This is a genomic window from Silvibacterium sp., assembly GCF_047605705.1.
Classification (GTDB): Bacteria; Acidobacteriota; Terriglobia; order Terriglobales; family Acidobacteriaceae; genus Silvibacterium.
On sequence record NZ_JASGFD010000012.1, the window covers coordinates 1 to 57671 of the forward strand.

A 57671-nucleotide genomic window follows, 5' to 3' on the forward strand; every position below is an offset into this window, starting at 1 on the left:
CGTTCCCACGTTCACGTGCGGCTTCGACCGGTCAAATTTTTCCTTCGCCATTTCCCTATTCCCTTCTCGAGCTTCCGTTATTCATTCGGGCCCGCCCCAGCCTTGTGTCTCCGGCCGGGCAGGCCCGCTATCTCTGAAATTTCTTTACTTGCCCTGGTTGCGGGCGATGATCTCTTCGGAGATCATGCGCGGCGCTTCTTCGTAGCGGGCAAACTGCATCGAGTACGAAGCGCGGCCCTGCGTCGACGAGCGGATATCGTTCACGTATCCGAACATCTCCTTGAGCGGCACGATCGCCTTGATAACCTGCGAACCGCCGACATGCTCCATGCCTTCGATACGGCCACGGCGGGAGTTGATGTCGCCGATGATGGTGCCCATGTGTTCTTCGGGCACGGTCACTTCGACCGCCATCACAGGCTCGAGCAGAACCGGGCTGGCCTTCTTCGCGGCTTCCTTGAACGCCATCGAACCGGCGATCTTGAAGGCCATTTCGTTCGAGTCGACGTCATGGTAGCTGCCGTCGAAGAGGGTCGCCTTGAAGTCGACCAGCTCATAGCCGGCGAGAACGCCGTTCAGAAGAGCTTCGCGGATACCCTGCTCGGTCGGCTTGATGTATTCCTTCGGAACCACGCCGCCCTTGATCGCGTCGATGAACTCGAAGCCCTTGCCAGGCTCGTTCGGCTCGAGGCGGATCTTGACGTGACCGTAGTTACCCGAACCACCGGTCTGACGAATGAACTTGCCTTCGGCTTCCGAGGTCTTGCGGATCGTCTCGCGGAAGGCCACGCGGGGTTCGCCCACGTTTGCCTCGACCTTGTGCTCGCGCTTCATGCGGTCGACAAGGATTTCGAGGTGCAGTTCGCCCATACCGCTGATGATGGTCTGGCCGGACTCCTGGTCGGTGCGCACCTTAAAGGTAGGATCCTCGTCGGAGAGCTTCGACAGGGCCATGCCCATCTTTTCCTGATCGCCCTTGGTCTTCGGCTCGATGGCGACCGAGATAACCGGCTCAGGGAAGGTGATCGCCGAGAGCGCCACCGGATGCTGCGGATTGCAGAGCGTGTCGCCGGTCTTGATGTCCTTGAGGCCCACCACGGCGCAGATGTCGCCGGCCATGATCTCGGTGATGTCTTCACGCTTGTTGGCGTGCATCTTCACCAGGCGGCCGACGCGCTCCGTCTTGTTGGTGCGCGGATTCAGGATCGTGTCGCCGGTCTTAAGCACACCCGAGTACACGCGGATGAAGCTCAGCTTGCCGAACGGATCGTTGATCAGCTTGAACGCCAGGGCCGACATCGGAGCATCGTCCGAGGTCTCGCGGGTCAGAACCGTGGTCTCGTCCGAGGGGTCGATACCTTCGACCGCAGGCAGATCGAGCGGGCTCGGCAGGTAGTCGACAACCGCGTCGAGCAGCGTCTGGACACCCTTGTTCTTGAAGGCCGTACCGCACATGACCGGGAAGACGTGCATGTTGATGGTCGCCTTGCGCAGAGCCTTCTTCAGCTCTTCGACCGTCGGGGTCTCGCCCTCAAGGTACTTGTGCATCATGTCGTCGTCATTCTCGGCGACGGTCTCGATCAGCTGCATCCGGAAGGCTTCGGCCTTCTTGAGCAGGTCGGCAGGAATCTCTTCGACCGAGTATTCCGCGCCCATCGTTTCGTCATGCCACAGAATGGCGCGCATCTCGATCAGATCGATGACTCCGGCAAACTTGGCCTCGGCACCGATCGGGATCTGGATCGCCACCGTGCGCGCACCCAGGCGCTTGCGGATGGTATCGATCACGTGCTCAAAGTCCGCGCCGGCCTTGTCCATCTTGTTCACAAAGCAGATACGGGGAACCTTGTACTTATCACCCTGACGCCACACCGTCTCCGTCTGGGGCTGAACGCCCGACACCGAGTCGAACAGAGCGACAGCGCCGTCGAGAACGCGCAGCGAGCGCTCCACCTCGGCCGTGAAGTCCACGTGGCCCGGGGTGTCGATGATGTTGATACGGATGCCCTTCCAGTTACAGGTCGTAGCAGCGGAGGTGATGGTGATGCCACGCTCCTGCTCCTGCTCCATGTAATCCATGGTCGCCGTGCCTTCATGCACTTCGCCAATGCGGTGCGTGATGCCCGTATAGAAAAGGATGCGCTCGGTCGTCGTCGTCTTTCCGGCGTCGATATGCGCCATGATTCCGATATTCCGGCAACGAGTAAGAGGTACTTGGCGAGCCACGGTATTTCCAATCCCTTCGCGGGCCTTCCGGCCCGCTGTTAACTTTTACAGCCTGTACAGCTCAGTGCTTACCAGCGATAGTGAGCGAACGCCTTGTTGGCTTCGGCCATGCGATGAACGTCTTCCTTCTTCTTCATCGCAGCGCCACGGCCATTCGCCGCATCCAGCAGCTCAGCCGAGAGCTTATCGATCATGCCCTTTTCACCGCGGGCGCGGCCGTAGCCAACCAGCCAGCGGATCGCCAGCGAGGTGCGGCGCTCGGGATTCACCTCGATCGGCACCTGGTAGTTGGCGCCGCCGACGCGACGAGTCTTGACCTCGAGCAGCGGCTTGCAGTTTTCGACGGCCTTCTTGAAGAGCGTGAGCGCATCCGCGCCGCCCTTGGCTTCCAGGTTCGTCATCGCGGTATAGAAGATCGTCTGCGCGGTCGACTTCTTGCCGCCCCACATCATCGAGTTGACAAACTTCGTCACGAGCGTCGAGTTGTAAACCGGGTCGGCAGCGACCTCACGCTTGGCGATATGACCTTTTCTAGGCATAAATCTTCAATCTCTCTCTGAAACTAAACTTGTTTCGCTTGACCCGCCTGCCGATCACGACCAACGGGAGTGATCCGCCCGAACCGCGCCAGAGGCGCTATCGTTCGGGCGGTCAGCCCTACTTCTTCTTGCCGCCTGCGGCCGGAGCGCCAGCCTTGGCGCGCTTCGCACCATACTTCGAACGGCTCTGCGTACGCTTGACCACGCCGACCGAGTCGAGCGTGCCGCGGACGATGTGATAACGAACACCCGGCAGATCCTTCACACGGCCGCCGCGGATGAGCACAATCGAGTGCTCCTGCAGGTTGTGGCCCTCACCGGGGATGTACGACGTAACCTCGATGCCGTTCGTCAGGCGCACACGAGCGACCTTGCGCAGTGCCGAGTTCGGCTTCTTGGGGGTCTGCGTGTATACGCGCGTGCAGACTCCACGACGCTGCGGCGAACCCTGCAGCGCAGGCGATGCCGTCTTGTACCGCGGGGCCGTACGGCCCTTTCTTACCAGCTGACTGAATGTAGGCAATCCAGACTCCTTACAAATCCAAACCGATGTAGTACTTCCAAAACCAAATTCCAGACACCACCCAGCGGCCCGACCGGAACCCCCTGCCACGCAGGAGCTCTCGCACATCCGGTCCACGGGAGCCGCCAACTGCGCCCGCCTATCCCTATCCCAGCCTTCAATCCCTGACAAGAATCCCGACGGTGGCCGAGCGCAGCATTGAAGCCCCGCTATACTCTGCGGGCTTATCCAACTGGCCGACTCCGTTTCGCTGATTCCGGCCCCCATAGCCCGCCAAGGTGACGGGTGTCGAAGGCATCCATGCGATCCGTGCTGCGATCAACCCCTGCCCTACGTTCGTACCCCGGCAGGGGCTTCACAGAAATTCCGCGCCGGAGATCCACTTGCTGCCAGCGCTTCTGTGACGGTTACTACCTGAGCCACTCGCTGTCCGACAGTACATAGACGGAAAACGAGCACACTCGTGGAACCTTTTAAGAATAGCAACGGGAATACGGGTCGTCAATAAAATCGCGGGTTGGGGACAGAAAAAATCATCCTTTCCCACACTTTTTCCACGAAGCCTCGATAACTGCCCCGCCGCCGCACACAGATCCCCCTGTCGCCACCGCTATTCTGGCATCATTTCGACGCCTCAGCCACACACCTGGATCAGATCACGCGCCCTCACGCTGCATGTGGGCCACCGGCCGATAGGCATCCTCGGGGATTTCCGCCAGCGTGGAATGAGTCAGCCGCTCACCCAATCCATAGAACTGGCAGAAGCTCATCAGCAACGGCCTCCACTTATCGGGACTGACGTGATTCTCTCTCCCCTCCATGAGAATCGATGGGTCGATATGCGCCCGTATGATCCGCACTTCAAAGGCCAGCGCCGTGGTCGGCTTGTCGGGTCGAGTACCGAAGGGGTGAACCGCCTCAAGCACCGCTTCCAGTTGCACCGGGCACTCCACGACACGGGAAGGAGCTACAAGTTCCCCCGGCACCGCAGTGAGCCCAGCGACTGCGAACTTATTCTTTTCATGCCTGTACCCCATGGCTACCTTGTGAGGAGGAATCGGATCAGAGCCGGTCAACCGCGCCAGCCGGTTCACATGCTCCACCAGGCTTGCCGACGGCAGGTTCAGGACACATTCCTTTTCCCGCAACAGATTCTGTGCCGTATGCCCTTTCGCGCCGAGTCCCAGCATGCAATTCCAGCCTAGCCACCAAGCAGAAGACATGGGAGCCAGGTTTGCAGTGCCATCTTCGTTGCACGTGGAGAGAAGGATGACCGGAGTACCGAAATAGAGGATCGAGGGCTCGACTGAGATATGCATAGCGGAAGCATGGCTCGATGCAACCTAATGGCACACTCCGATTCCCGCCGTCGAACTCATTTCTAAAGAATGCTCTTACCCTCCCCAAACAGCGTTGGGCGCCTCGATGGCGCCCAACGCGTTCCTTACGATGAGGCTCAGAAGTAGTACTTCAATGCCAGCTGCAGGAAGCGAGGATCGGGAGAGTAATTGCCCAGGAAGGATGTCCCCGTAATCTGCCCACCGATATTCGAGGTGGTCGTATTCGAGGGCGTGCCCCAGGCCGGCGTATTGAAGAGGTTGTAGACATCCGCACGGAACTGCAGATACTGCTCGCGGAAGGTGGTGAAGTTCTTCGTGAGCGTCATATCCACACGCTGCCATCCCGGACCGGAGATCTGCGAGCGCGGACTTCCCAGATAGGGCAGGATATTCGCCGCTCCTGTGATCGGCGCTGTCACCGAGCTGGCCAGCGGTGGATCGGCAAAGGCGCAGGGGTTGTACCAGTTGGCAAGCGTGCGCACCTTGGCCGGGCAGGTGATCGTAGGATTGCTGGCCGGCGCAGTCCCGCCACCCTTGAATGGGTCGGAGATCAGGTAGGGATACGCCGAAGCACCATTCACAGTCGCCGTGTTCGATGACACGGTGAAGGGGAAGCCATCCTGCGTGCGGAAGAGCGCGGTTGCATCCCACCCGCCAGCGAACGTGTCCAGGACTCCGCGGTGGTTGAGATACTTCCGCCCCACGCCGAAAGGCAGTTCGTAGGTGCCGGAAAGGTTGAACTTCTCGCGCACGTCGAACGGCGAGTTGCCGTAGTCGATGCGCACACCGAAGACCGGATACATACGGTCGCCGCCGTCGTTGTTGCTCGGCAGCGGCTCGCGCGCATCGTCGAGACTGTGCGCCCACGTATAGGACGTGAGGAAGCTCAGGCCATTCGAGAAGCGGCGCTCGAGCTTGGCCTGCAGCGAGTTGTAATTGCCGATCGCCCCGAAGATCAGCATATGAATGTTGCCGTTGAATGTCGGATAGGGCTCGGTTTCGATGCCGCTGACGCCCGGCGGCTCAAGCGCCGTCCATCCATCCGGCCACACCACATCCGCCAGGTGGCGGGATTCCGCGCCCACGTAGCTCAGCGTGGCCGTGGTGTTATGCGTGACGCCATACTGCACGCTCAGGTTCTGGTTCATCGTGTAGCTGGTCTTCACATTGTGATCCCAGCCCGTCAGCGTGGGCGCCGTCAGCGACGAGGCTCCGGCGGCAGGTCCCGTCGCCAGCTTGATACCGTCATCCGGGCAGCTGGCAACCGTGCAGCTTGTGATGTACCACTCCTGCTCGACGTCATAGGGATAGTTCGCGCCGAGATTCACATAGTTGCCAAGGTTTTCCGCGCCGCCGTAATAGATACCGAAGCCGGAACGGAAGACAATCCGCTCGCTCGGCGCATAGGAGATGCCCACGCGCGGCGCGAAGTTCGTATGCTGCGGATTCACCAGCCCTCGATTGCCCGTATATCCGACTGTGATGTTGTCGGCTGCCAGCGCCGAGGTATAGCTCGAGCTGAGCGCGATGCCTTTCTGCGAGTTCGGGAAGATATACATACCTGAAGCGCCCGGCGCATTCGTCGCGCTTGTCGGATAAAACTCCGCCTGCGCGTCGTTTCTTTCCACCGGCACGGAGAAGAAGTCATAACGCAGGCCGAGACCCAGCGTCAGCTTCTGACTCACCTTCCAGTCATCCTGCAGATACGCAGCCCGATACCAGTGCCCATTATTCGTCGGCGTGGGATCGGAGGTGTAGGTGTAGCTCATCGCGTCAGCAAAGAAATCCGCCGGGCCGAAGCCCGAAGCCGTCGCGCTGCCGGAGAGCGCGGTCATCGTTCCGCCATAGTTGTACGCGCCCGTGCCGAAGGTCGGCTGATACACCGAGTAGCGGATGTTCTGAAACTCCACGCCGAACTTCAGCGAGTGATTGCCGAGAATGCGGGTAGCATCATCGATGATCTGGTAGACGTTCTGCCCTTCCGGGGAAGGCTGGAAGTTCGGGGGCCCGATCTCGTTGAACTCAGAGTCGTAAATCTGCACCAGACCACCGTTCCCCTTCGACGCTTCATAGGGAGCAAGTCCGCCTAAGCCGTACTGCGCATCCAGCCCGCCGTTGGTATAGCTCTGCTGATACCAGGAGAACAGCCCCCAGTTATAGGAGAAGCGTGCCTGGTTCACCAGATTGGGCGAGAAGACGTGATTCCAGCTGAAGACCGCGTTCTTGCCGTAGTTCTTGAAGTAGCCGTCGTTATCCGTTCCACCGCCGTCAAAGACCGGCCCGAGCGGAGCCGAAACATACCGGTCCTCATGCGACCAGCTCACGCGGCCGAAGACCTGATCCTTCGCGCTCAGGTTGTAATCCACGCGAATGTCGAACTGGTTGGTGTTATCCGTGGTCGACTGGCTGTAGGCGTAGTTGTTATAGGTCTGTCCAGCGGCTCCTGTATTTGGCGAAGGATAGGCCGCAAGAAAGATCTTCTCCGCAATCGGGCTGATCTCCGAAGCACACATCACGTTGGTCGCATTTCCGCAGGCGCTGCCGAGATAGTCCGTCCCGCTGGCGCCGCCATCGCTGTACGGCTCGTAGATATAGCGCGGCGTGGAAAGCCCGTTAAGGTTCGGCGTCAGCTCCTCGCTGAAGTTGCCCGGATCGCTGCGCATCAGCGAGGTAGGCACGCTGGTCAGAGCAGGCGAGTCTTCAATGATGCGATTGCCCTCATAGTCGCCGAAGGCGAAGAGCTTGTTTCGGACGATCGGTCCGCCGAAGGTAAACCCGAACTGGTTCTGGTGGTAAGGCTGCACACTGGTCGGCGTCGTCACGCCCGAAGCCCACTCGGTCGGCGAGGCCTGCCCCAGATCGTTATTGCGGATGTACTCCCACACGTCACCGTGAAACTGATTCGTGCCCGACTTGATGCTGGCATTCACGACCGCACCCGCCGAGTGCCCAAACTGCGCGCTCGAGTCCGAGGTCACGACGCTGAACTCCTGCAGCGCATCCGGCGGCGGCTTCACGTTATAGCTTGCGCCGTTGAGGAAGTCGATGGAGTTCGCATTGTTGTCCACGCCATCGAGGATGAAGTTGTTCTGTGTGGCGCGCTGCCCGTTGGCGATGAAGTCGCCGTTGCCCTGGCCGCGTGAGCCGTTCGAATTCGTCACACCGCTCGAAAGCTGTGCCAGAAAGACGTAATTGCGCTGATTGAGCGGAATGGCATTGATCTGTTGCTGCGTCATGTTCTGCCCTGTCGAGGCATCCTGCGTCTGCAGCAACGGCGTATCGTCGGCGTTGACCTGGATCGACTCTGTCGCCCGTCCGACCTTCAAATGGACGTTGGCCTGCAGACGCCCGCCCACCTGCACCTCGAGGCCGGTCTTGGTCTCGGTCGCAAACCCGGGCGCCGTGACTGTCACCGCATAGTGGCCCACCTTCAGCGGCTGGAAGACATAGACGCCGCTATCGTCAGTCGCCGCCTCCACGGTGAAATTTGTGTCCAAGTTCCGCAGCTGTACGGCGGCGTGCGGTACGGCCGCCCCTTGCGGATCCGTAACGGTGCCGACGAGAGCGCCCTGGTCGAGCTGGGCATGGAGAGCAAGAGGAAAGAGAAGCACGAGCGCTGCGATCAGGCAGCACATCCGGCCAAACAACAGGAGGGCACCGCGTCTTGCAGTCATGACAGCATCTCCAAACGGATTCAGGTATAGGTTTCCTCAAATCCCTGAAACGTCCGGCCCCTCAGACACATTCCATAGAGGTAAACGTTTCCAGAGCGGACAACATACTCCGCCCGGCATCGAGGAACTGTCAACCTACCTTTTCGCTATTTTTTGCGGCCCTCCATCGCCCAGCCCGGCAAAACTAAGCCACGCACAAACAGAAAGGCCGGGAGCCCTTATGGCTCCCGGCCTTCGAATCCAACCCTGAACGATTTACACCGTCTTCGACGGAGACAGCGCCACGGCCGCTTCGCTTGTCAGCGCGCGGAAGACGAAGGTCTCCTGCAGGTAGAGCTGCACCGAGTCGGCGTTATGGCTCAGGTAGCCGATCGACACATCCTGCCCGATATTCAACTCGAAGTCGCCACCGCGCGTCGTCAGCACAAAGGCGCCTTCGATCGCCGGAGCCCAGATCAGGCCTCCGTCGACCAGCCGCTTTACGTGCTCGAGCACGGGATAGCCGTGGTCGCGGGTCTCGGCCAGAGCCGTGTATTCCTTCGCCCCCAGCACCACGGCATAAGGACCATTCACGCCCACCAGCCGCAGCTGACTCAGCGCCTGTGCCACCGCGTCCGGATATTCCCGCACGTCGGCCGGCAGCGCCACAATCGGATTGCTCGTGCTCTCGCAGATACCCTGAATATCGGCATCCTTATAGCCATTGAAGATCGCGCGATCCTCGGCGAATGCCAGCTTCCGCGCGGCATCCTTTGCTGGTTGCCAGTCGGAGTCGTTCGAGCCGCGCTCTACGTCATCGATGGTCTGGCGCGAAAGCTCGAAGGGCACACGCAGCTCCACCACCGGCTTCACCTCACGCTGACGTGCGACGATCCCCTCCGACGGCGCCGAGATCGCCTTCAGATGTCCCGTTCCTACTCCCGGCAGAGCGATTCCGCCCGGCGTCGGCACATCGACCACGCGACGTCCAGCCAGGTACCGCTTCAAGGTTCTACGCGTCTCTTCTTCGATCTGGTCCCATGCTGCATCCGAAATGGGTGCCAGCTCCCGATGGAGGTTATTCATCGTTCTTCTCTCCCTTCAGTGATCCTATCCCGAGCGACGTGTCCTTCCCTGTCGCTGCGGATGCCGTCGCGGACGAGGCCGGCGCAACCGCAATCGATGTGGCTGCCGGAGGCTCTTCGGCCGGTTCTGCTGCCTCTGTCGAGGTACCCGCACTCGCCGGCTCCTCCGGTGACACGTTATCGAGAAACGTACCCGTCGGCACAAAGAACAGTCCGCCCGTCACCGCCGTGCTGAAGTCCAGAATGCGGTCGTAATTTCCCGGTGGATTGCCGATAAACATGTTCTCGAGCATCTTCTCGGTCACACGCGGTGTGCGGCAGTAGCCAATGAAATAAGTTCCGAACTCGCCGTGCCCCGGCCGTCCGAACGGCATGTTGTCGCGCAGAATCTGCAGCTGCACGCCGTTCTCTTCGACATTGGTGAGCGCATTGTGCGCGTATGCGGGCTTCTCCGCATCGCTCAGCTCAATGTCCGAGAGCTTTTTACGCCCGATGATCTTCTCCTGCATTTCGGTCGGCAGCGTGTTCCACGCCTTCAGGTCATGCATATACTTCTGCACGATCACGTAGCTGCCGCCTTCGAAGACCGGATCCTCGTTGCCGATAATCGCCGCCTCCTTCGCGACGACTCCGCGCGGATTCTCCGTGCCATCGACGAAGCCCATCACATCGCGATCGTCGAAATAGCGGAAACCGTGCACTTCGTCGGCCACCGTCACTGCGTCGCCGATCGCATCCATGATCTGCGCAGCCAATTCGAAGCACAGGTCCATGCGCTTGGCGCGAATGTGAAAGAGGATGTCACCCGGCGTCGCCACCGCGTGGCGCGCCCCGGAGCGGATCTCGCGGAAAGGATGCAGCTCAGCCGGACGCGGAGCGCCGAAGAGCCGGTCCCAGGCATCGGAGCCAAAGCCCGCAACGCAGGTCAGCCCTGCCTCTACATCGCGAAACTCCACCGCGCGGATCAGGCTCGAAAGACCGCCACAGAAACCGCGCACCAGGTCGTACGAGGCATCGTCCGGGCGGATCGAAAGCACCAGAAAAATCGCCGCCCGCGTCAGCGGACCGACTACGGTCTGCGGCAGCACTACTTCATTCAACTCGCTTGGAGTACTCATTCACTCTTCTCTACCTGCGTGATTTGTCCCGAGTATCGCACTTTCCCACGCGCATTCAGTAGACGCCGCGCGCGGGATAGAGGGTTCAAGTGAAACAAAAGATTCAACAAGAGCAGCCGAAGAACGAGGAACGACCTTCTCTCCCGCCCCTTCCCTTTGCACGATGAAGAGTCGCTCTGCGCGAAGCAGCCTGCTAAAGTCCGAACCATGAACCCTTGCCGTATTCTCCTGTCCGGCCTGCTGGCCATAGCCCCGATCTCTGCCTTCTGCCAGGCGCCGAACGCGCCCGCTCACGACCCGCGCATCCCGGCGCTGCTCCACGACCTCGCCCAGGCCCATGGCGTTCGCGAAACCGCCCTCTCGCCTGACGGCAAGCAAATTGCCTGGAACGATGGACAGATCAAGCTCGCCTCTCTCGCCGACACGGCCCATCCCCGCGTCGTGACTCCCTGCCCGGCCAATGCTCCGGGGCCGGAATCCGGCCTCGCCTGGTCTCCAGACTCGAAGACCCTCGCCTTCTTCTCCAGCTGCACGCCTGACCATAAGAACGCGATCTTCACCTCAACAGGCAGCGGAGCGCCTCGCCAGCTTGCCGCTCTCAATGGCTTCTCCAAGGATCTCGTCTTCTCGCCGGATGGCAAATCCCTCTCTTTTCTCTATGTCGAAGGTGCGACCCGGCCTTCCGGCGCTCTCGCCGCGATGAAGCCTTTTTCCGGCGTGATCGGAGTCGAGGGTCTCGAGGTCCAGCGCGTCGCTGCCGTCGACGCCTCCAGCGGCGCTCTCAGCCAGCTCACCCCTGCAGGACTTCATGTGTATGAATTCAGCTGGTCCGAGGATGCGAAGCAGCTCACCTATGTCGCCGCACCGCCCCCGGGCGAAAACAACTGGTGGGTCGCGAAATTGTTTACACAGACCATCGGCAGCGAACCGAAGGTTGTCTTCGACCCGGCCACCGCCAGCGGTCCGATCCACGGACTGCAGATCGCCGTGCCGCGCTTCTCGCCCGACGGCAAACAGATCGCCTTCATTGCCGGCCTGATGTCCGACCAGGGATCGACCGGCGGCGACATCTACAGCATTCCCGCCTCTGGCGGCGAGGCCACCGACCTTACCCCGGACCGCGATGCCAGCCCAGCCTGGTTCCAGTGGCTCAACGGCAAACAGCTGGGCATCGCTGAGATCAAAAACGCCAAGTCGCACCTCTTCGTCTGGAACCTCGACACCCACACCGAATCGACACAATCCAACCTGACCCTGCCTGCCTCCATCGGCTCCGGCAGCCTCGAGATGCAGGTCTCCATCGCCGACAACGGCACCATCGCCTTTACCCAGTCCTCTTTCGAGCATCCGCCGGAGGTCTGGGCCGGACGCATCGGCGATCTGAAGCAGATCACCCACCTGAATGACGGCCTCAAGCCCTCATGGGGCAGATCCGAGGCGGTCTCCTGGACGAACGAGGGCTTTCATGTCGATGGATGGCTCCTCTATCCCGCCAACTACGATCCTGCGAAGAAGTACGGCCTCGTGGTTTACGTCCACGGCGGACCTTCGGCGGCCAATATGCCCCGCTGGCCGGGAGCCGGCTTCGGCGCGGCACCCTTCTCCGCGCTCGGCTACTTCGTTCTGCTGCCGAATCCGCGCGGCAGCTTCGGCGAGGGCGAGAAATTCACCCAGGCCAACCGTAAGGACTTCGGCTATGGAGATCTCCGCGATATCGTCGCCGGTGTGGATGCCGTTGCCGCCTCCCACCCCGTCGATCCGCAGCGTGTCGGCATCACTGGCTGGAGCTATGGCGGCTTCATGACCATGTTCGCCGTCACCCAGACGCACCGCTTCCATGCCGCCGTCGCCGGGGCCGGCCTCTCGAACTGGCAAAGCTATTACGGCGAGAACTCCATCGACCAGTGGATGATCCCCTTCTTCGGCGCTTCGGTCTATGACGATCCGGCGGTTTACGCGAAGAGCTCGGCGATCAACTACATCAAGAACGTGCAGACGCCCACGCTGGTAGTCGTCGGTGACCGCGACGGAGAATGCCCCGCTCCGCAGTCCTTCGAGTTCTGGCACGCCCTGCGCGATCAGCACGTGCCCACCCAGCTGGTCGTCTACCCCGACGAGGGCCACGGGTTTACAAACCCCGAGCACCGCGTCGACGTCCTCGAGCGCGCACTGGCCTGGTTCGACCAATACCTGAGATAGAGGAAGGAAACAGGCCTTCTGGCCCTTCCCAACGAAAAGCCGCCCGGAATTCCTTCACGGGCGGCTTTTTTCCTCAGTTTTCTTTCAGAAACGGTCCAACTCTTTTCCTTTCTCCCGCGTCACAATCCTCACAACACTAGCTCCGGCTGAAATCTGTGCTGAAAGGCTCTCCTGTGCTCGACGTCCCTTTCCACAAGCTCGACCTCATCCGCCGCTCACTGTCTTTACAGGAACCGGCTGTCTGCCAGGCTTTCCTCGATATCGAAGATGAATTTTTTGCCATGCAACGCCGCCTGCTGAAGCTTCAGGAAGAGCTTCTCCACATGCGTGGCGTGAGTAGCGGAAATCATCCGCCCGCTGCAAAAAGCGATTCCATTCCGCACCCCTGAGCCAGTTCCAATCCGACTCTCGCACCGCGTCCTGTATCCAGCCGAAATTCCGTCCGTTTGCTTTGGTACACTTCTTTGGAACCCTAGTCTAATAAGGACGGTTCGACACTTTCGGCTGGTATAGACCGTCCGCGCCGCCAGCGCCCGGACGGGGAGGTTGCATGCAGCGGTTTCTCGCCTTTTTAGCACTGTTCGTCTTTGCTCTACCCGTAGGACTTTCGATCTCCGGTTGCCAGACTCAGACGGGCGACTATTGCAACGGCCTCGGTTACGGTCCCAAGACCAGTCAGGTCTACGCCATCGATCTGGAGCCTAAGACCACCGGCGTCTCCCTTTCCTGGGGACAGACCGGCCAGATCACCGCACCCACGGCGACCACTTGTAAAGGTGCCAGCGCCTCGGTGTCGAGCTACACCTATGGCAGCAGCAACCTGGACCTCGCGGACATCTCCCCGACCGGCGCCATCTGCGCCGGCACCTGGAACCGCAACAGCCCCGGCGGCATCACCGACTACACCATCTGCACAGCGCCCTCGGGCTCCAGCAGCGGCAGCTGCGCCTCATCGAGCTGCGGAACTGCTGAAATCACGGCCAGCGCTGCGGGTGTCACCAGCAACGAAGTCCCGGTATACATACACCCTCCTGTCTCATCGATCACGATCAGTAATCAACAGACAGCCTGCACCTCGCAGAACGTGGCCGGACCGACGTTTACCGCGGTCGTGACAGACGGCAATGGAAATACAATCCCCTCGGGTGACGTAGGCACCATCACCTATACCCCGGTCACCAGTTCGGTCGTCACCATCAACAACCTGAGCTCGACCGGCACTGGCACGAACGGCGCCACCACCGCCGAGCTCCCGGGCTCGACCGTCGTGAATGCATCGGTCGCCAGCGTCTCGGCTGCAGCCGGTTACTTCTACACCTGCCCGCCGACCAGCATCGACCTGAGCATCAGCAGCACGACCATCAATCCCAGCACGCCGCTGAACCTCTCTGCTGCGGTCGCCGACAAGAACGGCACCTCACTCACCGGCCTTACCCTCGATTACACCTCGACGCAGCCCGAGGAGATCGCCGTCAGCTCTGCCGGCGCGGTTTCGTCCACCTATGCCTCGAAGGCCGCGATTAGCGCCATCTGCCAGCCGACCGACTGCAACCCCTCGCCCATCGACGAGATCGGCTACCTCGGCAACGGCATGCCTGTCGTCTCGAACACGCTCGACCTGACCTCGACCGGCCAATCCAGCACCCTGCTGTGGATGGCGTCGACGGAGTCGCAGTATTTCTCCGAGGTCGACCTGACCAACGGCACGCCTTCTACGCCGGTCAAGCTGCCCTATATCCCCAATTCGATGCTCAGCGACGCCACGGGCACGAACCTTTACTTCGGCAGCTATCGCGAGCTGATGGAGTACTCGGCCTCGACCAACGCGCTGGCGAAGGAAGACACCAACGTCCCCGGCGTGGTTCTGGCGGTCTCGCCTGATAGCACGACGCTGGTCATCAACGACCAGCTCCGCGACGTCATCTACCTTTACACCGTCTCGAGCGGCGCGTATACCAGCGTCGGCGGCGTAGCCACCAGCGCCACGTTCTCGCCCGACGGCAAGAATGTCTACATCGTCGGCTGCGTCCCCTCCAGCACCACCACAACCGGCGCAGGCTGCAGCGGCGACACGAACGGCGCTCTCTTCGTCCACAATGCGAACAGCGGCTGGAGCACCTACAGCAGCACCTTTACGCTGGCCAGCAGCCAGCAGTCCTGCACGCTGAACAACAACAGCCTGCTGGTTACCGGCAGCTACGATCCGTTCTGCGGAGCCAATGTAGCCGTCACCGTGCCTGCGGTTGGCCCCTTCATCGCCGGCGGCGCAGACACCACCGCGCACACCTTCTGCCCGAACAGCAGCGCGAACCCGGTCTATTATCCGGCCGCGTCGATCGGCACGGCAGCCAATGCCGTGACCGACAAGCTGGCCTCGAGCAACGACGGCACGCACATGTACGGCGCCAGCGCTTCGGATAACACCTTCACCGATATCGGTGTGACGGTGCCTACCGGCGCCTGCCCCGCGTATTCCGGTGCCGATCCGCAGAGCTTCACCACCACGCTGAATCAGGCCACGATGTCGCAGATCTCGCCCTCCGAGATCAACGGCATCGTATCTTCGCCGGAGTCGACCTCGACGTTCGTGACCTACACCGGCACCTCGGCCTCCGGCCTGCTGCCGTACTACATTCCCGCCACAACTTCAGGCCAGGCCGGCACGCTGGATTACGTCCAGCTCTCGGGCACCGCAGCATCGCCGGTCGCCGGTATCTATTCGCCGGATGGATCGATCTTCTTCATCAGCACCACCGGCGACAACCTGATCCACTACGTCAGCACTTCGACCTTCAAGGACACCCAGACCATCAACCCGGGATTGACCAACTCCTCGGGACAGGCGGTTCCGGTACAGATGATGGTCGTCAAGCCGCGCTCCACCACCTAAACCGCAGCTTCATCGCATACACAAAAGAGCCTGCCCCCTATGGGGCAGGCTCTTTGCTTTTCCCTGCGATACCTCAATCGAAGACGATTCTTCTTGCCCGCTCCAGATCTTCCTTCAACATCGCGCGCATGGCTTTGCCACGCTCCTCATCCGAAGCGCGCAACACCGCCGAGGGATGAATCGTCGCCAGCACCTCGCCGTAGAACTCAGTGCCGAGCAGCTGCCCATGCTGCTTCATCAGCGCAAACTTCGCTCCCAGCAGGGATTTCGCCGCCGTTGCTCCAAGGCACACCGTGAGCCGCGGCCGAATCGTTTCCAGCTCCGCCTCCAGCCATGGCCGGCATGCTGTCATCTCGCGCATACGCGGCGACTCATGCAGACGCCGCTTCCCCCGCTCGACGAACTTGAAGTGCTTCACCGCATTCGTCACATACACCAGGCTGCGATCGATCCGCGCCTCGTGCAGCAGCTCATCCAGCAATCTTCCGGCCGGACCGACAAACGGCAATCCTGCGCGATCTTCCTCGTCTCCTGGCTGTTCGCCGACCAGCACCAGCCGCGCCGACTTTAGCCCCGCTCCAAAAACTGTCTGCGTAGCCTTCTCGCAGAGCGAGCATCCACGGCATTTCGCCGCTGCCGCGCGCAGAACCGGCAAGGACCGCTCCTCCGGTACCCACGTCGCCGCGGTCTCCTTCGCCTGCTGCTGCATCATCGCCTCTACGCGGCCACCAGCACCCGTTAGCAGCTCCGGCAACAGCGTCATCTCCGGCAGATTCCGCCAGTAGCGCTGCGGCATCTCCGCGCGCATGGCGACCGGATTCACCCGCGCCGGGTTGAAGATCGAGCGGTAATAGGTACGCCATACCTCTTCGAGGGCATCGTCCCCTGGAGCATTTTCGCGGCTAACAGCAGGACCGAGGACGACCGCCTTCGCACCCGGCTTCCAGCGTGCCGAGCCATCCGGCGTCAGGATCGACCAGCGCATCACAGCGAAGCGCTCCGCGAAGAAAGGCGCGCCCATCGCCAGGATCCGATGCGCTGGCTCATACCAGGCCACGAAATGCTCGCTGCCTTCTTCCTCGACGCGACGGAAGCGCACAAAGGCATGCATCTTGTGGAGATCGCGCCCAACCTGAATTTCCATCCGGCGGAATGCCGCCACATCTTCATCGACCTCGACTGCCAGCAGGTCGCGTTCCTGCTGCAAACGCCATAGCAGCCGGTACATGAGCTGCCAGCGGCTACCATCGCGATGGCAGGCGACGATCTGCGCCCTCTCGACAAAAGCCCGAGGCGCAATGACCGGGGTCGACGGCTCCGGCAAAACTTCTGCCTCGCCGAAAAATAGCAGCCCCGAAACCGCATCCCGCGCATCCACAAAGCTCACGTCATCCGGAGAGACTCCCGCACCCACCAGCCGCCGCGCTGCGTCCCGCCACGCTTCGAAGCCAGTATCGAAGCCGCTGCCGGGGCATGGGGCGATCACTACTCGCCGCACGCCCGATACCGCGCTCACAACTCTCCCGACATCGCCGACACAGCCGGATCGCCTGCCTCGAACAGCCCCATCTGTACCGGCTTCGATATCGGCTTCGGCCCCCTGCGAGACGGCATCTCTGTGCGATCCTCACGCCAGCGCACCCCGGGAATATGATCCGTCGCTGTTACGAATCGTTCCGCCAGCTTCATCCGCACATGGAGCTTCGTCAGATCTGCGTAAGAAAGCCGATGATATCTGCGGATACTCACGATTCTTTCCGCATTGCGGTATCCGATCCCCGGCACGCGCAGCAGCAGCTCGCGGGATGCCGTGTTCACATCCACTGGAAAGAAGTCTTCGTTCGCCTCCGCCCAGGTCAGCTTAGGATCGCGGTCCAGCCGCAGGTTCGGCTCACCTTCCGTCGTCAGTTCCCGCGCGTCGAAGCCGTAGTACCGCATTAGCCAATCGGCCTGGTACAGCCGATGCTCACGCACCAGAGGCGCAGGTCTCTGCGGCAGCCGCGCATCTCCCAATGGAAATGGTGAGAAGCCAGAGTAGTAGATTCTCCGCAGCCGGTAACGCCCATAGAGATGCCGCGCTGTCTCCAGAATCTGGCGATCGCTGCTCGGCGTGGCCCCGACGATCATCTGCGTGCTCTGCCCGGCGGGCACAAACTTCGGCGTCGCCCGATGCCGTGGCCGATCCTCGTCGAGCTCCTGCTTCCGCCCGTGAATCTGCCCCATCGCGCCCTCGATGGTGCCAACCCGCTTGTCCGGAGCCAGCTGCACAAGATCCTGCTGCGTCGGCAGCTCCATGTTTGCGCTCATCCGGTCGGCATAGGTGCCCGCCTGATCGAGCAGCGCAGCCGATGCCCCGGGAATCGCCTTCAGATGGATATATCCTCCGAAGGCATGCTCTTCCCTGAGCCCGCGCGCCACCGCAATCAGCTGCTCCATCGTGTAGTCCGGCGATTGCACGATCCCGGAGCTGAGAAAGAGTCCTTCGATGTAGTTCCGCTTATAGAAATCGAGCGTCAGCCCGATCACCTCCGCCGGTGTAAAGCGCGCCCGGCGAATATCGCTCGACACGCGGTTCACGCAGAACACGCAGTCGTAGGTGCAGTAATTGGTCAGGAGGATCTTCAACAGCGAGACGCAGCGTCCATCCGGCGTGTAGCTGTGACAAATGCCGATTCCGGTCGAATGCCCCAGCCCTTTACCATTGCCCGCACGCGGAGCGCCGCTGCTTGCGCACGAAGCGTCATACTTCGCCGCATCCGCCAGGATCGCCAGCTTCTGTTCGACTGTCATCGCGCTACCTCAGTAGCCGGCAGGCGTTTTCTGAGACTGCCGGACATTTGAGATTTTAGCGAATAAAAAGCGAAAACAGGGCCGATTTTAAGCTGACTTCCGGAATGGATTTCATCCCGCTGAAAATCAGATCAGGCGTTGCTCCACAAAGGCGCGAGCTACCGACGCGATCGCCGCCTCCTGCATGGGAAATTCCACCTTGGCCTCGGTCAGGTAGATGGCCAGAAACACAGGACCCGGCAACATAGAACCCGTGGGGGCGGAAGGCCAGATGACAGCCACATCGTTCGCCGTGCGATGATCCCCGGTGCCGGTCTTGTCTCCAATTCGCCAGCCTGCGGGCAGTGCTGCCCGGATTCGCGCCTTGCCCGTGGTGTTTGCCTCGAGCCACGCCGTCAGCTGTGCCCGCGAGGCCGCTGAGAGCACATCCCCCGTCGTCACCTTCCGCAGATCTTCAGCCATGTGAGCAGGCGCCGTGGTGTCGCGCGGGTCGCCCGGCGTGCCTTCGTTCAGCGAGGTTTCCGTCCGGTCCAGCCGCGTCACCGCGTCGTCGAGATGACGCGCCCACGCAGTCACGCCTGCCGGGCCCCCAAGCGAGGCCAGGATGATATTTGCCGCGGTGTTGTCGCTGTGGGCGATCGCCGCACGGCAGATCTCACCCACCGTCATCCCGGTATCGACGTGCAGGCTCGTCTCCGGCGAATACGGAACCAGATCGGACTGCTGGAAATGCACCACCCTATCCAGATGCTCCTCGCCGCGATCCACCCGCGCCAGCAGCGCCGATACAGCCAGCACTTTGAAAGTACTGCACATGGGAAAGTGTTCCTCCTGGCGCCATCCCGCCAGCAGCTTGCCTTCCGCATCGAGCAGAGCCACGCCCAGCCGTCCACCGGTTCCCGCTTCAATGGTCCTTAATGTGTTCTCGATATCCGGTCCGGTTGCCGTCTCAGCCCAAAGCCCGTACCCATGCCCGAATGCAGCCCCTGCACATAGCAGGGAAGCCTGCATCATCTTCCGTCTTGAAATCGCCACTTACCCTCCGCACCTACACATGCATTGTCATGCCGCATGCGATGTGCGTGCGCAAGCAGAGCGGAGAAAAGCTTCTGCCTGTGGCGAGTTGGTTATCAGGAATTTCTACGGAAGAACAAATGCGTCACAGCTTCTGCGAACGTTGCACATCCCGCACGCCGGGTACACGGCGCAGACCGATCACCAGGCGGTTGAGATGGCGAAGATCCTCGGCTTCGACCACGAACTCCACAATCGCGTCGTCGTTCTCACCGGGGCGGGAATCGACGGTACGAATGTTCGTGTTCTCGTCGCTGATCACCGCAGTCAGTTCTTTGAGCATGCCCGTGCGGTCATCGCAAAAGACAGTGAGCTTCACAGGGTACGTCAGTTTGCGGCCGGCAAGGTCGTCGCCCGTGCGCGCCCACTCGACAGTGATACGGCGGTCGCTCTCGTAGAGCAGGTTCTGCACGTTGGGACAGCTCCGCGCATGCACCGCCACACCCTTGCCGCGGGTGACGTAGCCGATGATCTCTTCGCCCCGGATCGGGTTACAACAGCGCGCGCGATAAACGAGGAACTCGTCCTGCCCTTCCACCTGCAGCGAATCGGCGTTGCTGGTAATGGCAACGCGTTTGACCGTGTCAGACGGGCCGTTGCCGGATTCCGTTTCGGGCTGTGCCGCGGGCTGGATGACGCCGGGGGCAAGGCGGTTGAGCACCTGCCGCGCCGAGTACTTTCCGAAACCGATTGCCGACATCAGATCGTTCGGCGTAGGCAGACTGTAGTCCGCAGCCACGCGTTCGTAGTCGGACTCGTCGTACTTCGAAAGCGAAATTTTGTATTTGCGGGCTTCGCGCTCGAGCAGCTTGCGGCCGATCTCGATGGCGCGTTCCCGCTGGTGCTCGTTGAGCCAGTGCTTGATCTTGTTGCGCGCGCGTGAGCTTTTGACGATCGAGAGCCAGTCACGGCTCGGTGTGTGGCCTGTCTGCGTAATGACTTCGACGATGTCGCCGTTGCGCAGCTTGTAGCGCAGCGGCACGATGCGCCCGTTCACCTTCGCGCCCGTACAGGTATGGCCGACTTCGGTATGGATCGAGTACGCGAAGTCCAGCGGGCTCGCGTCCTTGGGCAGCACCACCACCTTGCCCTTCGGCGTAAAGGTGTATACCTCTTCCGGATAGAGATCGATCTTCAGCGTCGAGAGGAACTCATTCGGATCGGTCATCTCACGCTGCCACTCGACCAGCTGTCTTACCCAGGCGAGGCGCTGCTCGTCGCGTGCCGAGATCGGCGATCCACTTGCCTTGTACTTCCAGTGCGCCGCGATGCCTTCCTCGGCGATGCGGTGCATCTCCTCGGTGCGGATCTGCACTTCGAACTGGTGTCCGGCCTCACCCATCACCGTGGTGTGCAGTGACTGATAGAGGTTTGGGCGCGGCATGGCGATGAAGTCCTTGATGCGCCCCGGCACCGGCCGCCAGATGCTGTGAATGATGCCGAAGACCGCGTAGCAGTCCGGCACGCTGGCCGTAATCACGCGCAGCGCCAGCAGGTCATAGACCTGATCCACGGAGATCTGCGACTTCTGCAGCTTCTGATTGATGGAGTAAAGACGCTTGATACGCCATTGCACGCGCGCCTTGATATTGGCCTCGCGCAGCTTCTCGTTCAGCAGCGCCTCGACACCGATGAGAAACTGCTCGCCCTCGCTGCGGCGCTCGTCGACCGCCTCCTGCACCTGCTGGTACTGGATGGGATCGACATAGCGGAAAGCCAGGTCCTCGAGCTCGCCGCGAATCTTACCCATGCCCAGGCGATGCGCCAGCGGAGCGTAGATATCGAGGGTTTCGCGCGCGATGTTCTGCTGTTTCTCGGGCTTCAGGTGCTGCAGGGTCCGCATGTTGTGCAGGCGGTCAGCCAGCTTGATGAGCACCACGCGGATATCGGAGACCATGGCCAGCAGCATCTTGCGCACATTCTCGGCCTGGCGATCTTCCTTGGCGGCAAACTCGATCTTGTCGATCTTGGTCACGCCCTCGACGATGTGCGCCACCTGCTCACCGAAGCGTGCCGTGATGTCGGCCGTCGTTACAGGCGTGTCTTCGACTGCATCATGCAGCAGGCCCGCGGCAATCGCCGTCGAGTCGAGCTTCATGCTCGCCAGCACAATCGCTACTTCAAGCGGATGGAGAACGTAGGGTTCGCCCGAGGCGCGCAGCTGGCCATCATGATGCTCCAGGCAGAACTGCCAGGCGCGGCGGATGATCTCGGTGTCGTCGGATGGACGATTGGCATGGACCGTATCGACAAGTTGCTTGAACTTGTCAGCGAACAGCGAGGCGTTCTGCTCGGCGGGTGAGCCCGGATGGGATCCGGCCTGAGTCCCGGTGTGGACGGTTGCCATATCTAATTCTATACGGGCTCAGCGAAGCACGCATGAAGTGGATGCGCGGATCGCTCTCGAACATCACCAATGTGGGCAACCGGACAGCGTTCCTGGATTGGCCGGAAATACGAAAGGCCCGTCAAAGACGGGCCTTTCGTGTCCTAAGAGCTGAAGTTCCCCCAAACCGCAACCCTCGTGACAACATCAGTCTCCTGCAACTCAGCCTGTGCCGGTATCCCACGACGGTCGCCCCGGGTATACCACCTCGGTCCAACATCGACGATTACTACCAGCCACCAAACCTCATTCCCGGAGTGGGATATTCGCAGGCAAGAAACTCTTCAGGCAAAACAAAAGGCCTGCCGACTGGCAGGCCTTTTGCGTCCCGAAACTGAAGTTCCCCCAAACCGCAACCTCGTGACAACATCAGTCTCCCGCAACTCCGCCAATCCCGGTATCCCACGACAGTTGCCCCGGACATACCACCTCGGTGGATCCCGCGCGGTTACCAGCGGGGGATACGCATGCCCATTCAGCCGGAAAAGCAAAAGGCCTGCCGGTCAGGCAGGCCTTTTACGTCCCGAAACTGAAGTTCCCCCAAACCGCAACCTCGTGACAACACCAGTCTCCCGCAACGGCTCATTCCCAGGTATCCCACGCCACGGGAGGTCGAATCCCACAACGGTGGGAGTTCGCAGGCAGGTGTGAAAAGATGATGGTTTGCCATGAAGACGGATAAGCGGACGATGCACAAAGGATTAGGGCACAAGAAATCAGGGCGTGAAGGATCGGGCGCAGCACGCGCGTCAAAAGCCCCCGACCAGACCCGGGACAAGAAGCAGGCACAGAGCCCCTACGGAAGTCAGGCTCAGCGCCCTCAAATGAAACAGGACACCAGGCTGGACAACAATCTGGAAAAGCCGTTACGCCAGGCTGCAGCCGGAACCAGGAACGAGTCCCCGGCGCAGCGCGGTCCGCGCCCCAGCGCAGCACCGAAATCCGGCGCAGCGCCGAAGCGCGAGCAAAAGGCGAATCCGCGCGCTTTCGATAAGGGTCCGCGTCCGGCAGCCGCACCCGTGCCCGGCGAGGACGGTGTTGCCGTAGTGTCCCGGCGCGGAGCCGATCGCCTGCGCCATGGCCATGTCTGGGTCTATCGCTCGGACATCGCCACTCTACCCGCCGGAGCCATCGTTTCGCCGGATGCCGAGGATGTGGACGCGCCGCGGCTGCTCACTGTCACCGATCAGCGAGGTCTTGCGCTCGGCACCGCGCTCTACAGCCCATATTCCGAGATCGCGCTGCGCCTCGTCTCGACGGACGTTCTGGAGAGCGAAGCCGCATGGCTCGGTCTGCTCGCCTCGCGCCTGAAGACCGCCGTCGAAGAGCGCCGCCCGATCTTCGCCAGCGCGGGCACCGATGCCGCACGGCTGGTCTTCAGCGAAGCCGACGGCCTGCCCGGCCTCGTCGTCGACAAGTACGGCAAGCTGGTCGTCGTGCAGCTGCTCTCAAAGGCTCTCGACAGCATGGCGGTGCGCATCGTCGTTACCGAGACGCTGCGGGCGGCCCTCGGCACCGATGTCACGACCATCGTCGAGCGCCCCGATCCACGCATCCGCGAACTGGAAAAGCTCAGCCCCGACGCCGGCTCCGCGCCGCTGTGGTCAGCCGAGGACGAGCCGCTCCTCAAGACCACCTTCCGCCTGAACGGCGGGCTCTCGCTGCACTACGACGCGACCGCCGGGCAGAAGACCGGCGCCTTCCTCGACCAGCGCGAGAACTACGCCGCCGCGGCCCGTTATGCGCATGGCGAGGCTCTCGACGTCTGCACCTACCAGGGTGGCTTCGCGCTGCACCTTGCGCAGGTCTGCTCGAAGGTCACCGGCGTCGACGTCTCCCACGCCTCGCTCGAGGTAGCCGAAAGCAACCTCGAACGGAATCCGGGACTCATCGCGAAAGTCGACTGGATGGAAGCCAACGCCTTCGACCTGCTCAAGGACTGGAGCGAGGCGGGCGCAAAGTACGACACGATCGTGCTCGACCCGCCAGCCTTCGCCAAGTCGAAGCGTGCCGTCGAAGGCGCTCTCCGTGGCTACAAGGAGCTGAACCTGCGCGCCATGAAGATGCTCCGCCCCGGCGGCATCCTTGTGACTAACTCCTGCTCGCACCACGTCTCGGGCGCGGAGTTCCAGACAGTCGTCTCCGCAGCTGCAGGCGATGCGGGACGGCGTGTCCGGCTGCTCGAGCGGCGCGGCGCGGCGGCCGACCATCCGGTGGTGCTGACGATTCCGGAGACCGAGTACCTGAAGTGCCTGATCCTAAAAGTGGAGTAGGAAAATAGCCGGGTGCCCTGTTGCGGCGCCCGGCATCGCTTCCCGATTCGCAAACTCCTGCCTGAAATTGCGCGCAAATTCCGCTCAGGGGGCGTCTGGTTGTTTGGATGGGTGGAGGTATCCGCACTTCCTCCTGTCGCGCCGCACGTCGCATTTCTCAGGAGAAGCCCATGATCCGAGCCGCTGTTCTTGCAGTCCTGGCCGCGAGTATATGCACCGCTCTCCCGGCACAATCGCAATCCGCACAGGCGCAGCCGAAACACTACCGGCTGACCTTCGTTCTTTCGTATCCCGAGGGAAAACAAGCTCCGCAGATTTTTACGCTTGATGTGCCGGTAAGTCCTGAGCACGGCGGGATGGCGCAAAGCTCAACAGCCTCGGGCCTCACCGAAGAACCACAAACCGTGGTGCAGCAAACGCTCCAGTGCATGGAAGTCCGCGAATCGGCAAAGGGTGTGGCTGCAAATGTCTCCTTCACCATGGATAGCGTGACGCCAGCACCCACCGGCAGCTCCGAGCCGCGCCACCACAATTTGACCTTCCAACGGCAGGTGGATGTCGCTCTGAACCAGCCCACACGCATCACCAACGAAATGCATATCCGGCCACTGAAACCGGGCGATCCCGTTCCCAAAGAGACAGCCCCGGCGCCGCAGATCACTCTGACGGCGACTGAGATCTAGAGGATGTAGAGCCTGATCGGCTCCTTGCGCATCCCATAAAAAGAGTGAGCCGGAACTTCTATTGGATCTGGTTTCTGGGTGCGGCGGCGTGGTTTCTGGACGCGCTGCTCGCCCTGCATCACCACGCGCTGGATCGCGGCGTTCTCGCCGCCATGGTTGCGGCGCTCTTTCTCGCCGCCGGCATGTTCTTCAAGAAGCAGGCCGGGCGCTGAGCAGCATGAGGATCTCAGCATGAAAATACGAAAGGCCTGCCGTATGGCAGGCCTTTCGTGCCCTGAGAGCTGTTGTTCCCCCAAACCGCAACCCTCGTGACAGACTCAGTCTCTCGCGTGAGCGCTCCCGGCAGAATCCCACTTCGCGAGTAAGCCGCTAACACAAGAGTGGTAACCCGATATGAAGGAATTTGCCGTAGTTTTGCGATTAAGTAAATAACGCGAACTTCCATGCATGGTCCTTACCTGAAGGCTGCGCGTCACGGCGCATTCACCGGGTTTTCATTTATCTTGAGGGCTGCCCAGACCTCGCACCATGCTGCGGTCCGGGGTGAAGTGTCATTGCTGCCGATGCAGAAGGCAGGCTACAGGCGGAGAAGTCCGTCGCAGAGAACAGAAGAACGCGAAAGATCCACGGGAGCCTTGCATTGCCCGGCGTGTTGGCAGGAGATTCATGGGTCGGTGCGGTTGGTTGGAGGCGAACCGGTTGGCAACAGCCGGAAAGCGAGGATGCAGGCAGACCTGCTTCACGCTTATGTTCCTGGTGGCAATTGGGTCTGCTCAATTACAGGGTCAGACACAGGCACCCTCCCCGGAACAGAGTCATCAAACCGCCTCCAGCGGAAGCGTTTCCGGCATCATCATGGATCCGACCGGAGCCCTCATCGAGGGAGCGCAGATTACCCTCCAGGGGGCGTTGGGCTGGACCATCCAGCAACGCACCGACCAGGCCGGCGCGTTCCGCTTTGAGAATCTTGCGCCTTCCACATACTCCATGCGGGTCGAAGCCCCCGGGTTCCAGCCCGCGGATCGCAGCGGCCTTCTGGTTTCGGCCAACACATCCGTCCACTTACGCCTCACGCTCAAGATTGAAGTGCAGCGGCAGGACGTTGCCGTGAGCGACGAAGAGGTCAGCACAAGTCCCGAAAATTCGGGACAGGCGCTGGTGCTCGACCGGCATGATATGGCCGCCCTGCCCACCAACCCGAGCGACCTGAAGACGCTGCTGCAGGCCATGGCCGGCGGCCAGCCGATGAACCTCCAGGTAGACGGCTTTACCGTGACCCGTCTGCCACCGAAAGCCGCAATCCACGGCATCCGTCTGAACGCAAACCCCTATTCGGCGCAATATGACTCGACCGGCGAGAGCCACGTCGAAGTCTTTACCCAGGGCGGCGGAGACCAGCTGCATGGCGACCTCGATCTCCTCGGCGAAGACTCCGCCCTCGACACGAGGAATCCGTTTATCACGCAACAGCCGGATTACTCTTCCTTCTACTCGAACGGGGACCTGAGCGGCGCACTGTCGAAGTCCAGCTCGTGGTTCCTCGCGGCCGACCGCCAGGACGTCGGCACCCAGTCGTATATCTATGCCACTACTTCGAGCACCGGCCCGGCCTACGAGGCGGCGCTCAGCAGTCCTTTCACCGCCACCGATGCCGGCCCGCGCATCGACTTTCAGCTGGGAAAGATCCAGCAGATCACCGCGCAGTACCAGTTCGGCCGGTATGCGCAGGACAACCTGGTCGACAATCCCCTCTCGCTGCCCTCGATGGCCATCAACACGCGGCACACCGAGCAGGCGCTGAGGCTCGCAGACACGCAGACGTGGAGCGAGCATACCGTCAACGAGACCCGCTTCCAGTTCCAGCGCACCGATGACAGCACCACGCCCGTCAGCGGCGCCTCCGAGGTGACCGTCGAAGGCGCTTTCACTGGCGGAGGCAACAGCCTGGGGCAGCTCCACGAAGGCCAGAACCACTACGAGCTGCAGGACTACGTCTCGCGCGAGATCGGCAATCATCTCCTGCGTTTCGGCGGCCGGCTGCGCGATGTCGACGACGACAATACCTCCACCGCCGGCTATAACGGGCAGTTCATCTTCGACTCGATCGAGAGCTACGAACTCACCGAGCAGGGCCTTGCCTCCGGCCTCACCATTCCACAGATTCAGGCGCTCGGAGGCGGTCCCAGCCAGTTCAGCTACGCCATTGGCACCCCCCGCCTGCGCGTGAACGTCGCCGACCTCGGCCTGTACGCCGAAGACGAGTGGCACCTGCGACCTAACCAGACCCTCGTTCTCGGACTGCGCTATGAGACGCAGTCGGGCATCCCCGACCACGACGACTGGGCCCCACGCGGCAGCTGGTCCTGGGGCATCGGCGCCAATCGCGGCCCGAACCACGACAAGGCGGCGTGGGCCGTCCTGCGCCTGGGAGCGGGCATCTTCTACAACCGCTTCGATCCGAAGTACATCATCAACGCGCGACGGGAGAACGGCGTACAGCAGCAGCAATGGGTGGTCAACGAGCCTGACTTCTATTCCGAAATTCCGAGCAGTTCCGATCTCGGCTCCGGTGCGCAGCCAACCATCTACCGCATCAACAACCGCCTGCACGCCCCTTATCTCGTCCAGCGCGGCATCGGCCTCGATAAGAGCTTCGGCAAGCGCTGGACCGTCTCTGCCGACTGGAGCTGGTTCTCCGGCTTCGACCAGCTGCTCACGCGCAACGTGAATGCACCGCTGCCCGGCACCTACAATCCCGATGACCCAACCAGCGGGATACGCCCCTTAGACAGCAACGAGAACATCTACGAGTACGAAAGCCAGGCCAACTCGCGGCGCAATCGCCTCTATGTGAACGTTCACTACCGCATTCCGCGCGTGACGCTCTATGGCAATTACAGCTTCGGCCATGCGAAGTCGAACACCTCCGGCCCCGGCAGCTTTCCCTCCGACCAGTACGACCTGGGCCAGGACTGGGGACGCGACGCGAAGGACATCCGCCACAGGCTCTACGTCGGCGCGTTGGCCAACACGCCCGGCAAGTTCAACTTCCAGCCGTTTCTCGTCTACCAATCCAGCGCGCCCTTCAACATCACCACCGGCACTGATCTCAACGGCGACTCACAGTTCACGGACCGTCCGGCCTTCGCGACAGACCTGACCCGCGCCAGTGTTTACCGCACAAAATGGGGCAACTTCGACGCCGATCCCCAGCCTGGCCAGACGATTATTCCCATCAACTACGGCGACGGACCTTCGACGCTGATGCTCAACTTCAGCGCCTCGCGCGACTTCGCCTTCGGGCCACAAGCTCCCGGAGGCAACGGCGCTCCCGGAGCGCGCAGGTTCCAGATGAACCTCGGCATCGTGGGACAGAACGTGCTGAATATCGTGAATGGGGGCACACCGGAAGGCGTCCTCGGGGCACCGGAATTCGGCCATTCGACCGCACTCGGCAGCACGGTCTATTCGAGCACCCAGGCCAACCGGATCCTCTACCTGCACATGTCGCTCAGCTTCTGAGAGGTTGGCGGCTAAAAATCCGTTGTTGTATACAACCCTCTACTGCGATATAACACGCCATAAGCGCGAGTCGCGCCTGTCCCACTCCATTTCATTCCCCGGAGTTCCCGCTCATGCCGCGTTTTCGCCGCGCTTCCGTTTCTGCCGGATTCTGTAGTGCCCTTCTGGCCTGTAGCTCTCTCTCTGTCTTCGCTGCTCCGCATGGGGCAGACTCGCCCACAGGACGCCAGCTTCCCGAGTTCATCCAGAACTACAGCGCCGACCTTCGCTCGCTTGAGATGACATACACCATCCCCTTCGAGCCTTCGACCTTCGAACGGATGGAGAAGTTCTACAACGACGAGCTGAAGTCTCTCAGTGCCATCCCCTTCGACTCGCTGACCTCGCAGGAAGACCGCGTCGATTATGTGCTCATCCGCACGCACATCACCGGCGAGCTGCACCAGCTGGCGATCCGCAGGCATCAGGCCGAGGAGATGCAGTCTCTGCTTCCCTATGCTGCGACCATCGAGAGCTTTATCGACGGCAAGCGCACGATGCAGCGGCCCGCTGCGGAACCGACCGCGAAGGCGCTTAACGATATGGTGAAGTCGATCAAAGCCGCGGAGCACGACCTCACACCGAAACCCGACTCCCCGAAGAAGGTGAACCCGGTCGTCGCCAACCGCGCGATTGAGGCCAGCGAGCTGCTGCAGGAGCAGCTGCATCAGTGGTACGGGCAGTACAACAACTACGATCCCGAGTTCACCTGGTGGGTCGACCTGCCATACAAGCAGGCGGACAAGGCCATCTCCGAATACATCGACTTCCTCAAGTCGAAGCTCGTCGGCATCGCGCCCGATGACAAGACCACCATCATCGGCGACCCCGTGGGCCGCGAAGCCCTGCTGGCCGAGTTGAAGGACAATGACATCCCCTATACGCCCGAAGAGCTCATTGCCATTGCCCAGACCGAGTACGACTGGTGCATGAAGCAGATGCTCGAGGCCTCGCACGAGATGGGATACGGCGACAACTGGCACGCCGCTGTCGAGAAGGTCAAGCAGATGCACGTGGCTCCGGGCGAGCAGCCGGACGTGATCCGCGACCTCATCTTCTCGGGTGCCGATTTCGCCAAGCAGCATGATCTCGTCACTGTGCCGCCGCTAGCCGAAGAGACACTGCGCATGATCATGATGACGCCCGAACGTCAGATGGTGAACCCATTCTTCACCGGCGGCAACGAGATCAGCGTCTCCTATCCGACCGACACCATGACCTACGATCAGCGCGAGATGAGCATGCGCGGCAATTCGACGCCGCTCTCGCACGCAACCGCCTTCCACGAGATGATCCCTGGGCACTTCCTGCAGTTCTACATGTCGGCCCGCTACAACCAGTACCGCCGCGTCTTCGAAACACCTTTCTGGCACGAAGGCAATTCGCTCTGGTGGGAGATGCTCTACTGGGATCTCGGCTACGACAAGACGCCGGAAGAACGCGTAGGCGCACTCGTATGGCGCATGCATCGCTCGGCGCGCGTGATCTTCACCATGAACTTCCACCTCGGCAAGTGGACGCCGCAACAATGCGTGCAGTTCCTCATCGACAATGTGGGCTTCGAGCCGGACAACGCGACCGGCGAGGTTCGCCGCTCCTTCAATGGATCGGTAGGGCCGCTCTACCAGTGCGCATACCTGATGGGAGGATTGCAGTTCCGCGCGCTGCACCATGAGCTGGTGGACTCGGGCAAGATGACCAATCGCCAGTTCCACGACGCAATCCTGCACGAGAACTCGATGCCGATCGAACTGCTCCGCGCGGATCTTGAGAACCAGAAGCTCACCCCGGACTTCACCACCAGCTGGAAGTTCTACGGCGAGCACCCGGTGCATCCATAGCTCAGGGCTCAGGGCTCAGATAAAGCATCTGTCATTCCGACCGAAGCGAAGCGAAGTGGAGGAACCTGCAGTTCTCTTCGCTCCGCTCGCTTCAGCCTTCCATCTCCCCCGCTACAATCTCCCCATGAGCACTAAGACTGTCATCGCCACCTCCGGCGCGCCTGCCGCCATCGGGCCGTACTCCCAGGCCACCAAGGCCAACGGTTTCCTCTTCACCTCCGGCCAGATTGCCCTCGATCCTGCCACCATGCAGGTCGTCTCCGGCGGCATTGCCGAGCAGACCACCCGCGTGCTCGAAAACCTGAAGGCTGTGCTCGAAGAGGCCGGCACCTCGTTCGGAAATGTCCTCAAGACGCTCGTCTTCCTCAAGGATATGAATGACTTCGCCGGCATGAACGAGGTCTACGCTCGCTACTTCGCACCCGAAGGCGTCACCCCGCCGGCGCGCTCGACCGTCGAGGTCGCCCGCCTGCCCAAGGACGTGCTGGTCGAGATCGAGCTCGTAGCCCTGGTCTAAACGTGCATCGGGCCGCGCCGGTGTAACCGAAGCGGCCGGATCTCATCCAATGGAGTGAAAGGAGCGCACCCAGCTATGTCCGAAACCAAGATCGAGAAGATCCACAAATCCGATGAGGAGTGGCGCGCCCAGCTCACGCCCGAGCAGTACTACATCGCGCGGCAGAAAGGCACCGAACCGCCCTTCTCCGGCGCGTTCTATCGCCACAAGGAAGACGGCGTCTATCACTGTGTCGCCTGCGATGCTCCGCTGTTCGTCTCAGAAACGAAGTTCGACTCCGGCTGCGGCTGGCCGAGCTTCTACCAGCCCATCGCCGGCGCGCTTGACGAGCACGAAGACCTCAGCCACGGCATGCGCCGCGTCGAAGTCACCTGCGCCCGCTGCGGAGCCCATCTGGGCCACGTCTTCCCCGACGGTCCCAAGCCGACCGGCGACCGCTACTGCATTAACTCCGTGTCGCTGAACTTTGAGAAGGCGAAGTAAAGGCAGATCGGCAACGCGACGCTGCACAACAGCCCGGGAGCGATCCCGGGCTGTTGTGTTCAAGTTGCAGGATTTCCGCCCGTCACCGGCCGGTCACCGGTCCTCCCAGCGCGATCCCGGCGAAGCGCTCCGGCAGCGCAATCGAATACGTCACGAATGGAGCTTCGGCCGCGGCCTTTCCATCTTCTGACGGTCCGGGCGCTACCGGCTGCTTGATCGGGATATACAGTCTGCGGTCGCGGCTGAGGAACGATCCATCCGGCCGGACCAGTGTCGGATCGGATGCGAGCACGGCGGTCTTCCCCGAAGGCGCAAGCACCGTGATGTGCTGCGTGATCGTCTCCGAAAAATAGACATTCCCCTTTGAGTCCATCGAGCAACCACCAGAGAAGTTGTTCTGGTAAACGCGCTCTACGTGTTCCGCCAGCTCATGATTGGCAAGAGCCTCGTCGTTCAGATAGCGCGTCTCGACGCGATAGAGCGGGCCGGTCGGCGAAGCCCAGTAGAGCCACTTTCCATCTGCCGTGATTTCGATAAGGTCGCTGTTCGGCGGATGAAAAGTCTGGCCGCCCTTGATGTGCGCGAGGATAGCCGGCACCTGTGTCGGCGACGCCTTCACCACCGTATCGCCGGAGAGCCGGCGCAGCGTCTTTCCCGTAGCAAGATCATGCACGAGGATGCCGCCAAGGCCCGAATCTGTGATGTACATCCTCGAACCGTGAAACCGCAGATCGTTCATCTGCGCGCCGGGCGGCAGGATGGTTTCGTCGAAGCGCAGGATGCGGAGGACTGCGCCGGAACGTGGATCGAGCTGCACAACCTTCTGCGCGCCCGGACGAGGCGTTGCATACTCCTCACCGAAGACATTCGCACTCAACGAGCCCTGGTCGACACACCACACCGTGTCGTCCGCAAAGATATGCACCGAGTTGAGATAGACGAAGGCCTCACGTCCGTCATCACCCGGCTTCCAGTCGTTCCAGCTATTTCCGGGAAACGGCACGAGCGAGCCATCCGGCTGCCGCCGTGCGAGCGACGGCGTGGGTTTGTCATGCGCATACCGTGGCAGGCCGAGAAACAGAACGTTGTCGCTTGTCAGCGCGACCTGATTCGCCATCCATGGCGATCGGACCGCGACCGTCAAGGAAAGCGGACGATCTGTCTCGTGCGCAAAAGAAGTCAGGCCGGAAGCACTGGCCACTCCCACAGCGGCCAGAAAACGGCGGCGAGTCATCTGCAATCGGGATTTCCTCTTCATCTCCTGCTTGTGACGTGCAGACAGAAGAGGAGGTTTCCTTCCGGCAGGACACGGCCCTGCGCCACCGCAAGCAATTCCACGGTGCACGGCCCATGCTTGCCCGCTTACAACGCGCTCGTATCCGGATCCAGATAGACACTCTTCACGAAAGCCGAAGCATCTGTGCTGTGCCAGTCCGGATGTTCCTGCTTCAGCCTTGCGCTGATCTCCGCGCCGGCCTGCTCCGCGCTCACGCCCTGCGCCTTCATGGCAATCGCGCTGGTGCGAATCTCCGCGATCAGCCTGCGCTCCTCGGGCACCAGGGAGTCATTTCCCGGAAGGCTGTGATCGGGCACCACGTGCTTCGCATGCAGTTCTGCGATTTTGTCGACGACCTTGAGCCACGTCGTCGGTGTGCCGCCCTTGCCGTAACCCGTGTAGATCGTTGGGATGGTCGCATTCTGCACCACGTCGCCCGAGACCAGCGTCGCATCCGGCTCAACGAAGGTCAGCTCGTCGCCCTGCGTATGCGCCTCACCGAACCACAGCAGCCGCACCGTCACGCCACCACCGAGGTCCACCTTCACCTCGTCATGAAAGGTCACATCCGGCGTGCGGAAGGCGACATCCTTCAGCAGTTCGCGATTCTCCTCGGAGCGATCGGCGAAGGACTTCACCATGGGCAGCCCGTATTGCTCGACCTCCGCCTGCTGCACATCATTGCGGATGAGCGTCGTGCCCGCGGGAAATCCCTGGTCGCCTGCGGCATGCTCGGGATGAAAGTGAGTTGTCGTGAGAAAGATGCGCTTGCCCGGCGCCAGCTTCGCGGCAAAGCCGGCGGCGATGGCGCCCATCTTCGGGCCGAGCCCGGTATCGACGACAAGCACGGAGCGATCTCCCACCACCACGGCGATGTTGGGATTGCCCTTGATCATCCACACGTGCTCGGAGATGCGCACCGGGGTATCGGCGGCCGTCATCTTCCACTGGTGAGGATCGGTGGAGGCCGTTTGAGAGAACGCCGGGGCTGAAGCAGCAGCAGCCATCAGAGCAGAGGCAACAAGGCTGGCGAGGAGTTTCATCATGCCCATAATCTACAGAATGCTGCCTCCAAACGCAGAAAAGCCCGGCCGCATAAGCCCGGGCTTGCACGCTGTATCTCTCAAAACTTCGGAGCATGCTGCATCTATTGGATCTGCTCATGAGGCTTCTGCTTGCTCCGGATCCATGGATCTCCCGGCTTGGCCCGTTCTGCGCACCATCCCAGGGGAAGATCAGCCAATTCAATCAGGCTTGGATCTTTATCGATCGGATGATGGAAGCAGGAGAGTACCGGCCCTCCGCCCTCCACCATACTGTCCCCCAGAAATTGCCAGGCCCCGTCTTCCTCGTCATGCGAGACAAAAGTGATTGCTTCCGTGCCCAGATGAACAGTCTTCGAGAGAAACACCCGAGTGTGAGGCGGATCTGGAAATTTCCAGTCAAAGAGACTGCTACCGGGATCCGCCGCAGCCCAAAAATCGGCCTCAATGCTCGTCATGGGAACATCCGATTGCATCAGCGGCTGCGCGAATATCGAGTCGAATCCCTCATCTTCGGGAAATCGATTCTCGCGGTCCGGAAAGACGGCCTGCAACACGGGGAACGGTCTGCCTTCGTAGTACCAGAGCGCCCACCCCATCAGATGTTTGATCCATTTGGGATCTACTGGCCGGAACTCGCAATCGACATTCGCGAGTAGGCCGGAATGGCGCCCTTGAGTCAGATCGACTCCTTGCCTTAAACGAACTGCAGCTTCGTTTAGCAGGAAGTGCGCGGTTTCAAGCCGCAATCCGACCGTAAGAATCTCAGGCTGTCCCGAAGTGTCGTAGACACCGACAGTAAAGGACCATCCACGGCCCGCATCACTGGCCTTGATGTTCACTACACTGCACCCGAACTGCTCGATATTCGAGATCGTTCCAGATTCGTCATCACTCAGACCCTCGGCACGAAATCTTCGCGTGCGCTCGGTTTGAAACTTCGGTGTTGTGCCGCTCACTGTTGCTCCACCCTATGACGTTCTCTCTTCGAACTCTATTAAAAACTCGCTAGGTCATCGATGTGAATGCATCGCCGAAATCTGGAAGCCTAGACGGGTACTCAGACGCAGAAAAGCCCGGGATTGCTCCCGGGCTTTTCCTGAACTTGAGTAAAAGAGAAGGAACTAAGCCTTCACGACCTTGCCGCTCTTGATGCAGCTGGTGCAGACGCGCAGCTTCTTCGCATTGCTGCTGCCCTCGACCTTTGCCTTCACCGGGCGCAGGTTCACGTTCCAGCGGCGACGGGTGACGTTGTGCGCGTGCGAGATGTTGTTGCCGAATTGCGGACCCTTGCCGCAGATTTCACAAACCTGTGCCATGACAGACTCCAAGACCTGAATTGTTCGCGCTGACCAGGTCCGTGCATGTCTCCCGCGCTGTACTACAATGTCGCAAAGAGAGCGGGCGGATTCGAGCGGGGTTTCCCCACCACTGGCGCCGAAGCTTCAGTGTAGCCCAGACCGGCTCTATGGGCAACTCCTGCCTGTGAAATTGCTGTCGAAAGCATTGACCGCACCCTCTGTCCTCGATAGAATCAAATGGTTTGGCGATTCTGCCTTTCGTTCTGTAAGGCCGCCGGATGATTTGGGGCGTTCCGCTGTGGTTTGCGAAACAATCCTGAAGCGATCCGACCGGCCGCGTCACTTCCCTATACGCAGACAGTTCGCGTGGAAGTTGAGACCGGAGCGAGCACAATCCGCCCGAGCTACGAGATTGGCATTGCGCGCGGCTTGAGCCGCCCGCTGGAGGAACTATGTACGCGGTCATCCGCACTGGTGGAAAGCAGTATCGCGTCGCCCCGGGCGATGTGGTGAAGATTGAGACGACGGAAGCCGGCGAAAACGGCTCTGTCGAGTTTGCCGAAGTTCTGGCCTTTGCTGGCGAGAACGGCATCAGCAAGCCGGCATCGGCCAAGGTTCTGGCCACCGTCCTCGGCGAAGGCCGCGGCGATAAGATCCTGGTCTTCCACTACAAGCGGAAGAAGCAGTACAAGAAGCTGCAGGGTCACCGTCAGAATTTCACCGAAGTTCGCATCGACTCGATCGAAGTGGACGGCAACAGCTACAGCGCCGCCAAGTAAGCGCGCGGACTAAAGAGGATCAGCAATGGCACACAAAAAAGGTCTTGGAAGCTCTAAAAACGGCCGCGATTCTAACGCGCAGCGGCTCGGCGTCAAGAAGTTCGGTGGTGAGATTGTCACCGGCGGTTCGATCATCGTCCGCCAGCGCGGCACCCGCCTCAAGCCCGGCCTCAACGTCGGCATCGGCAGCGACGACACGCTCTTCGCCAAGATCGATGGCCGCGTGAAGTTCGTCGACCGTGGCCGCACCGGCCGCTTCGTCGCGATCGAGCCCATCGCCGCCGAGTAATTCCCGGCGCAATCAGCAAGTCAGCAGTACGAACGGCCAGTGGGAGCTTGCTCCTGCTGGCCGTTTTCGTTTCAGCGATAAAGCAGCTCACAGCTAGCCGCAATGACGGCCAGTAGACCCGGCCCCCTCCAAACGCGAAAGCGGCCAGCGGGAGATCCCCGTTGGCCGCTTTGTCTTTAACCGCTTGTGGCTGGCTACTCTATTGCCTAGCTCGCCGAATTCTTCGTCATCACGCGTTCGACCACCTTCTCCACATCCTGCAGGAAGAAAGCCTGCGACTGGCCCATGGCCACGTGCGCAGGATTATGGCCGAGTGCCGTGGCAATCTCGTTCCAGCGCATCAGCGGCGAGGTCTCGGGCAGCCTGCTCTCCACCTTCACATGCTCCGGGAAGAGGAAGTAGACGCTCCAGAAGGAAACCGTCATCAATGTCACGCTCGAGAGGATAGCCGCGCACAGCAGGTAGCCGCCGGGATGGCCTCCCAGCCAGATGGCCACACCCAGCTGCGTAAGCGCTTCAATACTGAAGCCCATCGCAATGCCGAAGATCCGGCTGCGAACCGAGCGGCCAAGCGTGTGAAGGGTCAGAGTGAGGAAGAGCAGCAGGCAAAGTTCGAGGATGCTCGCGCACTTCATCAGCTGGGCGCCCAGCACGGTGATGCGGTACTGGCCGGAGTGAAGCGGGAACACCGCGAACCCCGTCATCAGAAGCGAAACCACCGCTACCCAACGGAAGACGATTCTGCCCAGCCGACGGAGACCTGCCAGAGGCGTCATGAGTTCATTGAAGATCTGGCGCACCGCGAAGACGATCGTCACTGTTCCAGCCAGATAGCTCAGCCAGAACAGCGCCATGCAGCAGATCATCTGCAGCCGCGAGCCGGCCGCATCGGACGGCGAAAGATGGAGCAGGACTGCCAGCCCCACGCCGCTCACCAGGCGCAAAATCAGATACGCGATTACCGCCGGGTATCGACGCTTCAGACCTGCGCGCAGCGCAGCAGCCAATGCCACCCCATTCAGGAGCGGCTCGAGCAGGCTCAATATCGGAAACAGGGAAGCAATCGAAAGCATGGGTTTTCCCGGGGATCAGCGATAACAGAATATCTCGACCTAGCCCTCCACTCAATCACAGAAACAGGCGATCTCCTCATACCACCTTTGGGGGACCGCATTCCGCTGAACGGAAAGGCCCAAACTCGAGCTCCGACTCAAAAGCAGACCGGCATCGCAGCATTTCAGCATCGGATCCAACCTCCAGTTCAGCGCCTGATCCAGCCCCGAAGCCGTCTCCAACTGGTACCCCATCCCAGGCAGGTTTTCAGGGCTCGCCTGTGCTAGAATGGGAGTGTAGATTTCTAGGCAAAAACCTTTCACTTTCAAGACTTTAGTTCCCATTACGACCGTCCTGGTCCGGAAAGTGAAGAGGAGCCAAATCGGAGTTCCATGTCCCAAAAAGAGCTAGAACTTACGACCGAAGTCCCCACCGGGGAAATCCCAGCCTCCAACGGAAAACCGACCGGCGCTTATACCAGCGATAACATCAAGGTTCTAGAGGGTTTAGAGGCGGTACGTCTGCGCCCGGCCATGTATATCGGCTCCACCGGCGAGATGGGCCTGCATCACCTGGTCTATGAGGTCGTCGACAACTCCGTCGACGAAGCACTCGCCGGATTCGCCAAAAAGATCGACGTCATCATCCACGTCGACAACTCGATCACCGTTATCGATGACGGTCGAGGCATCCCGGTGGATATGAAGACGCTGGATAACGGCGAGAAGATGCCTGCCGTGCAGGTCGTTCTCACCAAACTCCATGCCGGCGGCAAGTTCGATTCGTCCACCTACAAGGTCTCCGGCGGTCTCCACGGCGTCGGCGTCTCGTGCGTCAACGCGCTCAGCGAAGAGTTCGATGTCGAGATCTGGCGCGACGGCAGCACCTACGAGCAGGATTACTCCAAGGGCGCGCCCATCTCCGAACTGCGCCAGGCCGGCACCTCGAAGAAGCGCGGCACCAAGGTGCACTTCCTGCCGGACAAGAGCATCTTCTCGGTGACCGAGTACAACTACGACACGCTGGCCCAGCGCCTGCGCGAACTCGCCTTCCTGAACAAGGGCCTTGAGATCACCCTCACCGACGAGCGCGTGACCGATCCCAAGACGGGCGAGGCCAAGCGCGCCGAGTTCCGCTACGCGGGCGGTATCGCCGAATTCATCAAGCACATCAACAAGGGCAAGCAGATTCTTCATGACAAGCCGATCGTCATGGAAGGCTTCCGCGATAACGTCGATATGGAGATCGCTCTCCAGTACAACGACAGCTATTCGGAAACCGTCTTCTGCTTCGCCAACAACATCAACACGGCCGATGGCGGCACGCACCTCTCCGGCTTCAAGACCGCGCTGACCCGCACCATCAACTCAGCCGGCCAGCAGCTCGGGCTCTTTAAGGACGTGAAGGAGAACCTCTCCGGCGATGACGTCCGCGAAGGCCTCGTTGCCGTCATCAGCGTCAAGCTGCCGCAGCCGCAGTTCGAAGGCCAGACCAAGGGCAAGCTCAATTCGGACATCGCCGGCATCGTGCAGGCTCTGGTCAACGAGAAGCTGGGCATGTTCCTCGAGCAGAACCCGCAGGTAGCCAAGCGCATCATCAACAAGGCCATCGAAGCAGCCCGCGCCCGCGAAGCGGCGCGCAAGGCCCGCGATCTGACCCGCCGTAAAGGCGCTCTCGATGGCGGCGGCCTGCCCGGCAAGCTGGCCGACTGCTCCGAACGCCAGCCGGACCGCTGCGAGCTCTACCTCGTCGAGGGTGAGTCCGCAGGCGGCACCGCCAAGCAGGGCCGCGATCGCCGCTTCCAGGCGATCCTGCCTCTGAAGGGCAAGATCCTAAACGTCGAGAAGGCTCGTTACGACAAGATGCTCGGCCACGAGGAAATCCGTGCGATGATCACCGCGCTCGGCACCGGCATCGGCAAGGACGACTTCGACCCGGCCAAGCTGCGCTACGGCAAGATCATCCTCATGACGGACGCCGACGTCGACGGTTCGCACATTCGCACGCTGCTGCTGACCTTCTTCTTCCGCCACATGAACGAGCTGATCAAGCGCGGCCATGTCTACATCGCGCAGCCGCCGCTCTACAAGATCAAGAAGGGCCGCTTCGAGCAGTACATCAAGGACGACCGCGACTTCGTGAAGGTGATGGTCAAGCGTGCCTCCGACGGCATGATCGTTCGCCATGGCGATGCGGGAGAGAAGCTCGAAGGCGCCGCACTGACCAAGTTCATGGGTCATCTGAACGATTACCTCGGCTTCTTTGAAAAGCTGAACAAGCGCCTGCGCAACGAGGAAATCACCACGCTCCTCGCCAAGCTGGAGCTGGTTCGCCGCACGGACTTCGAGGGCGAGACTGCTCCCGAGAAGCTCGTGGCGCTGCACGCAAAGCTCAAGGAGATCGAGCGCAAGTACCAGTTCAAGGGCCTGTCTGAGCCGGTACGCGATGAAGAGCACCAGGCCTGGTCGCTAAGCTTCACCGACGCTCAGGGCGCGACGCGGCACATCGACTGGACGCTGGCCTCGACGCCGGACTATCGCCAGACCATGGCCAAGTACGCGCAGATCAAGGACTCCCTGGAGCCGCCGTTCTTCGTCGAGTACGCGCCCAAGGGCTCGGCTGCCAAGGTTGCGGAAGCCGCGGAAGCAGAGGCCGAGGAGACCGAAGGCGAGACTACCGGTGAGGCCGAAGCGGGCCGCCCGGCGCCGAAGCGCGCTGGCCGCATCTCGCTCGATCCGGTCGAGAAGCAGACCCCGCAGGAGCTGTTCGAGTACGTCATCGATCAGGGCCGTCGCGAGTACCAGGTTCAGCGCTACAAGGGCCTCGGTGAAATGACCTCGCCGCAGCTCTGGGAGACAACCATGGACCCCGAACGCCGCACACTGCTGCAGGTCAAGCTCGAGGATCTTGCCGAGACCGAGACCATCTTCACTACGCTGATGGGTGAAGATGTCGAAGCCCGCCGCAAGTTCATCGAGGAGAACGCCCTCGATGTGAAGAACCTCGACATCTAACGCAACCAGCAATCACGCATACACAGACACCGCGCCGGAATCGCTCCGGCGCGGTTTTCTTTTCTGAAAGAACCTCTGGCATTACAACAAGTCGCTGAAAGGTGTATCCGGTGTAATGCGCTTTGCCGACAGCGTCCCGGTAAACGATGCGTAGACATTCCCCGACGTGTCATACGCCTTCAGGACGAACGTGCCGGTGTAAGAGTTGCCATCGGCGCTGAGTGTGATCTTCTCCGTAATCTGGCCTCCCGCCTGCGGCGCTCCCACAGTTTCGGCTGGCGCCGTCGGGTCATATACGTTGCCCTGCCACGGAAGGTGATTGAGATAGTAGCTGCGGTATCCGGTGCGCTTCCAGACTCCCAGGCAGAAGTTCCCATCCTGCGCCGAGCGTGAGGAGTTCATGATCTCTGTGCCGTCGTCATGCCACACCACGACAGAATTATCGATCACGACTCCGCCCGTGACCGGCACGGGCTGACCGTTCTGCGTCTGCGCGGTGAAGATCACGTGCCACATGCCAACGATCGACGGCTCGTGTTCATCGTATCCGTGAAATGCCGCCGCAACGATATGCGGCGACGCTGCACCATAAGCAGGATGCCAGCTCGAGGGCCTGATGGGTTTATCCAGCAGACCACATTGCGCCATGGCCACAGGCGCAAGCGATGAAACCAATGCCAGCGCCACGATACCTGCAATCCATTTCCAGCTCCGGATCTTCATGTGGGTTCTCCTTTTCGGCATCTGTGCCGACGGGAAGAAGAAAAGCGCCGAACGACCCTTGCAGGCAATGAAGCGGAGGTAAAGCTGGAGGTAAAGTTCTGGTGAACCGCTAAATCCTTTCCAATCTGCCCCCTTCCCTGATACACCTTCCAGACACGGCGAGATGTATGCGTGAGGCGGCGCTGCGTGCTGACTTCCATGCCCAATCCGGAAGCTCGTCCCCCGGCCAGGGGACGTCCCGGTGCGATCTACGAGTTCCATGAATTCCGGCTCGATTGCGGTGGCTTCGAGCTGCGGAGAAGCGGTCATCCCCTGCGTATCGAGCGCAAGCCCATGGAGCTGCTCATCCTGCTGGTTTCCCATGAGAGCAGGCTGGTAACGCGGTCGGAAATCGCCAGGCAGCTTTGGGCAAGTGAAGTCTTTGTCGACACCGAGCACGGCATCAATACGGCCATTCGCAAGCTGCGTTATCTGCTGCGCGACGATCCCGATCACCCGCGCTTCATTCAGACCGTGACCGGCAAGGGATATCGCTTCATCGCTCCCGTCACGCTTGTCGCGCCGCTGGTGCCGGCTAAGGTCGACACGGGACTAACGCCGGTGAATCCCCCTGCTGCATCGCGCAGGAGCATCGGTTGGTACTGGTATGCGGCCGCGGGGCTCTGCATGGCGCTTCTTGTCTTCGGCATCACGCTGTATCGCTCGCACCGCGGCGCCCCGCAGATCCGGTACACGCAATTGACGGACTTCACAGATTCCGCTGTCGGACCAGCGTTGTCGCCCGACGGCCACATGCTGGCATTCATCCGCGGCAGCGCGGCCTTCCTCAGCACCGACCAGATCTACGTCAAGATGCTGCCCGATGGTGAAGCCAGGCTGATCACCAACGATGCGCGGATGAAGTATGGACTCGCATTCTCGCCCGATGGCTCGCAGATTACCTATACCGTGCTCGAAGGCGCGACCTTCTCGACCTACTCCGTCTCTGTATTGGGCGGCGAGCCACATCTCCTGCTGGAAAACGCGGCAGGACTGACATGGCTCGATGCCGAACACCTCCTCTACTCCCGGGTCGAACCAGGCTCTGGTATCCATATGGGGATCGTCACCGCAGCCAGAAGCGGCGCGGGCCTGCACGCGATCTACTATCCCGGCCACATCCGTGGCATGGCTCACAATGCATTTCCCTCACCCGATCGCCACTGGGCCATCGTGGTCGAGATGGATGGAAGCGGAGCCTGGGCTCAGTGCCGCCTTATCGCGCTGGATGGGCCGGGCGCATCGCGGACGATCGGCCCAGCCGGCGCCTGTACCGCCGCAGGCTGGTCTCCCGACGGCCGCTGGATGTACTTCACCGCAACCTCGCAGGAGCAGAGTCACATCTGGCGGCAGCATTTCCCGCAGGGAGAGCCAGAGCAGATCACCTTCGGACCCACAGAAGAAGACGGGCTCGTTGTGGCTGCGAATACAGACGCATCGCGAGAGCACTCGTTGATCACCTCAGTCGGCGTGCATCAGAGCGCTCTCTGGATCCACGATGAAAAGGGGGAGCGCCCGCTCTCGTCCGAAGGCCAGGTCATAAATGACCTCTCGCCGCCAGTCTTCACCACGGATGGCCGCACCCTCTACTACCTCCTGAGACGCGAAGAGCAGACAGGCGCGGAGCTATGGCGTACAGCAGTAGACTCCGGGCAAAGTGAAGCAGTCTTTCCCGGCGTGTCCATGATCGCCTTCGATCTCTCCACGGATGGCAACAGGGTAGTGTACTCCACGGTGACATCCGGAGGCACAACACAGCTGTGGACGGCACTCATCGACCGAAGCGTGCCCGCGACGCAGCTGGGCATCGCCGGCGCCCGCAATCCACACTTTGGAGAGAACAGCCAGATCCTCTTCGAAGAGACGGAGGGTCACGCAAACTATCTCGAGCAAATTGATTTCAATGGATCGCACCGCTCACGGGCGCTGACACAGCCCATCCTGAATTTTCTCGGCACCTCACCGGACAAGCGCTGGGTGCTCGTCTCGGTCCCTGCTTTACCGGCAGAGAACCGGCCCGCGGTCGTGGGACTCCCGCTGCACGGAGGCAATTCCGTACTCATTTGTGAAGGGTACTGCGTGCCTCAGTGGTCGACGGATGGAAAGACCTTCTTCATCACCGTCGAATTTCCCTCGCGCAACAGCATCGGGCGCACCCTTGCGATTCCCGTGGCCCCGGGCCATGAGCTGCCGGATCTGCCGGCTGAAGGCATCTCTGGTCTCACGAAATGGAACACCCTTGCCGGAGCCAGATCGATCGGCCGCAGCGAGCTCGTGCCGGGCAAAGATCCCGAGCATTACGCGTGGGTGGAAACCTCCGTCCATCGCAATCTTTACCGCATTTCCCTGCCCTGAGACCGAATCACACATCGGAACGCCAGGTTGATAAGATCAGGACAGCGATTCGGCATGCGCTGTGAGCTGCACTGCGCGTGAGGCCGCGAGGATCAACACCGCGCCGGAACGATGCCGGTTCAGGATCACGCTCATCGCTACCTGTTGACGATGACTCTCCCTCTTTTCCAGGACGGGCGCCTTGAGGCGCTTCACAACGCGCTGCTCGCGGCCTACGGTCCGCCTCCGCCACGCGAACCCTGGCCCCCGCTGCGTCAGTTCATCTATTCCATGCTGTCGTCACGGACGAAGACCGAGACCTCGCACGAAGTGCTCTACGCGCTCGAACGGCACTTCGGCAGCTGGGAAAAGGTGCGGGATGCTTCGCCGGACGAAGTCCTGCATATCGTCGCACCCGCCACCTTCGCAGAAGAGAAAGCGCCGTGGCTGCAGAAGGCCCTGCGCCGCATCACACGCCAGAACGGCGGCCGGCTGAATCTCGACTTCCTGCACGGCGAGTCCGAACAGCGCATCCGCCGCTGGCTTGAGAGCTTCGACGGAGTCGGTCCCAAGACCAGCGCCGCCGTCGTCAACTTCAGCACCATCCGCGGCTCCGCGCTGGTCATCGATTCGCATCATCAGCGCATCGCCGAGCGCCTGCGCCTCGTGCCGAAGGGCACGCCGACCGCGACCACGGAACAGAAGCTGCGCGACCTCGCGCCCGTGAGCTGGGGACCGGAGATGCTCGACGATCATCATCGCCTGGTAAAGCTGCACGGCCAGCGCGCCTGCACCGCGCTCGACTGGGAGCGCAACTGCTCGCGCTGCCCTCTGCTCTCGATGTGTCCCACCGGAGAAGAGGTGCTCGCTGGCCGCCGGACGCTCGTCCTCGACACGCGACCGGTATAGTGTCAGGTGTGGCCACAGAGCTGACGCAAAGATTGAGATCGCCGCTCATCGCGTGGCGCAGCAAAGATCGCAAAGGCAAGTGGCTCTTCGCAGCGGCATCGCTTGCGATTGCGCTGGCGGCAATGTGGATCATGGCTGCGCTCACGCTCGTCTCGCTGCGCTGGATCGATCCGCCAACCACGGCCGTTCACATCGAACGCAGAGTGCAATCGTGGTTCAGCTCCGCGCCTTACCAGCTGCGCTACCGCTTCGTTCCGCTGCAGCAGATCTCCCCAGACATGCAGCACGCCGTCATCGCTGCCGAAGACGGACGCTTCTACCAGCATCACGGCTTTGACTGGCAGCAGATCAGGATCGCAGCAGAGGAAGACCGAGAGGGCGTGCGCACCCGCGGCGCCTCCACGCTCACCCAGCAACTGGTGAAGAACCTCTTCTTCGGGACCGGCCGCTCGATCCTGCGCAAGGTCGCGGAAGCCTCCCTTGTACCGGTCGCCGAGACGGTGCTCGGCAAGCGCCGCATCCTCGAACTCTATTTGAACGTGGTGGAGTGGGGACCGGGTGTCTATGGCGCCGATGCCGCCTGCGAGTATTACGACCACGTTCCTGCAAAACGCGTGAGCCGGCAACAGGCCGCGCGGCTCGCAGCCATTCTTCCAGCACCGCTGCGGCGTCGTCCTGAGCGGATGAACAGCTACAGCGGCATCATTCTGCGCCGCATGACGCAGATGGGCTGGTAGCAGCTCCGCGCAAGGCGTTAGAAAATGATGCGCATCCTCGCGCCCATCAGCACCGTCGAGTAGGTCTTAGCCGCGTTCGTCGGATGAATGGAAATCTCCATATCCGGCCCGACCTCCACGCTCGTCGTCATGCGCAGCCGGTAGAAGGTTTCGATCACGCCCTCCTGCCGCTTGCCCTGCCCCGTGCTTGGCTTCGTCCAGTCAAAGGAAGCTCCGAAAAAGTCGCTGCGTCGCCCGAAGGGCTTTGTATCCACCACGCCCACGGATTCGATCTGCTTCGTTGCCGTGCCTTTGTCGGTCGACTGCGAGAAGCGTCCGAACGGCGCCCATCCGTTGCCGAATTCATGGTCGAAGCCGATGCCACCACCATGCCCGCTGCCCAGCGCTGCCGTGTCATTACGCCACAGGACGCCACGATAGTTGATCCAGCGGCTCCCCGGAAATCCTTTGAACCAGCCGACCTCAATCGCCTCCAGATACTTGCGGTCGGCAAGTGTTTCGATGTTTCGCTGCTGCGCGCCCTCGGTATCGACGGCGAGCGCGTGGATAAACAGCCGGGGCGTGGCCTGGAACTCCATCGCCGCGCCGCCTGCATACGTTCCGTCTGACGCGATGGCAAGATCGCCGTCGTTCTCGCCGTTGAGAAACTGCGTGCGCTCGTCATTGTTGAACATCGAGAGACTGATGTGCTGGTTCGGATGCAGTTTGCCCACGTAGAACGAGAGCCGCCGCGCGAGAAAATCCTGCCGCCAGTAGAGAATGTTCAGCGTGATCGGCTCCTGCTCACCACCGCCCTGCAGACAGTTGAGATAGAGTCCCGATCCTAGCCTGTCGCTCAGGTTCCACTGCTGACTCATGCCGATGTTCGTGCCCGAGCGCACCAGCAATCCGATCGAACCTGCCGTCGACTCGGAGTTATACACCGCCCAGTTGCCGTTCACGTCGAGACGGCCGCTGAGCTGGTCATGCCGCACTCCATCCGGCGTGACCGTGGCGTATTGATTGAGAAACGTGTACGTCGCGCCGAAGTTGATATGCGTAACTCCGGTCGCCCAGTTCTCTGCCATGCGGAAAGGCTTCATCGGCCATCCCAGCGGATCGCGCGCATACAAAGGATCAACCGGAATCTTCGCCATCGGCGCAGCGATCGCATCAAGCTCCTGCTGGATGGACCGCTGCTGCGGAAAGATCGCCGGAATCGCCTGAGGCTGAAAGCGCGCATTCCTCTGCGGTTCGCTCTGAATCGTCTCAGTCGGAGGCGTTCCCTGCGTCTTCAGCTGACCGGTCGCATCCTGCGCCCACACTGTTCCCGTTGCCAGTACTCCGCCCACTACGGCGGTCATCCACCGACCCAGCGATCGTGCCCGTTCCCTTGCCAAGTAAAAGATCCTTTCCAAATCCGGCATGCGCCCGCACATACGATGCCGCGCCCATCCCAACCAGTGGCAAAAGAATACTAGCTCGGGCGCATTGGAACCGATCGACACAGCCCGTGCATCCTCAACGCCGCAGGCCGCGAAAGAATGCGCGCAGATCTGCCGCCAGCAACTCCGGCTCTTCCGCCGCGGCGAAGTGACCACCGCGCGGCATCGATGTCCAGCGTTGCACATCGAAACCGCGCTCCACCCACTCACGCGGCGGACGGCTGATCTCCTTCGGGAAACATGCGACCGCCGTGGGGGTGGAGACAAAATCCTCCGCAGAAAAATGCAGCGGACGCTTCCTCCCCTCGGAATACATCAGGAAGGAAGAGGCGATGGTTCCAGTCATCCAGTACAGGGTCACATTCGTCAGCAGCTCGTCTCGCGAAAAGCTGCGGTAAACATCGCCATCGCAATCGGACCACTCGCGAAACTTCTCCAAGATCCACGCGGCCAGCCCCACGGGGGAATCGTTCAGCGCATACGCCGGTGTCTGCGGTCTCGTCGCCTGAAGATGCGCATATGCGCCGTTGCTGTCATACCATCGCGCCGCGTTCGACAGGAACTGCGATTCCGCCTCCGTCAACACCGCGCCGTCGCCAAGATACGGTTTGTACGAGCCAGGAATGTAGTTGAGATGAATGCCGATCAGCCGCTCACTGTGCCGCAGACCCAGCGCAGTGGTCACACCCGCGCCAAGATCTCCACCCTGTGCTGCGAAGCGTTCGTAGCCGAGCGCCGTCATCAGCTCGCTCCAGACTTCTGCGACGCGAAATACGTTCATGCCCTGCCTACGCGGACGATCGGAAAATCCAAACCCCGGCAACGAAGGAATGACGACATCGAAGGAATCCGCAGGATCGCCACCATGCGCCGCCGGGTCCGTGAGCAGTGGAAGAATCTCCAGCATCTCCACAAAAGAACCGGGCCAGCCATGCGTCAGGATCAACGGCATCGGATCCGGTCCTTTGCCTCGCACATGCAGAAAATGCACGGCGCCTTCCTCTGCCTGATAGCGAAAATGCGGAAGGGTGGAAAGCCGATCCACCTGCGCCTTCCAGTCGAAATCCTCACACCAGTAGCGGCAAAGATCGATCAGAAACTCCCGATCGACGCCGTGAGCCTCATTGGATTCCGGCAGAGCATCGGGCCAGCGTGTTCTCTTCAGGCGATCGCGCAGATCTTGGACCGCGGAGGAGGAGAAAGGGATCGCAAACGGTTCGATTCGGTTCATCACGTCTCTCAAGCTGCAGGTGCAGAAGCGCAGTGCTACTAGCCTAATGGAACACAGCGCACGCATCCTCTTCCGTATACTGCGAATCAATCCGCATTCCGAGGTCCCTGCTCGCATGTCCAGCCAGACGCTGCTCGATCGCCGCACCCTGCTTGCCCTTACCTCCCGTCTCGGCATCGCCTCCGTGCTCTTTCCCGGAGCCCTCTACACGCTTGCCGCGCAGGCGCAGGAGAACTCCGAAACGAAGCATGCGCCAGCCTATCCTCCGGTCACACCGCAGATGATCGATCAGGCTGCCGCTCTCGCCGGCATCACCATCGCATCCGACCAGAAGCAGATGCTCATCGCCGGACTCACCGAGTTCCGCCAGGACTACGACGCCATCCGCGAGCTGCATCTGCCGAACAGCGTCGCGCCCGCGTATGTCTTCGATCCCCTGCCGCCCGGCGCCATCGTCGACACGCAGAAGCAGCCGCCCGTCTACAGCAGGACCGTCGCCACCATGCCAGCCGAGATTGAAGACCTCGCCTTCGCGACCGTACCCGAGCTTGCCGACCTTGTGCGCCGCAAAAAGGTCTCTTCCGTCGACCTAACGCAGATGTACCTTCGCCGCCTGAAACGCTACGATCCACTGCTCCACTTCACCGTGAACCTCACAGAGGAGCGCGCCCTCGCACAGGCTCATGAAGCGGACGCAGACATTGCACGTGGCAAATATCGCGGCCCGCTCCACGGACTACCGTGGGGCGCGAAGGATCTGCTTGCAGTGAAGGGCTATCCCACTACGTGGGGCGCAGGCGGCTTTGAACATCAGGTCATCGACCAGGATGCCGTCGTTGTGCAACGCCTCGATGCCGCCGGAGCCGTTCTCGTAGCCAAGCTCACCCTTGGCGCGCTCGCCATGGGCGATTACTGGTATGGCGGCCGCACGCGCAATCCATGGAATCCGAAACAGGGCTCGAGCGGATCCTCCGCCGGTCCGGCTTCGGCGACCGCTGCGGGTTGCGTTGCGTTTTCTATCGGCTCGGAAACGCTCGGCTCTATCTCTTCACCCTCCACACGCTGCGGCGCAACCGGCCTGCGCCCGACCTTTGGCTTCGTACCTCGCACCGGCGCAATGGCTCTCAGCTGGACCATGGATAAACTCGGCCCCATCTGTCGCGCCGTGGAAGATTGCGCCATGGTCATGCAGGCCATCTACGGACCCGATGGCGAAGATCTCTCCACGCGCGAAGCCGCCTTTCATTGGAACGCCGATCTCGGGTGGCGCAAGCTGCGCGTCGGCTATATCGCCAGCGAGTTCGAAGCCGACAAGCCTCAGCCCGAGACTCCCATAAGGCCGGGTGAAACGGCGGAAGAAAAGAAGAAGCGCGAAGCAGAACGGCGCGAGGCCGAGGCGTATCGCGCGCGCCGCGAGTATGACCGCAGGTACGATCTCGCCGCGCTCGACAAACTGCGCAGCATGGGCGTGCAACTCATCCCCGTCGAACTTCCCGACCTGCCGTACAACGCCATCTCCACCATGCTCACAGCGGAGGCCGCAGCGGTCTTCGACGAACTCACACGCTCGGGCCGCGACCGGCTTCTCACACAGCAGGGCGATGGCGACTGGCCCAATCTCTTTCGCCTCCATCGCTTCTATCCTGCGGTCGAATACATCCAGGCCAACCGCGCACGCACACTCGCCATTCGCGGCCTGTCGAAACTATTCGAGCAGGTCGACATCATCGTCGCCACTTCGAACAGCCAGCAGCTCGTCGCAACGAACCTCACCGGCCATCCCGCCGTCATCGTGCCCAACGGCCTGCGCGGGGCCGACGCACCGTTGCCTCCGAAGACCGACACGGGCGACGACGACCAGATCGGTGGCCCCGGCACCCCGGTGAGCCTTACCTTCCTCGGCGCGCATTATCAGGATGCGAAGCTCTGCGCCTTTGCCCGCGCGTACCAGGATGCGACAGGCTTCCATAAGCTGCATCCGAAGCTTGGCCAGATGGGTGAGTCATGACGACGGCCTCCATCCGGCTCGCGGACATGCGCGATGCTGCGGCGATCGCGCATGTCCATGTCCAGAGCTGGCTCACGACGTACAAGGGCCTCGTGCCCGACAGCTATCTGGCCACACTGCAGGAAGCCGAACGCATTCCGCTCTGGCAGAAATGGCTCGCTCTCGATGTCGATATCTTCGTGGCCGATCTCGACGGCGCGGTCGTCGGCTTCGCATGCGGAAGCGCCATCCGCGAACCCCTCCGGCATTATGATGCGGAGCTCTATTCTCTCTATCTGCTCAGGGAAGTACAGGGGCGCGGCATCGGAAAATCTCTTCTCAGCACGGCTGCGAACGCGCTGCTGAAGCGAGGCTATCGAAGCATGGCGGTATGGGCGCTCGAGACGAATCCGGCCGTCCGCTTCTACGAGAAGATGGGAGCCCACTACCTGACGAGCAAGCAGATCAGGCTAGGCGGAGCGAAGCTGACCGAGATCGCTCTCGGCTGGCCTGATCTGCAATCTATCGGCGCAATTCAATCCGCTTAAGACGCGGCATTAAACAGCCTCTGCTTCCAGGAGCTCTTCCGCACCGTACAGCTTGCTGCGCCCCCGGCTGCGATCCTGGTCAAGCGTCATCATCGTGGCGCTGATGCGAGCCATCAGACGGCCTTCCTCATCGGTGATATCGCATTCGTAAAAGCTCAAGGTACGTCCCTGCTTCACCGCGCGCGCTGTCGCGCGCAGCGTCCCGGAGAGCGCCGGCCGCATGTAGCGGATGCTGGACTCGACCGTCGTCGCCGTCTGATCTTCCCTAACGGAAGCCAGATGAGCCAGACCGATGGCGGTGTCCGCGATCGCAAAGATCGCGCCGCCATGCGCGTACCCGAACATATTGTGTACCTGCGGCTCACAGGGCATGCTGACCACGACCTCGCCCGCGACAACACTCTCCACCGTGAAACCGAGTGTCGCGCCGAGCGGCATCATCGCTCCATTCCGCTCCCGTAACCGCTGCAATAGCTCCTGCATCGTGTGCTGGCTCCTCCGGGAAACCGCTTGACGAAGCAATTCCCGCCTTTCACTTTAGAGAGAACCCCGCACAATCCCCCAGCCGCGATCATTGAACATATGAAATTTCGCAGTGATCGGTTCAAATCCGGCATCCTTCATCTCAAAGCGCAGCGGATTTTGAGTAGCGCCGTAAAATAAAAAGCACATGCACATCTCATTCGATTCGGCCTTCCGGTTCAACTTCGCCGGGATCTGGCTGCTCGTGGCGTCGTTCCTCGCCGGAGCGCTGAATGCCGTCGCCGGCGGCGGTTCGTTCCTGTCCTTCCCTGCCATCCTCGGCGCGGGTGTGCCGCCCATTCAAGCCAATGCGACCAATACCGTCGCGCTCTGGCCCGGACAGTTCGCTTCCATCGCCGCTTACTGGGAAGACCTGAAGCACAACCTGAAGCTCATCTGGCCCCTTGGCTCGGCCGCGATTCTCGGCGGATGCACGGGCGGCATCGTGCTGCTGCATACCGGCCAGCAGACCTTCCTGAAGCTGGTGCCCTGGCTCCTGCTCATCGCTGCCAGCCTCTTCGCCGCGAGTGGTCCTATTTCGCGCTGGCTCAACCAGCGCTCGCGCGGCGTAAAGCAGGACACCGAAGTGCATGTACCGATGATCCCGCTCTTCCTGCTCACCATCGTCGTGTGCTTTTACATCGGATACTTCGGCGCCGGCGCAGGCTTCCTCATCATGAGCCTGCTCGCGCTCTTCGGCATCCAGAACATCAACCAGATCAACGCCCTTAAGGTCGTCACCACTACACTCGCCAACGGCGTCGCGGTCGTCGTCTTCATCGTGCGTGGGCAGGTACTCTGGCAGCACTGCCTGCTCATGATGGTCACTGCCGCAATCGGCGGCTATCTTGGCGCAAAAGGCGGCAAGCGGCTCGATCCGCGCATCGCACGCGCCTTCGTCATCGCTATCGGCTTCGGCATGGCCGGATATTTCTTCTGGAAAGCCTCGCGCTAACCATCGCTGCTCTGTTTCGGAGAAAATAGAAGCATGAGTCACGAGGGGATCAGGATGGTGTCGGCCGAGGAAGCCCGCCGCGCCGAAGAAGCCGACCGGCCGCTGTCGAAAGAGGCCACGGACCCGGCCAAGGTGCGCGTGCACAAAACCGAGGGCACCGGCATTGAGATCGATTGGAAAGATGGCCACCGCAGCGCCTGGACCTTCGCCTGGCTGCGCCTCGCCTGCCCCTGCGCCACCTGCGTGGAGGAGCGCGAGCGCGAAGGCCGCAAACCCGGCGAGCCAAAGGCGAAGCCTACCGAGTTGCTGCCCATGTACCAGGCGCCGCCGCGCCCTGAAACCGTCACCCCGGTCGGACGCTACGCGCTCACCTTCCACTGGAATGATGGCCACTCCAGCGGTATTTACTCGTGGGATTTTCTGCGGCGGCATTGCATCTGCGAAGAGTGCAAAGCCATTTCGATTAAAGGCTAGGCGTAGCTTCCAGCAGCGATCTTGTATACGCCTCGCGTGGCGCAGCGCATAGCTCGAGACTCGGTCCCTCTTCGACCAGCTTCCCCCGATGCAGCACCGCAATCCGCGTGGAGAGATAGCGCACCAGCGGCATCGAGTGCGAGATAAACAGGTACGTCAGTCCGAAGTCACGCTGCAGATCGCGCAGCAGATTGATGACCTGCGCGCCCACGCTCACATCGAGCGCCGAGACCGGCTCATCGAGCACCAGCATCTTCGGCCGCAGAATCAATGCACGCGCGATGTTCACCCTCTGCCGCTGTCCACCGGAAAACTCATGCGGATAGCGCTCCAGCGCGGTCTCGTCCAGCCCTACGGCTTTCAGCATCTCCGTCACCTTCGGCCGCACCTCCGCAGCCGGGCAGGCTTTGTGAATGAGCAGAGGCTCAGCCACCAGATCCTTCACACGCATGCGCGGGTTGAGCGCCGCGAATGGATCCTGAAAGACGACCTGCATGCGTCGGCGCAGGGCCCGCATCTCGCGCGCTGCGGCGCCGGTCACGGATTCGCCGTCGAAGATCACCTCGCCCGACGTCGGCTCGACCAGCCCCAGCACCATCCGTGCAATTGTCGACTTGCCAGAGCCCGATTCACCGACCAGCCCCAGCGTCTCGCCCTCGGCAATCGAGAAGGAAACGTCATCGACGACACGTGCATCCGGACCATATTGCTTCGAGAGGCCGCGAGCCTCGAGCAGCGCCATAGGGCGAGGATATCAACTTCGCCTAAATCACCGACGGATCGCCCGTAATCCCCACCTGCGGATGCACCGCCCAGTGCCGCTCCACCACATCCAGAGCCTCATCCACACTGTTTGCCAGCAGGATCAGCGAGCGTGTTTCCGGCTTGATGAAACCCTCAGCGAGCATATGATCCAGAAACGTCAGCATCGGGTTCCAGTAGCCGTCCACATTGAGCAGCACGCACGGGCTCGCATGGATCTTCAGCACCGCCCAGGTCACGATCTCGAAGAACTCGTCGAGCGTGCCGTATCCACCCGGCAGCGCGATGAAGGCATGCGACCGTTCGGCCATCAACGCCTTGCGCTCGTGCATCGTGCCCACCGCGTGCAGCTCGGTCAGCCGGCTGTGCGCGATCTCGCGCCCCATCAGCACTTCGGGGATCACGCCGATCACCGCGCCGCCCGCCGTCATGGCCGCATCGGCGACCGCGCCCATCAGGCCGACGGTCGCGCCACCATACACCAGTCCGTGACTCCGCTCGGCGATGGACCGGCCAAGCGCGCGTGCAGCTTCAAGATAAGAGGGGCGGCTGCCGGAGGCCGATCCGCAGAAAACAGCGATATTGTGTCGGGGAGAGGACATACTGCCGCCATCGTACCGCAGGCCTGTAAGAAGCGTTAGGCGAGCAGCTTCATTCCAGGAAGCTTCGCAGCATGGCGATCAAAGGTCACGGTGTACTCGCAGCCTGCATGATGTCCGAGCTGCGCGATCAGGCAGTCGGAGAAATCGGCGCGGGATTCTTCAAAAGCATGAAGCGCGGTGCGAACTGCCTCTCTCTGCTCCAACATCAACTCCTGGGTGTGCAGCAAGGCAGAAATAGCTTCGGCAATGCGATCCCGATCGAAGCTATAGGTCCGACTCAAGACCCAAGCCGTTTCGGCCAAAGTGATGAGAGAGATAAAGCCGGGATTCGTGACAGAAAGCGAATGCATGAGGCTACGGACACGGATCACCTGTTCGGGGTCGTCCTTTAGCAGATACCGAACCAGCACATTCGTGTCGAGCCCGATCATCCTTTCCGGGAGCCCTCGATCGCAATGTCCTCGTTCATCTGTTCGATGGAAACCGGCTTCATGCCTGGCCTATGCAGGATTCCCTCCAGAGACCGCACGGAAGTCGTCGGAAGGATCTCGTAACCGCCGGTCCGCTGATTGCGGACGAACCTCACCCGGTCTCCCGCTTTCAGGCCAAGCTCTTCCTTGACTTCTTCAGGGAGCATGATCTGGCCATCCGGGCTGAGTGTGACTGTGCTCATGCGATCACCTCACTCTCCATTCTTCTCCCTCTCATTCCGAAAAATCAAGAACATACCGGGGCGATAAAATGGAGAAGACACCTTTCGGATTGGACACATCCCCCTTGCGGCATTTACTGGACAAGCTGAATCCCGAGCAGCGCGCCGGCGTCGAAACCGTCGATGGCCCCGTGCTGCTGCTCGCCGGCGCCGGATCGGGCAAGACCCGCGTCATCACCCACCGCATCGCCTATCTCATTGAAGAGCGCGGCGTTGCCCCGGACGCCATCCTGGCCGTCACCTTTACCAACAAGGCTGCCAAGGAGATGGCCGAGCGCGTCGATAAGCTCATCGGCCACAGCTCGCTGGCACGGCCTCTTGTGGCCACCTTCCACTCCTTCTGCGTGCGCCTGCTGCGCCGCGATATCGAAGTCCTGCGTGTCGGCAACGAAGGCCTGACGAAAGATTTCGTCATCTACGACGAGAGCGACCAGCAGAACATCGTCAAGGCCGCCATGCGCCGCATGGGCATTGACGACAAGCAGCTCACCCCGCGCATCGTGCTCTCCAAGATCTCCTGGGCGAAGAGCCACATGATCGATCCGCAGGAGTACTACCTGAACTCGGCCGACGCCAACGGCGAGCGCATCGCGCATCTCTTCGAGGCTTATCGCAAGGAACTGCGCAAGGCCAACGCCCTCGACTTCGACGACATCCTCCTCGAAGCCGTGCGCGTGCTCAAGTCTTCCGCCGAGGTCCGCGAACGTTACAACCGCCGCTACCGCTACGTCATGATCGACGAGTACCAGGACACGAATCGCCCGCAGTACGAGCTCATGAAGCTGCTCGCAGGCGAGAAGAAAAACATCTGCGTCGTCGGTGATGAGGATCAGAGCATCTACTCCTGGCGTGGCGCGGACATCCGCAACATCCTCGACTTCGAGAAGGATTTTCCCGGCGGCAAGATCATCCGCCTCGAACAGAATTACCGTTCTACAAGCGTGATCCTGGAAGCCGCTTCCGCCGTCGTCTCGCGCAACACGCAGCGCAAGGGCAAGAACCTCTGGACCTCACGCGAGGGCGGCTCGCTCATCGGCTACTACGAAGCCCCGGACGGCGAGAACGAAGCACTGTATATCGCCGACACTATCCAGAAGTATTTCCGCAAGGTCGGCCCCGAGCAGGAAGAGCCGCGCGCGGCCGTGCTCTATCGCACCAACTCACAGTCGCGACTGGTGGAAGAGGCGCTGCGCCGCTACGGCATCAAGTACACCATGGTCGGCGGTTTCTCCTTCTACGATCGCGCTGAAATCAAGGACCTCCTCAGCTACCTCAAGTTCGTCCAGAATCCAGACGACTCGGTCGCTCTGCAGCGCGTCATCAACACCCCGGCACGCGGCATCGGTAAAACGACGCTCGAGACGCTGGAGCGCATCGCCCTCGAGACCGGCACCAGCACCTGGACAGCGATCCAGCGCGCGCTGCGCGAGAAGCTGCTGCCCTCGCGCGCATTGATTGCCCTCGACACCTTCCGCAAGATCATCGAGGACTCGCGTGCGATCCTCGCCGCCAACTTTGCCGACAAGCTCTCCGCGGATGTTGCCGCCGAGGAAGCGGTGAGCGACGCAGCCGAGCCCAATGACACCGCTACAGACTTTGCCTTCGGCGATGCGGCGGAAGAAGACAGTATCCTGGCCGAGGCTGGCGCTGAGGACGATGCCAGCTTCGACTTCGGAGACGAGTTCCAGACCGGCTTCTCCTTCGGTACAGCGGAACCGGACTCCTCGCCGATCTCGTCGCCGGGTCACACCGGGCCGGGAGAGGAACCTGAGGCTGCGGTCGACGCCGCGGCCTTCAATCCCTTTGCCGATGAGCCGCCGGTGCCGCATGCCTCGGCCTCCGGACGTCCGCTGCGCGCCGACAAGAAGGCGCCGAAGGTGGAGGAGGCTCCTGCGGCGGAAGCTGTGGAGACAAGCGGCCGCATCGACGGCTTCCGCGCCCCTGGCGACGCGGCCACGCTGCCGGAGCTGATCAAGTTTGTCATCGATCGCACCGGCTACATCCGCTCGCTCGAGGAAGAAGGCACGCCCGAGGCCTTCTCGCGCATTGAAAACCTGAAGGAACTCGCCAATGCCGCGCAGGATGCGCAGGAGCGCGGCGAGACGCTGGCCGAATTCCTCGACCATGCGGCGCTTTCCAGTGACACCGACCAGTACGACCCCGAAGCGCGCGTCACGCTGATGACGCTGCACGCCGCCAAGGGTCTCGAATTCCCGCTCGTCCTGCTGGCTGGCATGGAAGAGGGTCTCTTTCCGCATTCACGCACCCTCAACGATCCGAACCAGATGGAAGAGGAGCGCCGCCTCTGCTACGTCGGCCTCACCCGCGCCATGGATACGCTCTACGTGACCCGCGCGCGTTATCGCCGCCGCTACGGCAACGATTCGCCCGAGGCCAGCATGGCCTCCCGCTTCCTCGAAGAGATTCCCTCCGCGCTGCTCGAGGATATCGGCGGCAGCCTGCGCCGGGCCGACTCCGGCTACGGACGCGGCGAAGAATCTACCGGCCGCCACTACAGCTACGAGGACGAAGACCAGAGCGCGGGTTACGGCAACGGCTCCAACCGCAGCGGCTCGAATTATGGACGCAACGGCGGCGGTTATGGCGGGTCGAGTTCCAACCGTGGCGGCTCCGGATCTTCACGCGGAGCGGGCGGCGGCGAATCGCTCGACAATATCGCCAGGTTCTTCGGCGGCAAGGGCGGCTACAGCGGTTCCAGCTCGCCCTCAAAATCGAAGATGGACATCCCCGAACCCAGCGGCGGCAAGGGCTTCAAGAGCGGCCAGCGCGTGCGCCACGCCAAGTACGGCGACGGTGTGGTCTTCCGGCGCGAGGGCGATGGCGACGATGCCAAGCTGACCGTGCAGTTCGCGAAGTTCGGCACCAAGAAGCTGGTGGAAAAGTTCGCGAACCTGGAAAAGCTTTAGGAGCAACTGGCAGTCAGTCACAAAAACGGCCAGTGAAAACGTGGCCTGCTTTGTGAATTCTTAGAACGGGTGCCCCATACAAGCTCCGCTTGGGCGAGAGGCTGGAATCTGAGACGTCTACAGGCTCAGAACAGTCCGCCGTCTTGCGACCAACGGGAGCAAAGGCCGAAGGCGAAATGCCTGGACGGCCAGTCCTCGCCCTGCGTGGAGCAGGCATGATTTAATCTATTGGGAAGAGATTTTCACGAAAGAAGCTCCCATCTCCGATGGCAGCTGAGAACAGACATGGCGAATACCACCAAGATTGAAGACAAGGCGGAACGGAAAGCGATCAAGCGCACCGCCCGCAAGAAGGCCGCGCCGAAGGCGAAGCGCACGACGCCCCGTGGCTCCAACAAGCAGAAGCTCAAGAAGCTGGCTCGCGGCCAGAGCAAGCGCTAAGCTTCGCGCCTGGCGAATCGCGTCTTCGGCGCCTCTGGTGCCCGTACAGGCGATTCCGGCTCTTTCTCCGCTCCTTCCAGCCATTGTTCCTGCGGCTGACCAGCCTCGACTCACCAGACGCCACATCCCTTTGGGGTGTGGCGTTTGTCTTTGGGCCGCATACGCGCTGGGACATCCTCTGAAACAGCTGTGATCGCCGCCGCAGACGACAGCTCTACCCTCCGCTATTCCTGAGAGAGCACGATTTCCGCTCGAGTGGGAGGCGCAACCATGCTCGATCCTGTAACCCTGCAGCCCGGCAGGCCGAAAAAGAGATTTACCCGGAGAACCACGAAGGACTCCTCCCAGCGCATACGGCGGCGCGTGCAGTGGGGCTTTTTCGCGCTGAATGTGTGGATCGGCTTGCAA

Annotated in this window: 47 protein-coding genes (1 of these 47 running past the window's edge); 23 read left to right on the forward strand and 24 right to left on the reverse strand. The window is 61.3% G+C overall.

The genetic code is table 11. From position 1 onward, the window contains the following. Positions 1–144: 144 nt before the first annotated feature. From fusA to QM649_RS06190, 7 genes are all read right to left on the reverse strand, one after another. Positions 145–2226: an elongation factor G gene (fusA, locus tag QM649_RS06160; RefSeq protein WP_415198143.1), complete on the reverse strand. Its 2082-nt coding sequence runs from the start codon at positions 2224–2226 to the stop codon at positions 145–147. Positions 2227–2294: 68 nt separating this feature from the next. Next, positions 2295–2765, reverse strand: coding sequence for a 30S ribosomal protein S7 (gene rpsG / locus QM649_RS06165; RefSeq protein ID WP_129209776.1), 471 nt, complete (start codon positions 2763–2765; stop codon positions 2295–2297). A 118-nt stretch (positions 2766–2883) separates the two neighbouring features. Next, positions 2884–3288 (reverse strand): 30S ribosomal protein S12, encoded by a 405-nt coding sequence (rpsL, locus tag QM649_RS06170; RefSeq protein ID WP_050059842.1) that lies wholly within the window; start codon positions 3286–3288, stop codon positions 2884–2886. 656 nt (positions 3289–3944) lie between these two features. Continuing rightward, a complete protein-coding gene (locus QM649_RS06175) occupies positions 3945–4607 on the reverse strand; it encodes a flavin reductase family protein (RefSeq protein WP_415198144.1) in 663 nt (220 codons plus the stop codon). A 137-nt stretch (positions 4608–4744) separates the two neighbouring features. Continuing rightward, complete coding sequence (locus tag QM649_RS06180; protein ID WP_415198145.1) at positions 4745–8302, reverse strand: carboxypeptidase regulatory-like domain-containing protein; 3558 nt, start codon at positions 8300–8302, stop codon at positions 4745–4747. 255 nt (positions 8303–8557) lie between these two features. After that, entirely contained in the window at positions 8558–9367 is an 810-nt protein-coding gene (locus QM649_RS06185; protein WP_415198146.1) for a family 1 encapsulin nanocompartment shell protein, read from the reverse strand. Next, a complete protein-coding gene (locus tag QM649_RS06190; RefSeq protein ID WP_415198147.1) occupies positions 9360–10484 on the reverse strand; it encodes a Dyp-type peroxidase in 1125 nt (374 codons plus the stop codon). The genes QM649_RS06185 and QM649_RS06190 overlap by 8 nt, the downstream gene beginning before the upstream one ends. A gap of 207 nt (positions 10485–10691) precedes the next feature. Between QM649_RS06190 and QM649_RS06195 the strand changes: the two genes are divergently transcribed. From QM649_RS06195 to QM649_RS06205, 3 genes are all read left to right on the forward strand, one after another. Next, complete coding sequence (locus QM649_RS06195; protein WP_415198148.1) at positions 10692–12683, forward strand: prolyl oligopeptidase family serine peptidase; 1992 nt, start codon at positions 10692–10694, stop codon at positions 12681–12683. 173 nt (positions 12684–12856) lie between these two features. After that, on the forward strand, positions 12857–13072 hold the full coding sequence (locus tag QM649_RS06200) for a hypothetical protein (RefSeq protein ID WP_415198149.1): 216 nt from the start codon (positions 12857–12859) through the stop codon (positions 13070–13072). A gap of 161 nt (positions 13073–13233) precedes the next feature. Continuing rightward, positions 13234–15573, forward strand: coding sequence for a YncE family protein (locus QM649_RS06205; protein WP_415198150.1), 2340 nt, complete (start codon positions 13234–13236; stop codon positions 15571–15573). A gap of 73 nt (positions 15574–15646) precedes the next feature. On the opposite strand, the gene QM649_RS06210 is transcribed toward QM649_RS06205, so the two are convergent. The 4 genes from QM649_RS06210 to QM649_RS06225 all read right to left on the reverse strand — a co-directional run bounded on the left by QM649_RS06210 (position 15647) and on the right by QM649_RS06225 (position 21784). Next, positions 15647–17089, reverse strand: a complete 1443-nt coding sequence (locus QM649_RS06210) for a UdgX family uracil-DNA binding protein (RefSeq protein WP_415198151.1) — start codon at positions 17087–17089, stop codon at positions 15647–15649. Beyond that, positions 17086–18363, reverse strand: a complete 1278-nt coding sequence (locus QM649_RS06215) for a putative DNA modification/repair radical SAM protein (protein WP_415198152.1) — start codon at positions 18361–18363, stop codon at positions 17086–17088. Before QM649_RS06215 ends, QM649_RS06210 begins: the two co-directional genes overlap by 4 nt. A gap of 126 nt (positions 18364–18489) precedes the next feature. Beyond that, positions 18490–19398 (reverse strand): class A beta-lactamase, encoded by a 909-nt coding sequence (gene bla, locus QM649_RS06220; protein ID WP_415198153.1) that lies wholly within the window; start codon positions 19396–19398, stop codon positions 18490–18492. Between the two features lie 124 nt (positions 19399–19522). Then, complete coding sequence (locus QM649_RS06225) at positions 19523–21784, reverse strand: RelA/SpoT family protein (protein WP_415198154.1); 2262 nt, start codon at positions 21782–21784, stop codon at positions 19523–19525. Positions 21785–22647: 863 nt separating this feature from the next. Between QM649_RS06225 and QM649_RS06230 the strand changes: the two genes are divergently transcribed. The 7 genes from QM649_RS06230 to msrB all read left to right on the forward strand — a co-directional run bounded on the left by QM649_RS06230 (position 22648) and on the right by msrB (position 31181). Further along, a complete protein-coding gene (locus tag QM649_RS06230) occupies positions 22648–24096 on the forward strand; it encodes a class I SAM-dependent rRNA methyltransferase (RefSeq protein WP_415198155.1) in 1449 nt (482 codons plus the stop codon). A 170-nt stretch (positions 24097–24266) separates the two neighbouring features. After that, a complete protein-coding gene (locus QM649_RS06235) occupies positions 24267–24779 on the forward strand; it encodes a hypothetical protein (protein ID WP_415198156.1) in 513 nt (170 codons plus the stop codon). A 44-nt stretch (positions 24780–24823) separates the two neighbouring features. Continuing rightward, positions 24824–24991 carry a hypothetical protein gene (locus tag QM649_RS06240; RefSeq protein ID WP_415198157.1) on the forward strand — a complete coding sequence of 56 codons (168 nt, stop codon included), beginning with the start codon at positions 24824–24826 and terminating at the stop codon, positions 24989–24991. Between the two features lie 535 nt (positions 24992–25526). Beyond that, on the forward strand, positions 25527–28301 hold the full coding sequence (locus tag QM649_RS06245) for a carboxypeptidase regulatory-like domain-containing protein (protein ID WP_415198222.1): 2775 nt from the start codon (positions 25527–25529) through the stop codon (positions 28299–28301). A gap of 113 nt (positions 28302–28414) precedes the next feature. Further along, positions 28415–30181, forward strand: coding sequence for a DUF885 family protein (locus tag QM649_RS06250; RefSeq protein ID WP_415198158.1), 1767 nt, complete (start codon positions 28415–28417; stop codon positions 30179–30181). A 124-nt stretch (positions 30182–30305) separates the two neighbouring features. Next, complete coding sequence (locus QM649_RS06255; RefSeq protein WP_415198159.1) at positions 30306–30698, forward strand: RidA family protein; 393 nt, start codon at positions 30306–30308, stop codon at positions 30696–30698. Between the two features lie 75 nt (positions 30699–30773). After that, a complete protein-coding gene (msrB, locus tag QM649_RS06260; RefSeq protein WP_415198160.1) occupies positions 30774–31181 on the forward strand; it encodes a peptide-methionine (R)-S-oxide reductase MsrB in 408 nt (135 codons plus the stop codon). Between the two features lie 82 nt (positions 31182–31263). Here the strand turns inward: msrB and QM649_RS06265 are convergent, their stop codons facing one another. The 4 genes from QM649_RS06265 to rpmB all read right to left on the reverse strand — a co-directional run bounded on the left by QM649_RS06265 (position 31264) and on the right by rpmB (position 34819). Next, positions 31264–32415, reverse strand: coding sequence for an L-dopachrome tautomerase-related protein (locus QM649_RS06265; RefSeq protein ID WP_415198161.1), 1152 nt, complete (start codon positions 32413–32415; stop codon positions 31264–31266). A 128-nt stretch (positions 32416–32543) separates the two neighbouring features. Further along, positions 32544–33503, reverse strand: coding sequence for an MBL fold metallo-hydrolase (locus tag QM649_RS06270; protein WP_415198162.1), 960 nt, complete (start codon positions 33501–33503; stop codon positions 32544–32546). Positions 33504–33604: 101 nt separating this feature from the next. Then, the gene (locus tag QM649_RS06275) at positions 33605–34459 is read right to left on the reverse strand and encodes a DUF4262 domain-containing protein (protein ID WP_415198163.1); all 855 of its coding nucleotides are present in this window, start codon (positions 34457–34459) and stop codon (positions 33605–33607) included. Between the two features lie 165 nt (positions 34460–34624). Beyond that, entirely contained in the window at positions 34625–34819 is a 195-nt protein-coding gene (gene rpmB, locus QM649_RS06280; RefSeq protein ID WP_415198164.1) for a 50S ribosomal protein L28, read from the reverse strand. Positions 34820–35253: 434 nt separating this feature from the next. Here rpmB and rplU point away from each other — a divergent pair, with 434 nt between their 5' ends. Continuing rightward, the gene (gene rplU / locus QM649_RS06285) at positions 35254–35580 is read left to right on the forward strand and encodes a 50S ribosomal protein L21 (RefSeq protein WP_415198165.1); all 327 of its coding nucleotides are present in this window, start codon (positions 35254–35256) and stop codon (positions 35578–35580) included. Between the two features lie 25 nt (positions 35581–35605). Continuing rightward, on the forward strand, positions 35606–35869 hold the full coding sequence (rpmA, locus tag QM649_RS06290; RefSeq protein WP_415198166.1) for a 50S ribosomal protein L27: 264 nt from the start codon (positions 35606–35608) through the stop codon (positions 35867–35869). A 206-nt stretch (positions 35870–36075) separates the two neighbouring features. On the opposite strand, the gene QM649_RS06295 is transcribed toward rpmA, so the two are convergent. Continuing rightward, positions 36076–36942: a hypothetical protein gene (locus tag QM649_RS06295; RefSeq protein WP_415198167.1), complete on the reverse strand. Its 867-nt coding sequence runs from the start codon at positions 36940–36942 to the stop codon at positions 36076–36078. A gap of 372 nt (positions 36943–37314) precedes the next feature. Here QM649_RS06295 and gyrB point away from each other — a divergent pair, with 372 nt between their 5' ends. Then, positions 37315–39936 carry a DNA topoisomerase (ATP-hydrolyzing) subunit B gene (gyrB, locus tag QM649_RS06300; RefSeq protein WP_415198168.1) on the forward strand — a complete coding sequence of 874 codons (2622 nt, stop codon included), beginning with the start codon at positions 37315–37317 and terminating at the stop codon, positions 39934–39936. An 81-nt stretch (positions 39937–40017) separates the two neighbouring features. Here gyrB and QM649_RS06305 read toward each other — a convergent pair whose 3' ends face one another. After that, positions 40018–40659: a hypothetical protein gene (locus QM649_RS06305; RefSeq protein WP_415198169.1), complete on the reverse strand. Its 642-nt coding sequence runs from the start codon at positions 40657–40659 to the stop codon at positions 40018–40020. Positions 40660–40845: 186 nt separating this feature from the next. Between QM649_RS06305 and QM649_RS06310 the strand changes: the two genes are divergently transcribed. The 3 genes from QM649_RS06310 to mtgA all read left to right on the forward strand — a co-directional run bounded on the left by QM649_RS06310 (position 40846) and on the right by mtgA (position 44678). After that, the gene (locus QM649_RS06310) at positions 40846–43053 is read left to right on the forward strand and encodes a winged helix-turn-helix domain-containing protein (protein WP_415198170.1); all 2208 of its coding nucleotides are present in this window, start codon (positions 40846–40848) and stop codon (positions 43051–43053) included. Between the two features lie 111 nt (positions 43054–43164). Beyond that, the gene (locus QM649_RS06315; protein WP_415198171.1) at positions 43165–43941 is read left to right on the forward strand and encodes an endonuclease III domain-containing protein; all 777 of its coding nucleotides are present in this window, start codon (positions 43165–43167) and stop codon (positions 43939–43941) included. 32 nt (positions 43942–43973) lie between these two features. Then, on the forward strand, positions 43974–44678 hold the full coding sequence (gene mtgA, locus QM649_RS06320) for a monofunctional biosynthetic peptidoglycan transglycosylase (protein ID WP_415198172.1): 705 nt from the start codon (positions 43974–43976) through the stop codon (positions 44676–44678). Between the two features lie 17 nt (positions 44679–44695). Here the strand turns inward: mtgA and QM649_RS06325 are convergent, their stop codons facing one another. After that, the gene (locus tag QM649_RS06325; RefSeq protein WP_415198173.1) at positions 44696–46021 is read right to left on the reverse strand and encodes a carbohydrate porin; all 1326 of its coding nucleotides are present in this window, start codon (positions 46019–46021) and stop codon (positions 44696–44698) included. A 157-nt stretch (positions 46022–46178) separates the two neighbouring features. After that, the gene (locus QM649_RS06330; protein ID WP_415198174.1) at positions 46179–47333 is read right to left on the reverse strand and encodes an epoxide hydrolase family protein; all 1155 of its coding nucleotides are present in this window, start codon (positions 47331–47333) and stop codon (positions 46179–46181) included. A gap of 115 nt (positions 47334–47448) precedes the next feature. Here QM649_RS06330 and QM649_RS06335 point away from each other — a divergent pair, with 115 nt between their 5' ends. Beyond that, the gene (locus QM649_RS06335; RefSeq protein WP_415198175.1) at positions 47449–49341 is read left to right on the forward strand and encodes an amidase; all 1893 of its coding nucleotides are present in this window, start codon (positions 47449–47451) and stop codon (positions 49339–49341) included. Then, the gene (locus tag QM649_RS06340; RefSeq protein ID WP_415198176.1) at positions 49338–49868 is read left to right on the forward strand and encodes a GNAT family N-acetyltransferase; all 531 of its coding nucleotides are present in this window, start codon (positions 49338–49340) and stop codon (positions 49866–49868) included. The genes QM649_RS06335 and QM649_RS06340 overlap by 4 nt, the downstream gene beginning before the upstream one ends. A gap of 9 nt (positions 49869–49877) precedes the next feature. On the opposite strand, the gene QM649_RS06345 is transcribed toward QM649_RS06340, so the two are convergent. Further along, complete coding sequence (locus tag QM649_RS06345) at positions 49878–50351, reverse strand: PaaI family thioesterase (RefSeq protein WP_415198177.1); 474 nt, start codon at positions 50349–50351, stop codon at positions 49878–49880. Positions 50352–50538: 187 nt separating this feature from the next. Here QM649_RS06345 and QM649_RS06350 point away from each other — a divergent pair, with 187 nt between their 5' ends. Beyond that, positions 50539–51345: a sulfite exporter TauE/SafE family protein gene (locus tag QM649_RS06350; RefSeq protein ID WP_415198178.1), complete on the forward strand. Its 807-nt coding sequence runs from the start codon at positions 50539–50541 to the stop codon at positions 51343–51345. Between the two features lie 33 nt (positions 51346–51378). Beyond that, on the forward strand, positions 51379–51819 hold the full coding sequence (locus tag QM649_RS06355) for a gamma-butyrobetaine hydroxylase-like domain-containing protein (protein ID WP_415198179.1): 441 nt from the start codon (positions 51379–51381) through the stop codon (positions 51817–51819). Here QM649_RS06355 and QM649_RS06360 read toward each other — a convergent pair. Genes QM649_RS06360 through QM649_RS06375 form a run of 4 tightly spaced genes read right to left on the reverse strand, consistent with a single transcriptional unit; the run spans position 51809 to position 53856 of the window. Further along, positions 51809–52561: an ATP-binding cassette domain-containing protein gene (locus QM649_RS06360; protein ID WP_415198180.1), complete on the reverse strand. Its 753-nt coding sequence runs from the start codon at positions 52559–52561 to the stop codon at positions 51809–51811. The two genes, QM649_RS06355 and QM649_RS06360, sit on opposite strands and share 11 nt — an antisense overlap. 22 nt (positions 52562–52583) lie before the next feature. Beyond that, positions 52584–53183, reverse strand: a complete 600-nt coding sequence (locus QM649_RS06365) for a TIGR00730 family Rossman fold protein (protein WP_415198181.1) — start codon at positions 53181–53183, stop codon at positions 52584–52586. Between the two features lie 35 nt (positions 53184–53218). After that, a complete protein-coding gene (locus QM649_RS06370; RefSeq protein ID WP_415198182.1) occupies positions 53219–53614 on the reverse strand; it encodes a PIN domain-containing protein in 396 nt (131 codons plus the stop codon). Continuing rightward, a complete protein-coding gene (locus tag QM649_RS06375; protein ID WP_415198183.1) occupies positions 53611–53856 on the reverse strand; it encodes an AbrB/MazE/SpoVT family DNA-binding domain-containing protein in 246 nt (81 codons plus the stop codon). Before QM649_RS06375 ends, QM649_RS06370 begins: the two co-directional genes overlap by 4 nt. A 104-nt stretch (positions 53857–53960) precedes the next feature. Between QM649_RS06375 and QM649_RS06380 the strand changes: the two genes are divergently transcribed. The 3 genes from QM649_RS06380 to QM649_RS06390 form a co-directional block, all read left to right on the forward strand. Further along, positions 53961–56822: an ATP-dependent helicase gene (locus QM649_RS06380; RefSeq protein WP_415198184.1), complete on the forward strand. Its 2862-nt coding sequence runs from the start codon at positions 53961–53963 to the stop codon at positions 56820–56822. A 285-nt stretch (positions 56823–57107) separates the two neighbouring features. Next, complete coding sequence (locus tag QM649_RS06385; protein ID WP_415198185.1) at positions 57108–57263, forward strand: hypothetical protein; 156 nt, start codon at positions 57108–57110, stop codon at positions 57261–57263. A gap of 270 nt (positions 57264–57533) precedes the next feature. After that, a protein-coding gene (locus tag QM649_RS06390) for a 4Fe-4S binding protein (protein ID WP_415198186.1) crosses the window boundary here: on the forward strand, positions 57534–57671 show its 5' portion. It continues 951 nt past the right edge of the window; 138 of the gene's 1089 nt are visible here — the first part of the coding sequence; the start codon lies at positions 57534–57536; its stop codon lies beyond the right edge, outside the window.

Coding starts and splice junctions, on each gene's coding strand:
- rpsG (WP_129209776.1), bottom strand. CDS start 2,765: ATGCCTAGAAAAGGTCATATCGCCAAGCGTGAGGTCGCTGCCGACCCG.
- QM649_RS06175 (WP_415198144.1), bottom strand. CDS start 4,607: ATGCATATCTCAGTCGAGCCCTCGATCCTCTATTTCGGTACTCCGGTC.
- QM649_RS06180 (WP_415198145.1), bottom strand. CDS start 8,302: ATGACTGCAAGACGCGGTGCCCTCCTGTTGTTTGGCCGGATGTGCTGC.
- QM649_RS06185 (WP_415198146.1), bottom strand. CDS start 9,367: ATGAATAACCTCCATCGGGAGCTGGCACCCATTTCGGATGCAGCATGG.
- QM649_RS06190 (WP_415198147.1), bottom strand. CDS start 10,484: ATGAGTACTCCAAGCGAGTTGAATGAAGTAGTGCTGCCGCAGACCGTA.
- QM649_RS06195 (WP_415198148.1), top strand. CDS start 10,692: ATGAACCCTTGCCGTATTCTCCTGTCCGGCCTGCTGGCCATAGCCCCG.
- QM649_RS06205 (WP_415198150.1), top strand. CDS start 13,234: ATGCAGCGGTTTCTCGCCTTTTTAGCACTGTTCGTCTTTGCTCTACCC.
- QM649_RS06215 (WP_415198152.1), bottom strand. CDS start 18,363: ATGACAGTCGAACAGAAGCTGGCGATCCTGGCGGATGCGGCGAAGTAT.
- QM649_RS06225 (WP_415198154.1), bottom strand. CDS start 21,784: ATGGCAACCGTCCACACCGGGACTCAGGCCGGATCCCATCCGGGCTCA.
- QM649_RS06230 (WP_415198155.1), top strand. CDS start 22,648: ATGAAACAGGACACCAGGCTGGACAACAATCTGGAAAAGCCGTTACGC.
- QM649_RS06235 (WP_415198156.1), top strand. CDS start 24,267: ATGATCCGAGCCGCTGTTCTTGCAGTCCTGGCCGCGAGTATATGCACC.
- QM649_RS06245 (WP_415198222.1), top strand. CDS start 25,527: ATGTTCCTGGTGGCAATTGGGTCTGCTCAATTACAGGGTCAGACACAG.
- QM649_RS06250 (WP_415198158.1), top strand. CDS start 28,415: ATGCCGCGTTTTCGCCGCGCTTCCGTTTCTGCCGGATTCTGTAGTGCC.
- QM649_RS06255 (WP_415198159.1), top strand. CDS start 30,306: ATGAGCACTAAGACTGTCATCGCCACCTCCGGCGCGCCTGCCGCCATC.
- msrB (WP_415198160.1), top strand. CDS start 30,774: ATGTCCGAAACCAAGATCGAGAAGATCCACAAATCCGATGAGGAGTGG.
- QM649_RS06265 (WP_415198161.1), bottom strand. CDS start 32,415: ATGACTCGCCGCCGTTTTCTGGCCGCTGTGGGAGTGGCCAGTGCTTCC.
- QM649_RS06270 (WP_415198162.1), bottom strand. CDS start 33,503: ATGATGAAACTCCTCGCCAGCCTTGTTGCCTCTGCTCTGATGGCTGCT.
- rpmB (WP_415198164.1), bottom strand. CDS start 34,819: ATGGCACAGGTTTGTGAAATCTGCGGCAAGGGTCCGCAATTCGGCAAC.
- rplU (WP_415198165.1), top strand. CDS start 35,254: ATGTACGCGGTCATCCGCACTGGTGGAAAGCAGTATCGCGTCGCCCCG.
- rpmA (WP_415198166.1), top strand. CDS start 35,606: ATGGCACACAAAAAAGGTCTTGGAAGCTCTAAAAACGGCCGCGATTCT.
- QM649_RS06295 (WP_415198167.1), bottom strand. CDS start 36,942: ATGCTTTCGATTGCTTCCCTGTTTCCGATATTGAGCCTGCTCGAGCCG.
- gyrB (WP_415198168.1), top strand. CDS start 37,315: ATGTCCCAAAAAGAGCTAGAACTTACGACCGAAGTCCCCACCGGGGAA.
- QM649_RS06305 (WP_415198169.1), bottom strand. CDS start 40,659: ATGAAGATCCGGAGCTGGAAATGGATTGCAGGTATCGTGGCGCTGGCA.
- QM649_RS06315 (WP_415198171.1), top strand. CDS start 43,165: ATGCCGGTTCAGGATCACGCTCATCGCTACCTGTTGACGATGACTCTC.
- QM649_RS06325 (WP_415198173.1), bottom strand. CDS start 46,021: ATGACCGCCGTAGTGGGCGGAGTACTGGCAACGGGAACAGTGTGGGCG.
- QM649_RS06330 (WP_415198174.1), bottom strand. CDS start 47,333: ATGAACCGAATCGAACCGTTTGCGATCCCTTTCTCCTCCTCCGCGGTC.
- QM649_RS06335 (WP_415198175.1), top strand. CDS start 47,449: ATGTCCAGCCAGACGCTGCTCGATCGCCGCACCCTGCTTGCCCTTACC.
- QM649_RS06340 (WP_415198176.1), top strand. CDS start 49,338: ATGACGACGGCCTCCATCCGGCTCGCGGACATGCGCGATGCTGCGGCG.
- QM649_RS06345 (WP_415198177.1), bottom strand. CDS start 50,351: ATGCAGGAGCTATTGCAGCGGTTACGGGAGCGGAATGGAGCGATGATG.
- QM649_RS06350 (WP_415198178.1), top strand. CDS start 50,539: ATGCACATCTCATTCGATTCGGCCTTCCGGTTCAACTTCGCCGGGATC.
- QM649_RS06355 (WP_415198179.1), top strand. CDS start 51,379: ATGAGTCACGAGGGGATCAGGATGGTGTCGGCCGAGGAAGCCCGCCGC.
- QM649_RS06360 (WP_415198180.1), bottom strand. CDS start 52,561: ATGGCGCTGCTCGAGGCTCGCGGCCTCTCGAAGCAATATGGTCCGGAT.
- QM649_RS06365 (WP_415198181.1), bottom strand. CDS start 53,183: ATGTCCTCTCCCCGACACAATATCGCTGTTTTCTGCGGATCGGCCTCC.
- QM649_RS06370 (WP_415198182.1), bottom strand. CDS start 53,614: ATGATCGGGCTCGACACGAATGTGCTGGTTCGGTATCTGCTAAAGGAC.
- QM649_RS06375 (WP_415198183.1), bottom strand. CDS start 53,856: ATGAGCACAGTCACACTCAGCCCGGATGGCCAGATCATGCTCCCTGAA.
- QM649_RS06385 (WP_415198185.1), top strand. CDS start 57,108: ATGGCGAATACCACCAAGATTGAAGACAAGGCGGAACGGAAAGCGATC.